At 38.0% G+C, this 57,671-nt stretch carries 53 protein-coding genes (2 of these 53 only partly in view); 38 read left to right on the top strand and 15 right to left on the bottom strand.

Annotated features, from left to right (window positions below):
• Together B8967_RS02400 and B8967_RS02395 are read left to right on the top strand one after the other, a co-directional pair.
• Positions 1–137: the 3' end of a TonB-dependent receptor gene (locus B8967_RS02400; protein ID WP_317043851.1), read on the top strand. The gene continues 2,284 nt to the left of window position 1, outside the view; the window shows 137 of its 2,421 coding nt (coding positions 2,285–2,421); its start codon lies beyond the left edge, outside the window; the stop codon is at positions 135–137.
• Positions 138–158: 21 nt separating this feature from the next.
• Positions 159–974, top strand: coding sequence for a phosphatase PAP2 family protein (locus B8967_RS02395; RefSeq protein WP_084084225.1), 816 nt, complete (start codon positions 159–161; stop codon positions 972–974).
• An 83-nt stretch (positions 975–1,057) separates the two neighbouring features.
• On the opposite strand, the gene B8967_RS02390 is transcribed toward B8967_RS02395, so the two are convergent.
• From B8967_RS02390 to B8967_RS02380, 3 genes are all read right to left on the bottom strand, one after another.
• Positions 1,058–1,981 carry an alpha/beta hydrolase gene (locus B8967_RS02390; RefSeq protein ID WP_228405992.1) on the bottom strand — a complete coding sequence of 308 codons (924 nt, stop codon included), beginning with the start codon at positions 1,979–1,981 and terminating at the stop codon, positions 1,058–1,060.
• 190 nt (positions 1,982–2,171) lie between these two features.
• Complete coding sequence (locus B8967_RS02385) at positions 2,172–2,975, bottom strand: SDR family oxidoreductase (RefSeq protein ID WP_084084917.1); 804 nt, start codon at positions 2,973–2,975, stop codon at positions 2,172–2,174.
• A gap of 23 nt (positions 2,976–2,998) precedes the next feature.
• Positions 2,999–4,660, bottom strand: coding sequence for an FAD-binding dehydrogenase (locus B8967_RS02380; RefSeq protein ID WP_084084224.1), 1,662 nt, complete (start codon positions 4,658–4,660; stop codon positions 2,999–3,001).
• Positions 4,661–4,835: 175 nt separating this feature from the next.
• Here B8967_RS02380 and B8967_RS02375 point away from each other — a divergent pair, with 175 nt between their 5' ends.
• The 10 genes from B8967_RS02375 to B8967_RS02330 all read left to right on the top strand — a co-directional run bounded on the left by B8967_RS02375 (position 4,836) and on the right by B8967_RS02330 (position 16,493).
• Positions 4,836–6,209, top strand: a complete 1,374-nt coding sequence (locus tag B8967_RS02375) for an aldehyde dehydrogenase family protein (protein ID WP_084084223.1) — start codon at positions 4,836–4,838, stop codon at positions 6,207–6,209.
• 79 nt (positions 6,210–6,288) lie between these two features.
• On the top strand, positions 6,289–6,552 hold the full coding sequence (locus B8967_RS02370; protein ID WP_047496467.1) for a hypothetical protein: 264 nt from the start codon (positions 6,289–6,291) through the stop codon (positions 6,550–6,552).
• A 94-nt stretch (positions 6,553–6,646) separates the two neighbouring features.
• A complete protein-coding gene (locus tag B8967_RS02365) occupies positions 6,647–7,075 on the top strand; it encodes a rhodanese-like domain-containing protein (protein WP_047496464.1) in 429 nt (142 codons plus the stop codon).
• A gap of 1 nt (position 7,076) precedes the next feature.
• Positions 7,077–7,580, top strand: a complete 504-nt coding sequence (locus B8967_RS02360; protein ID WP_228405990.1) for a TlpA family protein disulfide reductase — start codon at positions 7,077–7,079, stop codon at positions 7,578–7,580.
• A gap of 130 nt (positions 7,581–7,710) precedes the next feature.
• Positions 7,711–8,094 (top strand): DoxX family protein, encoded by a 384-nt coding sequence (locus B8967_RS02355; RefSeq protein WP_084084221.1) that lies wholly within the window; start codon positions 7,711–7,713, stop codon positions 8,092–8,094.
• Positions 8,095–8,222: 128 nt separating this feature from the next.
• Positions 8,223–9,296, top strand: coding sequence for a sensor histidine kinase (locus B8967_RS02350; RefSeq protein WP_047496454.1), 1,074 nt, complete (start codon positions 8,223–8,225; stop codon positions 9,294–9,296).
• Positions 9,277–9,978: a LytR/AlgR family response regulator transcription factor gene (locus B8967_RS02345; RefSeq protein WP_179140020.1), complete on the top strand. Its 702-nt coding sequence runs from the start codon at positions 9,277–9,279 to the stop codon at positions 9,976–9,978. The genes B8967_RS02350 and B8967_RS02345 overlap by 20 nt, the downstream gene beginning before the upstream one ends.
• 178 nt (positions 9,979–10,156) lie before the next feature.
• Positions 10,157–13,180 (top strand): SusC/RagA family TonB-linked outer membrane protein, encoded by a 3,024-nt coding sequence (locus B8967_RS02340; protein ID WP_084084220.1) that lies wholly within the window; start codon positions 10,157–10,159, stop codon positions 13,178–13,180.
• An 11-nt stretch (positions 13,181–13,191) separates the two neighbouring features.
• On the top strand, positions 13,192–14,631 hold the full coding sequence (locus tag B8967_RS02335) for a SusD/RagB family nutrient-binding outer membrane lipoprotein (RefSeq protein WP_084084219.1): 1,440 nt from the start codon (positions 13,192–13,194) through the stop codon (positions 14,629–14,631).
• A 716-nt stretch (positions 14,632–15,347) separates the two neighbouring features.
• The gene (locus B8967_RS02330; RefSeq protein ID WP_084084218.1) at positions 15,348–16,493 is read left to right on the top strand and encodes a serine hydrolase domain-containing protein; all 1,146 of its coding nucleotides are present in this window, start codon (positions 15,348–15,350) and stop codon (positions 16,491–16,493) included.
• 95 nt (positions 16,494–16,588) lie between these two features.
• Here the strand turns inward: B8967_RS02330 and B8967_RS02325 are convergent, their stop codons facing one another.
• On the bottom strand, positions 16,589–16,933 hold the full coding sequence (locus B8967_RS02325) for a DMT family transporter (RefSeq protein WP_262484680.1): 345 nt from the start codon (positions 16,931–16,933) through the stop codon (positions 16,589–16,591).
• 272 nt (positions 16,934–17,205) lie between these two features.
• Here B8967_RS02325 and mug point away from each other — a divergent pair, with 272 nt between their 5' ends.
• Positions 17,206–17,706, top strand: a complete 501-nt coding sequence (mug, locus tag B8967_RS02320; RefSeq protein ID WP_084084216.1) for a G/U mismatch-specific DNA glycosylase — start codon at positions 17,206–17,208, stop codon at positions 17,704–17,706.
• Between the two features lie 21 nt (positions 17,707–17,727).
• Here the strand turns inward: mug and B8967_RS02315 are convergent, their stop codons facing one another.
• Positions 17,728–18,333, bottom strand: coding sequence for a DNA-3-methyladenine glycosylase (locus tag B8967_RS02315; protein ID WP_084084215.1), 606 nt, complete (start codon positions 18,331–18,333; stop codon positions 17,728–17,730).
• Positions 18,334–18,455: 122 nt separating this feature from the next.
• Here B8967_RS02315 and B8967_RS02310 point away from each other — a divergent pair, with 122 nt between their 5' ends.
• Complete coding sequence (locus B8967_RS02310; protein WP_047496431.1) at positions 18,456–18,881, top strand: hypothetical protein; 426 nt, start codon at positions 18,456–18,458, stop codon at positions 18,879–18,881.
• A 23-nt stretch (positions 18,882–18,904) separates the two neighbouring features.
• Here the strand turns inward: B8967_RS02310 and B8967_RS02305 are convergent, their stop codons facing one another.
• Both B8967_RS02305 and B8967_RS02300 read right to left on the bottom strand, forming a co-directional pair.
• Positions 18,905–19,174 (bottom strand): hypothetical protein, encoded by a 270-nt coding sequence (locus tag B8967_RS02305; RefSeq protein WP_084084214.1) that lies wholly within the window; start codon positions 19,172–19,174, stop codon positions 18,905–18,907.
• A gap of 91 nt (positions 19,175–19,265) precedes the next feature.
• Positions 19,266–19,484, bottom strand: coding sequence for a hypothetical protein (locus B8967_RS02300; protein WP_047496424.1), 219 nt, complete (start codon positions 19,482–19,484; stop codon positions 19,266–19,268).
• Between the two features lie 203 nt (positions 19,485–19,687).
• Here B8967_RS02300 and B8967_RS02295 point away from each other — a divergent pair, with 203 nt between their 5' ends.
• Positions 19,688–20,251, top strand: a complete 564-nt coding sequence (locus B8967_RS02295; RefSeq protein ID WP_047496422.1) for a hypothetical protein — start codon at positions 19,688–19,690, stop codon at positions 20,249–20,251.
• Positions 20,252–20,323: 72 nt separating this feature from the next.
• Here B8967_RS02295 and B8967_RS02290 read toward each other — a convergent pair whose 3' ends face one another.
• Positions 20,324–22,495, bottom strand: a complete 2,172-nt coding sequence (locus B8967_RS02290; protein ID WP_047496419.1) for a S9 family peptidase — start codon at positions 22,493–22,495, stop codon at positions 20,324–20,326.
• Positions 22,496–22,509: 14 nt separating this feature from the next.
• Entirely contained in the window at positions 22,510–23,904 is a 1,395-nt protein-coding gene (locus B8967_RS02285; RefSeq protein ID WP_047496417.1) for an aminopeptidase P family protein, read from the bottom strand.
• Between the two features lie 187 nt (positions 23,905–24,091).
• Between B8967_RS02285 and B8967_RS02280 the strand changes: the two genes are divergently transcribed.
• The 19 genes from B8967_RS02280 to B8967_RS02190 all read left to right on the top strand — a co-directional run bounded on the left by B8967_RS02280 (position 24,092) and on the right by B8967_RS02190 (position 49,082).
• Positions 24,092–24,973 carry an AraC family transcriptional regulator gene (locus B8967_RS02280; protein ID WP_084084213.1) on the top strand — a complete coding sequence of 294 codons (882 nt, stop codon included), beginning with the start codon at positions 24,092–24,094 and terminating at the stop codon, positions 24,971–24,973.
• Between the two features lie 91 nt (positions 24,974–25,064).
• The gene (locus B8967_RS02275) at positions 25,065–25,970 is read left to right on the top strand and encodes a dihydrodipicolinate synthase family protein (RefSeq protein ID WP_084084212.1); all 906 of its coding nucleotides are present in this window, start codon (positions 25,065–25,067) and stop codon (positions 25,968–25,970) included.
• A 16-nt stretch (positions 25,971–25,986) separates the two neighbouring features.
• Positions 25,987–27,477: an aldehyde dehydrogenase (NADP(+)) gene (locus tag B8967_RS02270; protein WP_084084211.1), complete on the top strand. Its 1,491-nt coding sequence runs from the start codon at positions 25,987–25,989 to the stop codon at positions 27,475–27,477.
• Positions 27,474–28,472 carry a 4-hydroxyproline epimerase gene (locus B8967_RS02265; protein WP_084084210.1) on the top strand — a complete coding sequence of 333 codons (999 nt, stop codon included), beginning with the start codon at positions 27,474–27,476 and terminating at the stop codon, positions 28,470–28,472. Before B8967_RS02270 ends, B8967_RS02265 begins: the two co-directional genes overlap by 4 nt.
• 8 nt (positions 28,473–28,480) lie before the next feature.
• Positions 28,481–29,746, top strand: coding sequence for an NAD(P)/FAD-dependent oxidoreductase (locus B8967_RS02260; protein ID WP_084084209.1), 1,266 nt, complete (start codon positions 28,481–28,483; stop codon positions 29,744–29,746).
• A 365-nt stretch (positions 29,747–30,111) separates the two neighbouring features.
• A complete protein-coding gene (locus B8967_RS02255) occupies positions 30,112–32,163 on the top strand; it encodes a zinc-dependent metalloprotease (RefSeq protein WP_179140019.1) in 2,052 nt (683 codons plus the stop codon).
• Between the two features lie 223 nt (positions 32,164–32,386).
• Complete coding sequence (locus B8967_RS02250; protein WP_084084207.1) at positions 32,387–33,370, top strand: CE1 family esterase; 984 nt, start codon at positions 32,387–32,389, stop codon at positions 33,368–33,370.
• A 190-nt stretch (positions 33,371–33,560) separates the two neighbouring features.
• Entirely contained in the window at positions 33,561–34,055 is a 495-nt protein-coding gene (locus tag B8967_RS02245; RefSeq protein ID WP_084084206.1) for a GNAT family N-acetyltransferase, read from the top strand.
• A 468-nt stretch (positions 34,056–34,523) separates the two neighbouring features.
• Positions 34,524–34,940, top strand: coding sequence for an RrF2 family transcriptional regulator (locus B8967_RS02240; RefSeq protein WP_052188812.1), 417 nt, complete (start codon positions 34,524–34,526; stop codon positions 34,938–34,940).
• A gap of 81 nt (positions 34,941–35,021) precedes the next feature.
• The gene (locus B8967_RS02235) at positions 35,022–35,735 is read left to right on the top strand and encodes a phosphoadenylyl-sulfate reductase (protein WP_084084205.1); all 714 of its coding nucleotides are present in this window, start codon (positions 35,022–35,024) and stop codon (positions 35,733–35,735) included.
• A 10-nt stretch (positions 35,736–35,745) separates the two neighbouring features.
• Positions 35,746–36,654, top strand: coding sequence for a sulfate adenylyltransferase subunit CysD (gene cysD, locus B8967_RS02230; protein ID WP_084084913.1), 909 nt, complete (start codon positions 35,746–35,748; stop codon positions 36,652–36,654).
• An 88-nt stretch (positions 36,655–36,742) separates the two neighbouring features.
• On the top strand, positions 36,743–37,981 hold the full coding sequence (locus B8967_RS02225; RefSeq protein WP_084084204.1) for a sulfate adenylyltransferase subunit 1: 1,239 nt from the start codon (positions 36,743–36,745) through the stop codon (positions 37,979–37,981).
• A 4-nt stretch (positions 37,982–37,985) separates the two neighbouring features.
• A complete protein-coding gene (epsC, locus tag B8967_RS02220; RefSeq protein WP_084084203.1) occupies positions 37,986–38,816 on the top strand; it encodes a serine O-acetyltransferase EpsC in 831 nt (276 codons plus the stop codon).
• A gap of 27 nt (positions 38,817–38,843) precedes the next feature.
• Positions 38,844–39,755: a cysteine synthase A gene (gene cysK / locus B8967_RS02215; RefSeq protein ID WP_084084202.1), complete on the top strand. Its 912-nt coding sequence runs from the start codon at positions 38,844–38,846 to the stop codon at positions 39,753–39,755.
• A gap of 25 nt (positions 39,756–39,780) precedes the next feature.
• Positions 39,781–40,626, top strand: a complete 846-nt coding sequence (cobA, locus tag B8967_RS02210; RefSeq protein WP_084084201.1) for a uroporphyrinogen-III C-methyltransferase — start codon at positions 39,781–39,783, stop codon at positions 40,624–40,626.
• Entirely contained in the window at positions 40,616–42,328 is a 1,713-nt protein-coding gene (locus B8967_RS02205) for a diflavin oxidoreductase (RefSeq protein ID WP_084084200.1), read from the top strand. The genes cobA and B8967_RS02205 overlap by 11 nt, the downstream gene beginning before the upstream one ends.
• A 29-nt stretch (positions 42,329–42,357) precedes the next feature.
• A complete protein-coding gene (locus B8967_RS02200; RefSeq protein WP_084084199.1) occupies positions 42,358–44,031 on the top strand; it encodes an NADPH-dependent assimilatory sulfite reductase hemoprotein subunit in 1,674 nt (557 codons plus the stop codon).
• A 651-nt stretch (positions 44,032–44,682) separates the two neighbouring features.
• Positions 44,683–47,559: a TonB-dependent receptor gene (locus tag B8967_RS02195; RefSeq protein WP_084084198.1), complete on the top strand. Its 2,877-nt coding sequence runs from the start codon at positions 44,683–44,685 to the stop codon at positions 47,557–47,559.
• Between the two features lie 5 nt (positions 47,560–47,564).
• Positions 47,565–49,082, top strand: a complete 1,518-nt coding sequence (locus tag B8967_RS02190) for a TSUP family transporter (RefSeq protein ID WP_084084197.1) — start codon at positions 47,565–47,567, stop codon at positions 49,080–49,082.
• Positions 49,083–49,146: 64 nt separating this feature from the next.
• Here B8967_RS02190 and B8967_RS02185 read toward each other — a convergent pair whose 3' ends face one another.
• Positions 49,147–49,617 (bottom strand): DoxX family protein, encoded by a 471-nt coding sequence (locus tag B8967_RS02185; protein WP_084084911.1) that lies wholly within the window; start codon positions 49,615–49,617, stop codon positions 49,147–49,149.
• 737 nt (positions 49,618–50,354) lie between these two features.
• Here B8967_RS02185 and B8967_RS02175 point away from each other — a divergent pair.
• On the top strand, positions 50,355–51,146 hold the full coding sequence (locus B8967_RS02175) for a hypothetical protein (protein WP_228405988.1): 792 nt from the start codon (positions 50,355–50,357) through the stop codon (positions 51,144–51,146).
• Between the two features lie 70 nt (positions 51,147–51,216).
• Positions 51,217–51,831, top strand: coding sequence for a hypothetical protein (locus tag B8967_RS02170; RefSeq protein WP_143330448.1), 615 nt, complete (start codon positions 51,217–51,219; stop codon positions 51,829–51,831).
• A gap of 50 nt (positions 51,832–51,881) precedes the next feature.
• On the opposite strand, the gene B8967_RS02165 is transcribed toward B8967_RS02170, so the two are convergent.
• The 4 genes from B8967_RS02165 to B8967_RS02150 form a co-directional block, all read right to left on the bottom strand.
• Complete coding sequence (locus B8967_RS02165) at positions 51,882–52,790, bottom strand: helix-turn-helix domain-containing protein (RefSeq protein ID WP_084084194.1); 909 nt, start codon at positions 52,788–52,790, stop codon at positions 51,882–51,884.
• Positions 52,791–52,890: 100 nt separating this feature from the next.
• Positions 52,891–53,826 (bottom strand): NAD-dependent epimerase/dehydratase family protein, encoded by a 936-nt coding sequence (locus B8967_RS02160; protein WP_084084193.1) that lies wholly within the window; start codon positions 53,824–53,826, stop codon positions 52,891–52,893.
• A gap of 192 nt (positions 53,827–54,018) precedes the next feature.
• The gene (locus B8967_RS02155) at positions 54,019–54,405 is read right to left on the bottom strand and encodes a DoxX family protein (RefSeq protein WP_084084192.1); all 387 of its coding nucleotides are present in this window, start codon (positions 54,403–54,405) and stop codon (positions 54,019–54,021) included.
• Positions 54,406–54,561: 156 nt separating this feature from the next.
• The gene (locus B8967_RS02150; protein ID WP_084084191.1) at positions 54,562–55,545 is read right to left on the bottom strand and encodes a polysaccharide deacetylase family protein; all 984 of its coding nucleotides are present in this window, start codon (positions 55,543–55,545) and stop codon (positions 54,562–54,564) included.
• 90 nt (positions 55,546–55,635) lie between these two features.
• On the opposite strand from B8967_RS02150, the gene B8967_RS02145 reads away from it, so the two are divergent.
• Positions 55,636–56,484: an AraC family transcriptional regulator gene (locus B8967_RS02145; protein WP_084084190.1), complete on the top strand. Its 849-nt coding sequence runs from the start codon at positions 55,636–55,638 to the stop codon at positions 56,482–56,484.
• A gap of 65 nt (positions 56,485–56,549) precedes the next feature.
• Here the strand turns inward: B8967_RS02145 and B8967_RS02140 are convergent, their stop codons facing one another.
• Positions 56,550–57,047, bottom strand: a complete 498-nt coding sequence (locus B8967_RS02140) for a hypothetical protein (protein WP_084084189.1) — start codon at positions 57,045–57,047, stop codon at positions 56,550–56,552.
• 159 nt (positions 57,048–57,206) lie between these two features.
• Between B8967_RS02140 and B8967_RS02135 the strand changes: the two genes are divergently transcribed.
• Positions 57,207–57,671, top strand: partial view of a GNAT family N-acetyltransferase gene (locus B8967_RS02135; RefSeq protein WP_084084188.1) — the 5' portion only. 39 nt of this gene lie beyond the right edge of the window; 465 of the gene's 504 nt are visible here — the first part of the coding sequence; the start codon lies at positions 57,207–57,209; its stop codon lies off the right edge, out of view.

Genomic DNA, 57,671 nt, shown 5'->3' with positions numbered 1-57,671 from the left:
AGCTATTTTTGAATGCTTCTGATGTACTCAATACGATGGTGATGAAGAAAAGTATTCAGGGAACAGGATTTGCCTACACCAGTAATGATTATTATGAAACTCAGGTCGTAAGATTGGGGTATAGTTATAAATTTTAATAAATACAAATGTAATCCAGAATGAAAAAAAAAAGTCAAAAAATGCTGATCTATTTTATTGTTTTAATATCAGCTCTCAGTACAATCAAAGCACAAAACAACAATGACACGCTTGTAGTTCAGGAACGCAAACAGGATAGTATAACGGCTGCTACCACTATTCAAAAAAATAAACTGAATTATAAAAGCCTGATTGTTCCGGCAGCCTTCATTGGGTATGGCGTAGCAGGTCTGACAGTAAGAGGGGTAAAGGAACTCAATCGTGATACTAAAATTGAAATTGACGAACACAGACCTACCCGTATAAAATTTGATGATTATACACAGTATGCTCCGGGAATTATCGTATACGGACTCAATCTGGCGGGTGTAAAAGGAAAGCATAACCTAAGAGACCGCACCATTATTTATGCTTCCTCACAGCTGATCGCCGCTGCTTTTACGCTTCCTTTAAAATATATGGTCAAAGAAGAAAGGCCTGACCGCTCCAATACGATGTCTTTCCCTTCAGGACATGCTGCAACAGCATTTTCCAATGCACAGTTTATGTTCAGAGAATATAAAGACACCAATTTTTTGTTAAGTCTTTCCGGATACCCCTTTGCCGTCTTCACCGGGGTATACAGGATGCTGAATGATAAACACTGGCTGGGAGACGTCGTTGCAGGAACAGGATTTGGAATCCTTTCAACAGAATTGGCGTATTGGCTATATCCAAGAATTGATCATTTACTCCGCGGAAAAAATAAAACTAAAAATACATCATTATCATCTACAATGGTGATGCCGTTTTATCAGAACAATGCAGTAGGAATGGGATTTATAAAAACCTTTTAGGTACACACTAATTTTTAGCCCCTGTTGAATAATTGCCTTAAAAAAACAAAGCGTCACTCCATGGGGATGACGCTTTGTTTTTTTTATAAATTCTCCTGATAAAAAGGGATCAATCGGTCCAGGGCTATTTTTACGGGCTCCGGTTGATCATACAAATCATAATGAGACCATCCTTCCGCAATTACCAGTTCTTTTTTCTCTGATCTGGCTCTTCTCATGATTTCCAATCCGTCTCTGTAAGCTCCGAATCCTCCCGGTTTGTCTCCAATAACGACCATTAATGGCTGTGTCAATAAAACTTCTGCCAGATAAAAAGCATCCCAGCCTACAGCAGCACTGCTTCGGGAATACAGATAACTGGTTGCTCCATGTGGTTTTTCTCCTCTTGACGTTTTATAATAGTCCGTAGCTTCCAATACATCAATATCTTTAATTCCGGCAGCTTTTCCAGCTTCTACAGAAGGTGGTAAAAACTGATCTACACGAAGTTCTGCACCTCTTACTTCTGCTGTACGCTGTTCTGCAATCTTTTCCAAGGCATCAACAGGATTCCAGTTTCCGAATGCTTCTCTCCAAAGTCTTCCATAATTAACTCCTGTAACGCTTCCTACTACTTTAATTCTACGCTCTGTCATTGCTGCATTAATAGCATAACCGCCACCGCCACAGATTCCTAATACTCCGATACGTTTCTCGTCTACATAGGGCAGGGTTACGAGATAATCACAGGCACAACGGAAATCCTCAACTCTCAAGGTAGGATCTTCAATAAAACGGGGTTCTCCATCGCTGGCTCCCTGAAATGAGGCATCAAATGCCAATACTACAAATCCTGCATCGGCCAATGCCTGTCCGTAGATATTTCCTGAGGTCTGCTCTTTACAGCTTCCTATAGGATGTGCACTGATAATCGCTGCATATTTTTTATTGTCATCAAAATGAGGTGGGAAGTACACATCTGCTGCTACGTTCCGGGTAAGATTTTTAAATGTAACTGACTGAATCATAATACTTGTTTTTAGTGATTAACACTTTGATTATTTTATGATACAAATGTACAGTCAGCTATTTTCAAAACAGGTAGACATTTTACCTGAAAACGGATACATATTACTGATGTGAAAATTTTTCAGCCCATTTTATTAAATGGCTTATAAGTTATTCAGTTGATTATCCTCAACATTAATTAAAAATAATCTAGACTACCTTGGCGGTACGAACGAACTTTGCCAGCAGAGCAGGAAAGAATCTTTTCAAATAAACGCCCATGACTTCTTTGCCGCCAATAGCTTTTTGATTTTTCTTTTTTTCTATGGCATAGAGCATTTTTTTTGCAAAAACATCAGCGGGCATTCCTTTCTCAGTGGCATCATCCATGGTTCCCTGCAGCGAGCCGTCACCGGTAAGCGCATGTATTGAAATATTGGTTTGTATAAATCCGGGACAGATAATCGTAACAAGGATGTTTTGATTATATAATTCTGCACGGAGGGCATCAAAAAAACCGTGTAACGCATGTTTGGCAGCAGCATATCCGCTTCTCATCGGAGCTCCGAATATTCCCATGAGACTGGAAACTACAGCAATCTGCCCTCCGCCGTTTCTGATCATATAAGGAACAACCGCTTTGGTAAGGGCAACGGTTCCGAGATAATCAACTTCCATTAAGTGCTTATCAATTTCGATATCAGTTTCCATGGCTAAAGAACGCTGAGAAAGCCCGGCATTATTAATAAGAATATCAATCTTTCCAAATTTTTCTATTGCTTGTCCTGCCATATCAGGCATGCTTTTATAATGGGCCAGATCCAGAGGAAGTACGGCATATCTGGAGTGGGTAAGCCCTGTATTTTCTGCTACAGCATATAATTGTTCCTCCTTCCTGGAAGAAAGGATAATCTTTGCATTAGTATTCACGGTAAGCTCTTTAACCAGTGCTTCTCCAATTCCTGATGATGCTCCCGTGATCCAAATAACCTTATTGTCAAAATAACTACTCATAATTGTTCCGTGTTCAAATGTTCTTATTTTAATCCGGCGATATACTTCCCGGCTTTCATTCCCGAAAAAATACATCCTCCAAGGAATGTTCCCTCCAAAGCACGATAGCCGTGCATTCCGCCGCCTCCAAAACCAGCTACTTCTCCGGCAGCATAAAGTCCTTCAATAATGCTTTCATCTGCCTTTAAAACCTGTCCGTTAAGGTTCGTTTTAATACCACCCAGTGTTTTACGGGTAAGAATATTAAGGCGTACTGCAATTAAAGGTCTATTTTCAGGAGACAATATTTTATGTGGAGCTGCTACACGGCCTAGCTTATCGCCCAGGTAGCTGCGGGTATTCCGGATATAATTGACCTGTGTATCTTTTGAAAATTTATTATCCAGTTCTCTGTCCCGGGCTTCAATCTGCTCTTTTATTTTTTCATACTTTAAAAGATGATTTCCGGCGAGCTGGTTCATTTTAGAAACAAGATCTTCCAAATGATCAGATACGATAAAATCTTTTCCATGCTCTTTGAATGCTTCTACAGGTCCAGGAGCTTTTTTGCCAAAAATCCGGCTCAAAAAGAGAGAGTAGTCTTTATTTGTAATATCCGGATTCTGTTCCGAGCCGGAAAGTGCAAATTCTTTCTTTATAATTTTTTGAGTCAGAATAAACCATGAATAAGAAAATCCTGTATCCTGGATGTATTTTAAAGTCCCCAACGTATCAAATCCCGGTAGGAAAGGAGCTGGAAGACGCTTTCCCTTAGCATCAAACCACAATGAGGAGGGCCCGGGCAATATTCTTATCCCGTGGTTAGGCCAGATAGGATTCCAGTTTTGGATTCCTTCGGTATAATGCCACATTCTATCCCGATTGATAATATCAGCTCCTATATTTTCTGCAATACCAATCATTTTTCCGTCTACATAGGCAGGAACTCCACATACCATATTTTCAGGAGCAGGTCCTAATCTCTCAGGCCAGTTCTTTCTTACCAGCTCGTGATTGGCTCCAATACCTCCTGAAGCAATAATAATATGAGGAGCCGTGTATTCAAATCGAGAAATTACATTTCTATTCGTAGCAATTCCCCTTTCCTGAGAGTCGTTTTCCAGCACGTCTCCTTTAAGTCCTTTTATTTTTCCATTTTCCAGAATAAACTCAGTCACTCTGTGTCTGAATTTCATTTGTAACAAACCTTTCTCTTTGGCCTGGTATGCTTTTTCTACAAAGGGCTTTATCACACCTGTGCCCGTTCCCCAGCTGACATGGAAACGGGGTACTGAATTTCCGTGTCCTGTGGCAGATCCGTCGCCACGCTCTGCCCAGCCTACCATAAACATCAATTTGATCCCCAGCCTGGAAATATATTTGTATTTTTCACCTGCTGCAAATTTCAAATAGGCTTCTGCCCATTGACGGGGCCAATAATCCTCTGCCCGGTCGAAACCTGCCGTCCCTTTCCAGTCCTGTAAAGCCAGTTCATAAGAATCTTTAATTCCCATTCTCCGCTGTTGGGGTGAATTGATCAGGAAAAGGCCTCCGAAAGACCAGAATGCCTGTCCTCCTATATTTTCTTCAGTCTCCTGATCCAGTAAGAGGACTTTCTTTCCGGCATCCGTTATTTCCATAGCAGCTGTAAGACCGGCCAGTCCGGTTCCTATGATAATGGCATCAGGTTGGAATTTATCTTCCATTTTTATGGGATGTTTTTATTAAACAATACGTTACATAAATGTATAAAATATTTATGCTTAATGAGATAAATTATTTTTAAAAAGAAACGTTGAAATTCCTTCAACTTCCGAAAAGTACACCATGCTTAAGCCATTGGTTTATATACCTTTGTATAACACCAAAAAATACAAAGTCATGAACAAATACCAGAATATTTTCGATACACAAAGAGAATTTTTCTTTAGTGATGCTACCAAAACATACGAATGGCGTATGGATCAGCTCAACAGGATGGAAAAATTCCTCACAGAAAATCAAGACGTTTTTTGCAAAGCCTTCGAGCAGGACTTCCGTAAGCCTCCTTTTGAACAGTTATTTGAAATAACAGTACCATTAGGGGTAATAAAGTATTATAAAGAAAATCTCAGAGAGCTGATGGCTCCTCAAAAGGTTGATATTCCAAAAGGTCTGGAGGCAACCGGAAACAGTGGAATTATTTATAAAGAACCTTATGGGGTAACTTTAGTCATTGGTCCATTCAATGCACCGGTATTGTTATTACTTGATCCTGCCATTGCAGCATTGGCAGCAGGAAATACAGTCATTCTAAAGCCGGCTAACACAACTCCTACTGTGGCCCAGTTATTTGCTGAGTTTATTCCTAAATATTTTGAACCGGAAGCTGTAACGGCTGTGACAGGAGGCAGGGAAGAAATTACAGAATTATTACAACTACCTTTTGATTTTATTTTCTTTACAGGAAGTTCCAATGTTGGAAAAGTCGTCATGCGTGCTGCAGCAGAAAATCTGACACCGGTCATTTTAGAACTGGGTGGACAAAACCCTACCATTGTTGATGAAACGGCAAATCTTGATATTGCTGTAGACAGAATAGCCTGGGGACATAATGCCATTTCAGGACAGTGGTGTATTGCCCCGGGGTATGTATATGTACACGAAAGTATTGCTGAAGAATTTATTGACAAGCTAAAGGCTTCCATCCGGAAAATGTATGGTGATGATCCCCAGCAGAGCCCGGATCTCGCCAGAATGATCAGTGAACATGATGCAGAGCGGGTGGCTTCCTATATCATTCCTGAAAAGGTAGTTATCGGAGGACGCTTCAATGTTGCTCAGCGGTATGTAGAACCTACTGTTCTTTATCCGAGTACCTGGGAAGACCCTGCATTGCAGCAGGAAGTGTTCGGACCGGTCTTGCCTGTAATGGTTTATTCAGATTTAAAAGAGATTACCCAAATTATTAAACGTAAGCCTAAATCGTTGGCAGCCTATATTTTCAGTAAAACCCAGGATCATATCGATTATTTTCTTCATTCGGTTTCCTTTGGCGGTGGTTGTATCAACCAAACGAATTTACACTGCTGGATAGACAGTTTACCTTTCGGTGGAGTAGGATATGCCGGAATGGGTAAATATTATGGTAAAGCAGGATTTGATGCTTTAAGCAATACTAAAGCTATGCTGGTTGGAAATCCGGATCTGGAACTTGATGTATTTCCTCCTTATGCAGGAAAAGATATAGCTAAAAATTTAAGTGTATTCAGTTGATTATAAAATTTTTCAATTATTTCAAGCCCGATCCCAATACAGGATGGGGCTTTTTCTATCTTTGTGAAAATATTAATAAATGGAAAATAATTCATATCAGGCATTTGCGGTCTTAAAAGATGGTACACGGCAGCTGATCGAGGCAGAAACAATCCTTATACAACTTGGAGAAGAGGACATTGAAATAGCTCTTACTCCTCCTCATCCCGTTTTTCAGGGAAAGCTTACGTTGACAACAGGGTCGGCTATTCAGGGAAGGGAGCATGAGACAGGTTCAGGAACCCAGCTGATTATAGAACCGGGAGCTGCAAACGTCCTTCATATCACTCCAAAAAAACTTTGATGTTAAGAGAAAATTGAAAGATAAATCGGTATTCCGGATATATTCCTCTTTCCATAGTCAACTTCTTATTTATCTTTGTGAAAAATAGAAATCTATGAAGTATTTGTTTGTCATGGTTTGTTTTGTCTGCTCAATGCTGAGCCAGGCACAGCAAAAACAGGATCCATGGAAAGATAGTCAGCTGATGGACCCGGCATTGTTGGCTTCCCGAATTGTAAAGAATAAGACTAAGGACATTGTCATTATTTCTGTAGGACCTGAAGCCATTATTAAAGGTTCTGTAGACATAGGCCCAACTCACGAACCGGAGAATCTGGAGAAATTGAGAAACTACCTTAAGGATATTCCCAAAAACAAAGAAATTGTAATCTATTGTGGATGCTGTCCTTTTGTAAAATGTCCCAATATCCGTCCGGCATTTAACCTGCTGATGGAAATGGGCTTTAAAAATGCAAAGCTTCTGAACCTTCCGAAAAATATTAAAACAGATTGGTTAGATAAAGATTATCCTACAAATGATTAAGATGAAGATCTATACTGTATTATTTTGTGCTGTTTTCTCAGGATTGATGATGGCTCAAAACCACAACATTGAAATAGGAAAGAAGGCTCCGGAAATCACCATGACTAAAGCAGACGGAAGTACATTCATGCTTTCATCTTTACAGGGTAAAATGGTGTTGATTGATTTTTGGGCAACCTGGTGTGCGCCCTGTGTAGAAGAACAGCCGGAACTTAAAGCTCTGTATACTACCTATTCAGGGCAGGAGAATAACACCAAATTTGAAATTCTTGGCGTTTCTTTAGATAAAAATAAAGAAAGTTGGCAAAAAGCAATAGACCGGTTTGGTATTAACTGGATTCAGATCAGTGATTTAAAGTTCTGGAAAAGTCCGGTTGCCAAATTGTATGAAGTGGATGAACTTCCTTTCAATGTCATCATAGACGGAGAGGGTATGATCATTGCTAAAAATCTTCACGGAAAAGATCTGGAAGATTTTTTAAAGAAAAATCTAAGTCAGCATTAAAATAAAAAAGCAGTCAATCAATGACTGCTTTTTTTTGTATTCATAAGCTGGAAAATACTTTCATCTGTTTTTAGAGGCTGTTGATATACAATTGAGAATACATTTTCTTAGAGCTTCCTACTTTAGTTCTATGAAAAAAAGCTTCTTCCTCCGTATTGCACTCTCAGTGATTTTGTTAATGCATAGCCTGATTTCTATATTCAGTGGCGATGTCAATAATTTTGGAATCCATTATCTGGATGCCATAGGATTCAGTCCTGTAGGGCTTTATATTGCCTGGGCTGTTAAACTGATCCATTTGTTTTCAGTCCCACTCATATGGATTGACCGGTATATTAAACCTGTAGCCATGTGTAATATTCTGATTTTTGTCTTCGGAATTTATTATGTTCACTGGCAGAACGGCTGGTTTGTTGTGGGGGGTGGCACCAATGGTGTTGAGTTTAATTTCCTGTTGATTTTTTCTTTTCTTAATCTCATGTTCCCTGAAATCCGTTTTAAAAAGACATCGTGATTATTGTTTATCAACATAAACAGCATAAAAAAACAAGTCGTTTATAGATGAATACCATACTTTGGTAGACTTTATATTTTTATATTTGACTGAACAATATTACTTTGTACATTTAAATTATAATAATTTTGAAACCCATCGGAAAATCTAAGCTCCGTATTCATTTGCTCTTTTGGATACTCTATTATATCCTGGAAGTTTATCTTGATTTTTATTGGTCAAAATATCAGTTCCCGGATTTCAAATGGCAAATAAGACTTCAGAATACTTTTATGCTGGAGCTGGGGTATCTTTTGGTCAAAATCCCGCTTGCCTATTCCTTGTTATATGTATATGAAAAGGTACATATCAAGACTGTTTTCAAATATGCTCTTTATATTGGTATTGTGGTAATAGCGGTGTTGGGACATCGGTTTTTCACCCATTATATAATGTATCCCTATATCTATGGTGTGGAAGAAACACAGGATGGTAAAGAGCTTTCAGGGTACATCAACGGACTGGTAGCCTTTAACTCTTTCATGGATCTCATTTTTATGGTTGGGCTGGTCTTTGGAGTGGAAATCACCAGGCAGAAAAATGTATTGAAAGACCAGTTTTCCCAGTTGAAATCCGAAAAACTGGATCAGGAACTTACGATGCTGAAAGCTCAGATCAATCCGCACTTTCTGTTTAATACCCTCAATAATATTTATGGGATGGCTCTTAAAAAGGCAGATGAAACGCCGGATGTTATCCTGCAGCTTTCTAAAATAATGAGGTATAATATTTATGAAGCTGCAGAGAAAAATATTTCTATAAAAAAGGATATTGAAAACATCCAGGATTTTATACAGATCCAGAAAATCAGGCACCGCCATCTTACCATTAATTTTAACGAAAATATTGATAATCCGTCACAGGAAATATCTCCGCTTATATTGATTCAGTTTGTTGAAAATGCTTTTAAACATGGGGTTTCCGAAAGCTTGGGAGAAGCTTTTATTCATATTGATATTCAATTGAAAGATGGAATTCTTAGGTATTGTATTGAAAACTCGAAAGAAGACAGATCTCATGAACATTCTACCAAACTGGGACTGAAAAATATCCGCAGACAGCTTGAGTTGCTTTATCCTAAGCATATACTTTCTGTAGAAGATAAAACTGACCGATATATTGTACAATTAACTATCAATTTCAATGATACATCCAGCCTCTAAAAAATACAACTGCATTATTGTAGAAGACGAGCCCATAGCCGCAGAAATTCTGGAAAATTTTGTTTCCCGGGATGAAGAGTTGAATCTTGTAGGTAAATGTGCCGATGCGGTTTATGCGAGTAATCTTTTGAGTATTCATGAGGTGGATCTGATGTTTTTGGACCTTCACCTTCCTGTAGTAAAAGGTTTTGATTTCTTAAGGAAATTAAAGAACCCTCCTGTTGTCATTGTAACCACTGCTTACCATCAATATGCCGTGGAAGGCTATGAACTGGATATTGCTGATTATCTGATGAAGCCCATCCCTTATGACCGGTTTCTTACAGCCGTTGAAAAATTCAAACATCTGATGCAGGCAGAAGATGCTTTACTGGAATTAGCTGAACGCGACTATATTTTTATCAGCAGTGGAAAGAAGCAGATTAAAATTATACTACAGGATATTTTTTATATCGAAAGTTTAAGGGAATACATCAATATTCATACAAAGGCAGAAACCTTCACTTTCAAAATGCCCATCAGTAAGATTGAAGAAAGCCTGAACCCGAAAATGTTCCTCCGGATCCATAAATCTTATATTATATCCCTCTCAAAAGTGGAAGTAAAATCTGCAAACGTTATTCAGATTAACGGAAAAAAACTACCGGTGGGAAGGACTTATAAACCCCTTGCAGGATTTTAAAAATACCCCGTCAAACCTTCATTGCAATAATCATACATTAGCATTGTGGATTACATTCTCAATCTTATACGTATTTATTTTTAGTAGACGATAATAGGCTGTTGATATATAAACTTGATCATAATTTTCACCAATTATTGAATTTTGACTAACAATCATGTTATAAAAATCAATAATTATGAAATATCAGTTAAAACTTTTAAGTGCCGGCGTTGTTTTTTTCATGGGAGGTGGAACATACTTCAGCCAGGAAAAACAGGATAGCCTACAATCCCAGAATATAGAGGGGATTGTTGTTACTGCATTGGGAATAAAAAGGGAAAAAAAATCCCTGGGATATTCTACACAAGAGGTAAAAGGTGAAGATATCAACAGAAATCCAACGACCAATTTTCTGAATAATCTATCCGGAAAAGTCGCTGGTCTTGAGATCAGACAATCTACCAATTTCGGAGGTTCCATAGATGCTGTTTCCAGGGGATACAAATCTATTTTAGGAGATAACCAGGCTCTTTTTGTAGTAGACGGTGTTCCGATTATCAACAGAAATATCAATTCTACAGGTCAGCAAAATGGAGGCGGAGGCTATGATTATGGAAGTCCTGTTTCAGACATCAATCCCAATGATATTGAAACCATAAATGTATTAAAAGGAGCTGCCGCAACTGCTTTGTACGGGTCTAGAGCTCAAAATGGAGCCATTATCATCACTACGAAAAAAGGAAAGAAAAACACTCAGGGAATTGGACTGGAGTATAGCGGAAGTATTTCTGTTTCCTCAGTTGACAAATCTACTTTTCCTGAATATCAGACGCAATATGGACAGGGCTATTTCGGTAATGTTTTTGCGAACTACCAAAATAGCCCCATGGCCATCTTCTGGCATGACGCTTCCTATGGAGCACCGTATGACCCTAATCTGATGGTATGGCAATATGACGCATTTATTCCCGAATCACAAAATTTCGGAAAGAAAACACCCTGGACTATGGCTAAAAACGGGCCTATTACTTTTTTTGATAAAGCCATTAATCAAACCAATAATATTGCCCTGAGTGGCGGAAATGACAGAGCTACATTCAGGTTAAGCTATTCCAATACCAACGCTACGGATATCATGCCGAATTCTTCTTTAATGAAGAATAACTTTGGCGGAAATGCTTCCTATAAAATTACAGATAACCTTACCGCTACTATTTTTGCCAATTATATTACACAAAATACAAAAGGAAGGAATTCTACAGGATATACCGATAATATTATGGGTAATTTCCGACAGTGGTGGCCCACAAATGTAGATATTCAGTACCAGAAATATCTTTTTGATACTTTTGATAAAAACTATACCTGGAATATTAAATCTCCTGTTAATCTGTCGCCGGCTTATTGGGATAATCCCTATTTTACCCGATATAAGAACTACCAGAATGACAAAAGAGAACGCTTTGCAGGAAACTTCAGCCTGAGTTACGACCTGTCAAAAAGCATCAATATCCTGGGAAGAGTAGGGATCGACGGATACAGTATGATTACTGAAGAAAGACGAGCGGTGGGTTCTATTCCGGCATTTTTCAGTTTTAATACCATTGAACAGCCTTCAGGGTATGCCGTGACCAATCTTCGTTTTACAGAAACCAATTATGACCTGATAGCTACTTATAAAAAGAATATTACAGAAAATTTGAGTATTCAGGCATTAGTGGGTGGAAACATCAACGTTCAGACCAATTATTCTAATGCACAGACTACCTCAGGTGGATTATATATTCCGGATCTCTACACCATTTCCAACTCAGCAGCTACTCCTGCAAAGCCCATTATTACAGATAATTCCAAATATATTTACGGGGCTTTTGTTCAGGCATCTTTAGGATATAAAAACACCTATTACCTGGAAGGAACATTCAGAAGAGATCAATCGACGGCTCTACCTAAAGGAAAAGGAGCTTACTATTATCCTTCGGTCTCAGCAAGTTTGGTTTTCTCCAACCTCCTGAAACAAGACTGGCTAAGTTTCGGAAAGCTAAGAGCAGCCTATGCAGAGGTAGGTTCGGACACTAATGCCGATCAACTGAGAAACAGATATATTGCTCAGGCTTCTTTTGGAAATAATCCCGTTTACTCCTACAATACAACGTTAAGAAATGCAGATCTTCTTCCCCAAAAACTGAAAAATATTGAGATAGGAACCAATATGCAGTTCTTTAAAAACAGAATAGGATTTGATTTGGCGTGGTTCAGGAATAAAGCATTTGATCAGATACTCCCGCTTCCTATTTCTCTGGCAACAGGAAGTGGTGCTAAAATTCAGAACACAGGAGAACTTACGACAAAAGGACTCGAAGTTTCGCTAAATATTACCCCTCTGAAGATCAATAATTTCACATGGGATATGATGATCAACTGGTCTAATCCTAAGACTAAAGTTACCGCTTTAAGGGAAGGTATTGAAAACATCACAATTGGTACGCTGCAGGGAGGAATTAGCATTAATGCACCTCTTAACGGAGAATATGGAAGCATCTGGGGCTCAGATTTCGTGTATGATCCCAATGGAAATAAAATTATAGGAACCAACGGAGCTTATCTCCATACAGATGACAGCAATCACAACTTAGGAAGCTTTCAGTCGGATTTTATCGCAGGATTAAATAACTCATTTACTTATAAAAATTTCAATCTTAGTTTCCAGATCGACTGGAAAAAAGGAGGTAAGATATTTTCTCTGGATCAGTATTATGGATATGGAACAGGGCTTTATCCTGATTCTGTAGGACTGAATGACCTGGGAAATCCTGTCAGAAATACTTTAGCAAACGGAGGGGGACTTATTCTACCGGGAGTCATGCAGGATCCTAATAATCCGGGGCATTATATTCCCAATACAATACGCCTTGACCGTTCCATCTCCAGCCAGAATTTAGAAACAGATCCTCCTGTGGCAGCGTTTGTTTATGATGCCAGTTTTATAAAGCTTCGTCAGGTATCCATTTCTTACACCTTCAATAATACCTTCTTAAAAAACGCAGGAATTCAAGCCCTTACACTTGGGTTTACAGGAAGCAACCTTTGGATCATCCATAAAAACCTTCCTTATGCAGATCCGGAAGCGGGGCTTTCTTCAGGAAGTATTCAAGGATATCAGTCCGGGGTAATGCCTTCCACCAGAAACTTCTCATTCAATCTGAAAGTCAATTTTTAAAAACTATTACAATGAAAAATACTATTATACTTATATCTTTTCTGGCAGTATTGTTGACAGGCTGTACATCAGAGGATGTTAATAATGATCCTAATGTAGCTTACAATATGTCACCTGAACCTTTGATTACTTATGCAGAAAAGGAGCTCAGCGATTATATGAATACACCCAGTGTCAATGAAAATAACTTCAGGCTTACCATGCAATACTGGCAGGAGGCCACGTATGTAAGTGAAAGCAACTACAATTTTACGGCAAGAAATGCTTCTAATAACATCTGGGGAAATAACTATGTGAATGTGCTTAATAACCTGAATAAAGCAAAAGAACTTCTAGAACAGTATCAGCCGGCTGCTTCAGAAGTGAACTCGTGGCCTGCAAAAAAGAAGAATCAATTAGCGATTATTGATATCCTTTCCGTCTATACCTTTCAGACTCTGACTGATATATTTGGGGATATTCCTTACAGCCAGGCTCTTAATAATGATAAATTTCCGCTTCCTGCCTATGATGATGATACACAGATTTATGAAAAACTTATCATTCGTTTAAAAACAGATATCAACAACCTGGAGGAAGGAGAAGGAACGTTTGGAGCAGGGGATATCCTTTATGGAGGAGATATAGGAAAGTGGAAAAAGTTTGGCAACTCCCTTCTTTTAAAACTGGGAATTGCTGTTTCTGACATCAACCCCACACTTGCCCAATCCAGCATTAATACTGCAATCTCCGGTGGAGTGATCATGGATGAATCACAAAATGCTATTTTCAGATATCAGGCTGAAACCCCCAATTTCAATCCTTTATTTGAAAATCTGGCCAACAGTGGGAGAGATGACTTTTTCGGAGGAAAACCTTTTGTAGATTTCCTTATTACAACCTCTGATCCGAGAATATCAAAATATTTTCAGGATGTAGACGGTGTTTACATTGGACAGGAAATTGGTTTGCCGGGAGTTTTTTCAGACTTTTCGGCTCCGGGGATTTTTGCGTATATTCCTGTAACACCCGGAAATCTGATCACTCATACCGAAGTTGCTTTCTACAGGGCTGAAGCAGCTGCCCGATTTGGAATTGGCGGTAGCCCGGAGGCACTTTATAACACTGCTGTTCAGGCTTCATTCCAGGAATGGAAGCTTTCTTCCCAGGAGGCACAGAATTATCTCTCAGACCATCCGTACAATGCGTCCAACTGGAAAAAATCTATTGGAGAACAGGCATGGGTTGCCATGTATAATCATCCGGTAGTTTCCTGGAATTTTTATCGGAGATTAGATTATCCTGCTTTACAGGCTCCTCCAACGGCTATTGCCAATGCAGAAGGAAAAGTTCCGGTAAGGTTACAGTACCCAACTTTAGAAGCAACTACCAATGGTACCAATTATGCAAAAGCTGCTGCTGCCATAGGTGGAGATAAACTTACTACAAAAGTTTTCTGGGATATTCATTAAATAGAGTTTCTTATTTTTTCATATCATTTATTTTGTAAACCTTTTGAAGCCTGTATGTTTTATACAGGCTTTTTTACTATGCATTTGTAGATCACAGCTCTTCATTGATAGCTGAATTTTCTTTATCAACGGTTATTTTCTCAAATTTAATTCAGGAAAATAATATGATCATGTCAATATATAAAAGCTGTTTAAACTTTTTTACTAAACCACAAAAGCTTTTATTTTCAGACACTTTAGTACACTTTAGAAAGTTTAAAGGAATACCGCACAATTAAGTTCACATAAGATGAAAATCTTTGATTTTCAACAAAACTTTAGTGTACTTCTTATACATAAAGTATATAACTTAAATAGTTTAAGTGTTTAAAAATATTGTGTGACTTTTGACTACGTCGAAATAATATTCGTCGACTGAAAGGAGATAATCTTCGATTTGTGGTCAAGTTTAAACAGACTTATAATGTGGTTGGTTTATTATTCAAGTATTGAATAATGTTTTGGCTTAATGATTAGCAATAATCTTAAGCCAATTTTTATTTTCCCTAGAAAACACCCAATGCTGTTTTTATAGTATAAATCTATAATAATAACAAAATTTAATTTATTTTACATACAGGATATCTGTACTTTTATCCTGCGAAGAAAGCATTACATCTATATGATAGGAAACTACTATTTGAATACCATCAACAAACAAATATCAATATTTTCCTATGAAAAAATTAAAGTTCATAACCGCTCTGATTGTAGCTTTCTTTTTAGTGAATTCTTGTGACAATGAAAGTCCTTCAAATCCCTCGGATGTTCATCCTAATGCTGAAAAATATCAACGGATTGTTGATCGGTTTATGCAGGCAGGTGCTGTCGGAGTAAATGTAGCAGTTATCTCGCCGGAAGGAGTATGGACAGGGGCAGGAGGTTTGGCTGACAGAGAGAAAAATATTCTTATGAAAACGGACCATAGACTTCGCATAGGCAGTATGACAAAAATGTTTGCATCCACTACTATTTTAAAATTACAGGAAGAAGGTCTTCTTAGTATCAAAGATAAAATTAATAAATACCTCCCTAACAGTATTATAGGACACATTTCAAATGCCAATGAAGTTACCATTGAACAATGTCTTAATCACAGATCAGGTATCCGCAATTATCTACAGGATGTTTCTCAGGGAGTTTTCGATGGAAGTATTGTCAATTATTCTGCTGAGCAAACCCTTCAGATGATTTATGATAAACCGGCCGATGATCCTGTGGGAAAGGGATATTATAGCAACTCGAATTATTTACTGCTTTCATTGATTATCAAAAAGGTAACAGGAAAACCTGCCTATCAGGTAATCAATGAAAAAATAATTATCCCCCTTGGACTTAAGAATACATTTGCTTCGACCATTCTTCCCGATACATTCACCAGATCTTATTATACTGAAAATGCCGAAGGAAATGATTTGAATGATGTTACATGGATTGATAACAACGGAATCGGCGGGGAAGGAGCTATTGATGGAGGAATGATATCAACTGCATCTGATATCACTCAATTTACAGAAGCACTTTTAACAAATAAATTGCTTTCTCCGACTTCAATGCAGCAGCTGAAAACCTATGTAGATAATGACCCTGTCCGATTAGAACCTGACTTACAGTATAATAAACAATATGGTTTGGGACTCATGAGATTAGAAACGGATCAGGGAGAAGCCTTAGGGCATGACGGCCATGTTTTTGGATTTGGAGGGAAAACATACTATTTTCCCAAACAAAAAGTAACAGTCTGTATACTCCTCAATACCTGGTCCCCAAAAGTTGTAGCTGTGCTTAATGCCAAAGAAACTTTTAATTTATTATTTTACTAGTAGGTCTTTACAAATAGAGCAGGATATCTTTTAAAAAAAATAGGCTTAATGAGCAATAATCTTAAGCCTATTTTTATGTTCAGCCTTATTTTTTATTAAAATAGCTTGAGACCAACGATTCCGACCACAATAAGTAAAGCAGACAATAATCTGAAAATATTGGCAGAATCCTGAAAAAACAGAACCCCCACTAATAAGGTTCCTACTGCACCGATTCCTGTCCATACAGCATAGGCTGTTCCTATAGGAATACTTTTCTGTGCGTACCAGAGAAATCCACCACTGACAGTCATACAGGCAATCGAAAATAGGATCCAGGTCCATTTATTATTGTCAGGCTGTTGAGATAATTTAAGACCCAATGGCCAACCGATTTCAAAAATTCCTGCAATAACTAATGCCATCCAATTCATACTGCTTATTTTAAAGTTATGTAGGATTGAAATTTATCAATCCTGATAACATGATTAAGCTGACAATTGATTCCTGATCATCAGGCACTTAATCTATGTTGCAGTTGTAAAATTAGTACAACCTGTTTGTATTCAGTGAAATGAATTATGTGACCCTGCAAAAATCACAGATAGAATGTAATATACTCAAGATGAAACGTTATCTGTTTTGAAGTAATTACTAAGCTAAATATGGTATCTTTAAGCAGTAAAAACCGATAGAACTGATATATTCTATCTTAATATGACCCATTTCAACTATGTTAACAGATATAATTGCCGTCCACCTCAATGTTATTTTTTGTGGAATAAATCCGGGTTTGAAATCAGCTGATGAAGGCCATCATTTTTCAGGAAGAAGTAACCGGTTTTGGAGAGTTCTCCATCAGTCCGGCTTTACGCCTTATGAAATTCAAGCGGTCAATGATACTTCTATTCTGGATTTTGGATATGGCCTTACTACCGCTGTTGCAAGGGCTACTTCCCGGGCTGATGAACTTTCAAAAGAAGAGTTTGATGAATCTCTTGAAGCTTTTAAGCTAAAAATAACAGAATTCCAGCCCAGGTATATTGCATTTCTGGGTAAGGCAGCGTATAAGGCATTTTCCAAAAAGAAAGAAATTTCATGGGGAAAGCAGTCTGATGATTTTTGTGGAGCCGGGGTATGGGTTTTACCTAATACCAGTGGTTTAAACCGTGGGTTTTCCCTGGATGATCTTGTTACTTTTTACCGGGAGTTTTATGAGGCTATTTACGAATAGTCGGAATAGTACATTTCAAATTTATCCTTTGTTGGGCTTGCTTACATATTTATTATTTTTCACAAAAAAGCGCCAGGGTAAAAGGGCATCTTCCTGTGCATAAGCAACCCCTATACGAGGGCCGGTTATTATTTCATCAGGCTTATACAGAATACCATGATCTTCGATCCAGATCTCATCTCCGGTCAGGTCTTTTTTATTAAAAGACTGATCTATTCCTAATGCTTTTGCTGCCGATCCGGGACCAGAGGAAATTGCAGCTTTAGAGGAGGGCATATTCCGCCTGTGTTCCATAATTTCTTTCCCTATCAGTGGCTCTACAGCTCTGATCAACACTGCATGGGGATCATCTTCTACAGAGGATACCACATTGAAAAGGTGATGAATTCCGTAGCATAAATACACATAAGAAATGCCACCATGGCTGTATAGCGGTTCAGTTCGGTTTGTACGTCTGCCTCCATACGCATGGGAAGCTTTGTCCTGCACCCCAAAGTAAGCTTCTGTTTCTACAATAATTCCGGCTGTAATAGCATCACCAATTTCTGTAAAAAGGACTTTTCCCAAAAGGTTCTGAGCCAGAAAAAGGACATCTTGATTAGAATAATAGGAGTGAGGTAATTTCAAATCAGTAAGTTTATCGGTTGACAGATCAAAATTAATGATATAAAAACAAATTTCATAGACTTAAACAGATTGTCACTACATTTGGAAATTAGTTAACTTCATTTTCACACCAAAAATAAAATATGATGAAACCCTTTAATCTGATCCTGTTTGTAGTTACTTTTTGTTTGGCTGCACTGTCATTCAGTATTCCTTATCAGCAATCGTATAAAAAAATGATTGTTGGAAAATGGCAACCTGTACTTTCAACGAGTGAAGGAATTGAAGCAAACGGAAACCGAACGGTAAAAAATTATAGATTAAGCAACAAAGACCTCATGCAGTTTAATGCTGACGGTTCTATTATCGATAGCGGGCAGCTTTACTTTTCGTATGCATTAGATCCTGATGACAAAATCTTATCTTTATTCGATGGTGGTAATTATGAACGAAAATTTGATATCGATCAGCTAGATAAAACAACCATGAAAATTGTCATGAGAGAAACTGATAAGTACAAGGGAGAACCCTTTCAGATTATCTGGACGATTGTATTTAAAAGAAAATAAATATACTGATTGGCGCGCAGTTTTTACGGCAAATTAGAAAAGTTTTCCAGTTTGCTCTCCAAAAGCAACACTTCTCCATTATCATACTGATCTCTTCTATCCAGTAAGTATCCTAAATAAATTATAATGGAATCTATTTGTCTTCTGGAAATAAAAACATTTTCTTTTTGAATTTCGTCTTCTATTTCTTCTACATACTCAATTTCATCTTCATCAGCTCTATCTTGTACTTCTTTTTCGTGTCTGATTGCTGACAGTATTAATTCTTTTTCTTCAGTAGTAAATGCTAACATGATTTTTTACTTTTAGTTTTTAATGAATATTATTTTGCACCATTATAAAAAATAGGCTTCGATGATTTTTAACCCTTGGAGAATCCTTTTTTTATTTAGGCAGAGTAATACGTCTCATATTTAAGCTGTTAAAGACAAATATTTTCTTTTCCTTAGCCATTCGCATCAAGACTTCGTTTCTGTCTTCGATCGACATGTTGAGAATGTGATCAAAAGCTCCAAAAGTAACACCATTGTTACCTCCGTCTTTTTCATGCTGCGCTTTAACGATCTCCAGTATTTGTTTCTCTATTTCCTCCTGATTTTCCATGGGCTAAAGATACAAAGTTTGTACCTCTGTTCCTAGAAATGAGAATCCAAAATAAACAATAAGTATCTTTACTCTTCATAGATATTTGGATGTATTAAAAACTTGATCTGTCATAATCCTTTTAACCATATTTTAAGTGAGCTCTAATTGTATTCTAATCCATTAAAGCCATACTGTTGCATTATTAGTTTTAATTTTGCAAAATGAAAAACAATTTTTTTTTTGGAGCTGTAGGTAAAGCTTTTTGCTTGCTATTTTTAATTCTTGGCAGTAACCTGTGTATATCTCAAATTAAGGGAAGTTCAGAGATAAAAGTGGCATATGGACTTGGAACGACCACCGATTTTGTTAATGTTTTCAGTACTGTTTTTACATTGGGTTATGGCCCTTATGAGAAAAGAAATTCCGGTGCCTTTATTATTGAATATAACTATGCAATAAAAGATAAATGGGTGATTGGGACAGACTTCGTATATCAACAGATAACGAGAGAATACTCTGATCATGTATCAGAAAAGTCGCACAATTATACGATGGCGGTAAAAAGCGATTACAACTATATATCAAAGTCAAAATTTCGCATGTATTCGGGAGTGGGGCTAGGACTCACCATGGAAAAGAACAGGAACCCTTCGGAAAGTATTTCACATGTTAATTTCCACCTTACGGGATTAGGAATTAGATTAGGAGGCAGGCTTGGTGTAAATGCTGAAGTAGGTTTTGGATATAAAGGAATAGGAAATGTAGGATTGGCTTACAATTTATAACTAATAAGATCAGACCATAAATCCTGTTTAAAACAAAAATACCAGATATCAATGTATCTGGTATTTTTTATATTATTTTCCTCCCGGAGGACAATGTTCTTTTAAATACTTGGTAAACATAGTAGCCAGGTGGAGTGATGTTCCTTCTCCTTCACTGATAGAGTGCGTTCGGTTAGGATAAGACATCAGCTGGAACTGTTTGTTGTATTTCACCAGCTCATTAATGTATACTTCTGTATTTTGATAATGCACATTATCATCTCCTGTTCCATGAACCAATAAAAGATTTCCTTTAAGGTTTTTAGCATAAGCCAGTGGAGAACCCTTTACAAAATCTTCTCTGTTTTCCTGTGGAAGTCCCATATACCTTTCCTGATAGATATTGTCATAGAATAGCTGATTGGCTACAGGAGCAATCGCAATTCCTGTCTGGTAAATTTCAGGATATTGTCCCAAAAGGTTTAGCGTGGAGGAACCTCCACCGCTCCAGCCCCATACCGCTACTCTGGAAGTATCTACATATGGCCATTTTGCAAATAAAGCTTTAGCTCCCATTGCCTGATCACGGATATTAAGCTGACCAATTTTACGGTAAACAGATTTTCTCCATTCGCGTCCTCTAGGAGCAGGTGTTCCGCGGTTTTCAAGAGAAACATATAAATAACCGTCCTCAGCCATATCCCCAACGTATAAATAATTCCAGCCTGTATAGAAATTATCTGTTACGGTTTGCGATCCAGGCTCACCATATACTGTGAAAACAATAGGATATTTTTTGTTAGGATCAAAGTTTTTAGGTTTTACTACCCATCCGTCCAGGGTCACTCCATCCTGTGTTGTAATCTGGAAGAATTCCGCTTTAGATTTTGCAGGATCAGCCTTTGCTGATCTTTTTGCAGCCACAAGCTCTTTATGATCCGGAAGAGATACTACCGCTCCTACAGAACTTGCATTGACGCTGCTGTTATTAAACATCGCAATCTTCCCGTTGGGTGATATCGTATAATTATTAGAGCCTGAATACGCTTCAGGAGTTACCCTTTGTGCATTACCTCCTTTCATGCTCACTTTATACAGATATTTCTGAGTGGCATTCTTAGGAGAAGCCAAAAAGTAGATCTGTTTATTGGGAACATCAAAAAATTCCGGTTTTATCACATCAAAATTATCTTTTGTAATCAATGTTTCTTTCCCATTCAGGTCTATTTTATAAATATGCCTCCATCCGTCTTTTTCAGAAAGCCACAAGAACTCTTTACCATTGTCTATCCAGTCCCAGCCACTAGGATCATTGTCATTCCAACGGGATTTTATATCAATCCATGCGGCATCTGTTTCAGTGTAAATTGTTTTTCCAGTTCCGGAAGCGGCATCTGCTACAATAATTTTACTTTGATTCTGTTTTCTGTTCAGCTGTTGCAGAATAACAGATTTAGAATCCAGTACCCATTCCATTCTCGGAATATAGTTTTGTACTTCATCCCCTGCGATATTAGCCTTCTTTGATGACTGGGAGGCTATATCATAAAACCAGATACTGCAGCCTGAAGGATTTTCCCCAACTTTCGGATATTCCACAGGAACTGTAAATGAGTACAGACTATCTGTATTATTGATCATCAGGAAATTTTTGGTTCCCCTTGCATCAAGCTTCCAGTAGGCAATTTTACTTCCGTCCGGAGACCATCTGAAACCATCCTGAGTTCCAAATTCCTCTTCATAAGCCCAGTCGAAAGTACCGTTGATCATTCCATCTGTACCATCCTGGGTAATTTTGCTGATCTGATTGTTTGAAAGATCTTCAATATAGATGTTATGTTTAGAAACATAGGCTACTTTTTTGCCATCCGGAGAGAACTTGGCAAACATTAATGAGGCAGTTGGTAAGCCTTTTCCAAGCTGGGTGAGCTTTTTAGTGTTTTTATCGAAAATCCAGTAATCTCCACGCGTATTATCCCTCCAAACTTTTTGAGTATTGGCAAAAACCAATAAACTTTTCTCATCCGGAGATACCTGAAAGCTCTGTACCTGTAAAGGAGTGGAGCTTCCGGAAGGAATTAATTCATTGCTGTTTAAAAAAGTCTGATCTTTTCCGGGGTTCAGGACGTTAACAACTTCAATTCCTTTTTTAGTAAATGAATAATAAGCATTGCCATCAGGTGTCCACTGTGTTTTCTGCGCAGCTAATGGCGACAGGCACAGGAAATATAAAGCAATGACGGTTATTTTTTTTATGTTCTTCATATATAGTATTTCAATTAATCTAAATGTTCTGCACGGTAGTTTTCAATGTCTGCAACCGTTTTAATCAGTCCGTTCCCCAAAAGTCTGTAGCTGTCATCAGTAATCAGGAAATCATCTTCTACACGGATTCCTCCAAAATTTCGGTACTCATTGACCTTATCATAATTAATAAAGTCTGCATTTTTATTTTCAGACTGCCAGATATCGATCAATTCCGGAATCATATAAATACCGGGTTCAACCGTTACTACAAATCCTGATTCTAATTCTTTTCCTAAGCGTAAAGACTTAAGCCCAAATGTTTTGGTATCCTTGGGTTCTTGTTCGGTATAACCGATATACTGTTCCCCAAGATCCTCCATATCATGTACGTCAAGCCCCATCATATGACCTAACCCACATTGGAAAAATAGAGTATGGGCATGGTTTTTTACAGCTTCTTCAGGATTTCCTTTCATCAGCCCCAGGTCAATAAGACCTTCTACAAGATGCTGGGATGCTTTCAGGTGAATATCCTTAAATCGTACTCCCGGTTTCAGGAGACGCTGGGCATTCTCAAAAGCATTCAGTACCACTTCATACATTTCCTTTTGTTTTGTAGTAAAAGTGCTGCTTACTGGGAACGTCCGGGTTAAATCACCGGCATATCCCATCGCCGTTTCAGCTCCGGAATCATTTAAGAAAAGATCCCCTTCTTTCAGTGTATTAAGACGGTAATGATTATGAAGGATACCTCCGTTTATCGTTACAATAGGAGGATAAGACATCTGACATTCTTTGTTGGCTGCAAGATATTGGATCGCATTAGCCACTTCATACTCTTTACGGCCAGGTCTGGCTATACGCATGGCCAGCAGATGCATTTCATTAGATACGTTGACCGCTTCTTCTATCTGTACTATTTCCTGGGCTTCCTTTATAGAACGCTGTTTTACAATAGCCTTAATCATCTCCACAGAAGGCTGTAATTCTGCTATTTTTATACCTAGAAGATCCGCCACCAAAATTTTATTGGAAGACTGGTAGGGAGGAAGGTAATGCACTTTTCTGCCGGAAGACTGTGCTTTTAGAAGGTACTGAGAAAGCTCAGCATAAGGTAAAGTTTCCTCTACACCGGCTTTCAGGCTTTTGTCTTTCAATGTTTCCTGCCTGCCCATCCATACAATATCATCTATACTTAATTCGTCTCCGAAAACAATCGTCTTATTTTCATCAATATCAATAATAGCTGCAATCCGGGGTTCCTGAATCCCGAAATAATATAAATAAGTACTGTCCTGACGGAAATAATAAGGATTGTGTTCAAAATTCACAGGATTCTCTATATTTCCTAAAAACAGTAAAATTCCATTAGCTACATTGCTTTGTAATATTGCTCTTCTGTCTTGATAAGTTTGTGCTGAAAACATATATTATGAATACTTTTTTATTTAAAGGCTTAAAGTTACGATTTTGTACTATTTGTAGTGCTTTGTTCACTAAAATAAATAATATGTAAAGTTTGGATTTTAATATGATATTCAATGTTCATATTTTGCTTAAATTCGGCAATATTTTAACATCCTATATAATTTGTCTCTATAAAGTTTTGATTTTATGAAAAGTCTCCAGTTTTCAGTACCTGCTGACACCAACAAAAGTATCCGCATACAGGAAGATATTATGCCTAATTTCTATCCTTACTTTCATCGCCATACGGAGACCCAGATCATGTGGATCCTCAAAGGACATGGAACACTGGCTATAGAGCAGAATCTCTTTACCTTTGAAGAAGGTGATATTTTTTATCTTGGAGCCAATCAATCACATGTCTTCAGAGGTGATGTTGATAAAAATGAAAAACAAAAGGTTCATTCAATTTCTATTTTTTTTGATCCCCATAAAAAGATTGCCGCATTTTTCCACTTACCGGAATTTGAGGAGCTCAAAAATTTTATTGATACTTCAGGGGTAGGTTTTAAAGTGGCTTCAAAATTAAAAATAAATGTAGGGGAAAGCATTGCCGCATTACAAAAAACAAAAGGAATAGATCAGATTATAGATTTCATAAGGATTTTAAACCATCTCATGCAAAACAGACATCTGAATATTCCTTTATCATCAGAGAAGAATTTGCTCAATCATATTTCCGATACCGACAAAAGGATTATAGACGCGCAAACGTTTATTAAGAAAAATTTTGCCCAACATAAACTTACCCTAAATAATATTGCTAAAGAAGCCTGTATGACTCCTCAGGCATTTTGCAGATCCTTTAAAAAACGTACCGGCATTACCTATATCGAATACCTGAATGAGCTGCGTGTACAAAGAGCCTGCAGGCTACTGACATCCAGCAATATGTACAATATTTCTTCCGTAGCTTTTAATAGTGGTTTCAACAGCCTTACCAATTTTAACCGGGTGTTCAAGTCTGTTATGAAATATTCACCCAAAGAATATCTGAAGCATTATAAGGAGGCTACGATGGAAGAATAATGACAACATGTTAAAATACGGTTATAATGTATTAAAATATTAACATTTGTCATTTTGAAATTCTGCTAGTTTTGGATAAATATTATTTGATATGAGTACAAAACTAAACTGGGAAGGAATTTATCCTGCTGTATTAACGCCTTTTACAAAAGAAGGTGAGATAGATTTTGAAATGTTTGCCCACAATACAGAAGCCCAGATCAAAGCCGGTGTTCATGGAATTATCCTGGCAGGAACATTAGGAGAAGCCAGTGCATTGGAAACTGAAGAAAAATTTGAACTGCTGAAGTATGCAAAGAAAATTACAGAGGGTAGAATCCCGGTAATCCTTAACCTTGCTGAAAATACAACCAAAAATGCGGTATATTTTGCTCAAAAAGCAAAAGAACTGGGTGCGGACGGGCTCATGCTTCTTCCCCCTATGCGCTATAAAGCTGACAGCCACGAAGTAGTAGCCTATTTTAAAGCAGTAGCAACCGCTACGGATCTTCCTATCCTTATTTATAACAACCCCGTAGATTACGGAATTCATGTTACTCTTGAGATGTTTGATGAGCTTATTGAATACCCAAGTATTCAAGCTGTTAAAGAATCTACAAGAGATCTGGCCAATGTCACCAGAATGATTAACCGTTTTGGTAAAAGGATCAAAATTCTTGGAGGGGTAGATACCATTTGCCTGGAAACACTGATGCTCGGAGCAGATGGACTTGTTGCAGGACTTGTAGATGCTTTTCCCAACGAAACCATGGCCATGTACAACTCTGTTAAAGCAGGAGAGTACGATAAAGCTGTTGCCATCTACAGATGGTTCATGCCATTGCTGGAACTCGATATTCACCCTAAGCTTATTCAGTATATCAAGCTGGCTGCCACCGCGGAAGGCATAAGTAGTCCTTATGTAAGGGCACCCCGTCTTGAACTGCAAGGTGAGGAGGCAGCAAGAATTAAAAAGATCATTGAAGAGGGCAGAAGCAACCGCCCGGCACTAGATTAACACCATACATCAAGCTATGATTGTAGAAACATCAAAAGAAAATATGGAGATAAGGATTCAGAGGGCTACGGAAGCTTATCAGTTCCTTAAGAATACGACCATAAAAGAACGGGCGGCGTTTATGAATGCTGTTGCCGATCAGATTGAAGCTTTAGGAGAAGAACTTTTGACAACGGCTCATGCTGAAACTTCATTGCCTTTGGCAAGACTCACGGGTGAAAAAGCCAGAACAACAGGACAGTGGAGGGCTTATGCAAAAGCAGTAGCCAGTGGAATATATGGAGAACCCCGAATTGATCTTGCAAAAGCTGACAAACAAAAAGGAGACTTAAGAAAATATAATATAGGCATTGGACCTGTAGTGGTTTTTGGAGCCAGTAATTTTCCATTTGCCTTTTCTACGGCTGGAGGTGATACCGCAAGTGCTATAGGAGCAGGTTGTCCTGTGATTGTAAAGGCTCATCCTGCACATCCTCAAACCTCTCAAATAATGGCTGATGCTATAACAGCTGTTGTAGAACAATTCGGATGGCCGGAGGGAGTCTTTAGTCATATTACCGGAGCCTCTCATGAGATCGGTACTTATTTAACCCAGCATAAAGATATTCATGCTGTAGCATTTACAGGGTCATTCGGTGGAGGAAAAGCCTTATTTGATATCGCTAACCGCCGCGAAAATCCCATTCCGGTATTTGCAGAAATGGGAAGTATCAATCCTGTATTTGCCTTTGAACATATACTGGAAAATAAGGCAGAAGAGCTGGCAAAAGAATATGCATCCTCTTTAACACTGGGTGTTGGGCAGTTTTGTACCAATCCGGGAGTATTTGTTGCTTTAAAAGGTGAAAATCTTACCCGGTTTATTGCCGCATTAAAAAATGAAATTCAGGAAATCAACCCTGTGAATATGCTGCACAAAGGTATTTTTGAAAACTTCGAAAAACTGAAAAGTATCGCTGCTGTACAGCCGGGAGTGGAGGTCATTGCAAAAGCAACTACAGAAGTCAATCAATGGGAGGGGCGCGCTATGGTTACGGAAACTACAGCTCAGCATTTTATTCAAAATAGTATATTAAGTGAAGAAGTTTTCGGGCCATTTGGTATTATTGTAGCTTGTGAAACTCCTGAAGAAATATTGCAGATTGCCCAGGCATTGAAAGGACAGTTAACCATAACCGTAGCAGCTACAGATGAAGATGTACGTCTAAATATCAAATTAATTGATATTCTGAAGGATAAATGTGGCAGGCTTTTATTCAACGGAATGCCTACAGGGGTAGAAGTGGTTTATGCCATGCAGCATGGAGGTCCTTTTCCATCTACTACAGATTCCCGTTTTACATCCGTAGGACCGGATGCCGTCAAACGGTTTGTTCGCCCCATTTCATTTCAGAACTGGCCGGACGAGTTTTTACCGGAAGAACTGAAAGATGAAAATCCGCTACAAATCAGCAGAATAGTTGATGGAGAAGTAAATTCAGGATCATTAAAATTGCAAACAACATGAACAGAACATTTTTTTGTATAGATTCCCATACCTGCGGCTGCCCTGTGCGTCTTGTTGCAGGTGGAGGACCTATTTTAAAGGGAAACTCCATGATGGAGCGCCGGCTTCACTTTATGAAGGAATACGACTGGATCCGCAAAGGACTTATGTTTGAACCCAGAGGACACGACATGATGAGTGGAAGTATTCTGTATCCTCCCATTGACGAAAATAATGATATCGGGGTTTTATATATTGAAACCAGCGGATGCCTTCCTATGTGTGGACATGGCACTATCGGTACTGTAACCATAGCCATAGAAGAAGGCTTGGTAATTCCGAAAATTCCCGGAAAACTACGCCTTGAAACCCCTGCAGGACTTATTCTCATAGACTATGTGCAAGAAGGAAAAAAAGTAAAATCTGTAAAGCTGACAAATGTAAAATCTTTCCTGTATGCTGAAAATCTGGAAGTGGAATGCCCGGATCTTGGATTAATACGCGCAGATGTTGCTTATGGCGGAAACTTTTACGCTATTATCGACCCTCAGGAAAATTTCAGAGATATTTCTGATTTTACAGCCAGCCAGCTTATTTATTACGGGAAAATGATCCGAAAATTACTCAATGAGAAGTATCAATTTATCCATCCTGAAAACGAACATATTACCGGATTAAGCCACATCCAATGGACAGGTCAGCCTACCGATCCTAAAGCCAGCGGACGTAACGCAGTTTTAGTGGGCGAAAATGCTTTAGACCGCTCACCTTGTGGCACCGGAACTTCGGCAAGAATAGCCCAGTGGTATGCTCAAGGAAAATTGAAAGAAGGAGAAGAATTTATCCATGAAAGCTATATCGGTTCTCAGTTTATCGGAAGAATTGAAGGAACAGCCACTGTTGACGAAAAACCGGCTATTATACCATCAGTTGAGGGCTGGGCAAGAATTACCGGTTATAATCAGATTATTATTGATGATGAAGATCCTTACTGGCAGGGATTTCAGGTTATGTAAACAAACGTATGACACAGAATAAAGGAAAAGCACTTATTATCGGTGCAGGTATCGCAGGATTAAGTTCGGCCTACTATCTCGTACAGAAAGGCTGGCAGGTAGAAATCCTGGAACAGAATAATCTTTCCAATAATTGCTCCTATGGCAATGCAGGAATGATTGTTCCCAGTCATTTTACTCCATTGGCAGCTCCGGGAGTGGTTGCCCAGGGAATACGCTGGATGTTTGACAGCAAAAGTCCGTTTTATGTCAGGCCTTCTCTCAATTCCAAACTGATATCATGGGGATTAAAGTTTTTAAAACATTCCAACCAGCAGCATGTGGATCGCTCGGCAGCAGCAATCCGGGATCTTAATCTGGCCAGTAGTGCACTTTACAATGAAATTGCTCAAAAAGAGGAATTTGACTTTGAGCTTAACCAGAACGGTATTTTAATGCTCTATAAAACTGAGAAAGTAGCAGAAGAAGAAACAGAACTTGCCCACAAAGCCATTAATTTAGGATTAGCAGTTGATATTCTGGATCAGAAAGGAATTCAGGAACTGGAGCCCAACACAAAACTGGATGTTATCGGAGGAATCAATTACAAATGTGATGGGCATATGAACCCGATGAAACTGATGAAGCAAATGATCTCTTACCTTACAAGTAATGGTGTCATTTTCCATACTCAGCATAGAGTAACAGGCATCGAAACTTCCGGAAGCTATATTAAAGCAGTGATAGCAAATAACAGCCGATTCACCGCAGACCGGTTTGTAATGACAGGAGGCTCATTTTTACCTGAATTGGCCCAAAAAGCAGGTATTAAAATCCATTTAATGCCGGGGAAGGGGTATTCATTCATGCATAGGCCCGTAAATCCTGTCAATACAATGGAACATGCAGCCTTATTATTGGAGGCAAGAGTAGCGGTAACCCCTATGGGTGGGCAAATCCGCTTTGGTGGTACTATGGAACTGGCTTCCCATCAGGATAAAATTAATATAAAAAGAGTGGAAGGAATTGTTGGGTCTATCCCTCAATATCTTCCTGATTTTCAAGTGGAATTACCTAAACAATCTGACATTTGGTTTGGGTACAGACCTTGTGCTCCGGATGGACTTCCTTATTTAGGACAATCTTCCCAATTGAAAAACTTGATTATCGCAGGCGGCGGTGGAATGATGGGTTTAAGTTTAGGACCCATTTTTGGAAAAACAGTTTCAGAACTTGCCAATGACCAAAAGCCAACGGTTGAGATAAAGATATTCAACCCTGAAAGATTTAGTTAAAAAAACATCACATAACACACAAAATTACTATTTGAACCTGTTTAAACTTTTTTAAAGAAAGAGTTCCAGAAAATTAGCAATCATGGAATAAGCATTATCCCACAGAACTTATGATAAAGGATGGCAAAGTTGTAGACAAAAGCATGAGAGGTATTGACTATCAAAATTTACAGACAAGTTAAAATCATTCTAGATCCAATTAAATTAGGTTGATTAAGCCCGAAACAATTGGATTATTCAAATAATTTATTAACAAACAAATCCAAAAAATCATGAAAATTAAATCAGTATTATTTATGTTCCTATTTCCAATAATAGGTTTTGCTCAAGAAAATAGACCTCATGAGTGTAAAGCAGATGAAATGATGAAAAAACATTTTGAACTGCACCCGGAATCTAAGGCTGAATATGAAAATTTTGAGAAATACACCCAAGATTTCATAAAAAAAATGGGATCAAACAAAAATTCATTGAATAATAGGATCAACAATCCAACCTACATCATCCCTGTGGTTTTTCATGTTTATGGAGAATCTCAAAGTAATGTAAAAGTAAATTACCAAAAAGTAGTTGACTTACTGGAACAAATCAACTTAAATTTCAATGGAATCAATACTGATTCAAATACTGTTGATCCTGATTTCCAATCTATCAGAGGAGCATTAAGTGTTGAATTTCGATTAGCTAAAATTGATCCAACTGGAAAAGCAACAAGCGGAGTGATTTTTCATCCTTTCAAAGGTGGATATGGCAATGGAGGTGGATATGATGCAGAAATTGGCGCAGATGCATGGGATAATACAAAGTATATGAATGTGTATATACAAAATGATCTATATTCTAATAAAGATTTATATCAATCAGGAGTTGCCTGGTATCCGGATTCATACATGACTTCAGTAAATACAGCCAGAGTTGTTTATAATGGACGTTATATTTTTAATGCTGCAGGAACAGTGGCTTCAAACGAGTTTTCTGATACATTTACTCACGAATTTGGGCATTGGTTAAATCTTCAGCACACGTTTAATGTTCCATGTTCAACTGCAAACCCAACTAATGATGGTGATGGAGTTGCTGACACACCTGTAGAAAATAATTCTTCCGGATTAGGATGTACAACTGGTAACAATTGTCTTGGACAAAAAGTGAACGTTGAAAACTATATGGGATACAACGGTTCTTCAGGTTGTTATAAAATGTTTACCAATGGACAAATTTACAGAATGCTAGCAGCATTAAATCATCCTTCGCGAATAAATTTATGGCAATCTGCCAACTTAGCCGCAACCGGAGTTGCCAATACTCCACCTAAATTAACCCTTAGCAACAGTACATTTACAGAGAACTTAAACAATAATGGAGCCGTGTCATTAGATGGAACAGTAGCATCTGTCCCTACATCAACCATTACCCTAAACGGAGCAACATTTGCCGTACCAAATGGAACAACTCTTACTGCAGGAACACATTTCACTTCTTCATTACCAGCAGGACTAACAGCAACTATAGCAGTTACAAGCCCTACTACTGCTACACTTACCATAAATGGTGCGGCAACCAGTCATCCTAAAAGTCAGGTCCTGAATTCATCAATTACGTTCCTAGATCGGGCTATAACAGGAGGCGTAACTTCATTAGGATCAACTACAGCTTTGGCATTAACTTTTTCTTACAAAAATCCCTATAAAATAGTTACAGGAACTCCTCTGGAAAGTTATGCCAACCCAACAGCAACAACAGTAACAACCAACTCCGGGGCAACTTGGAAATATTTTATCATTAACCCGGAGCTTAGTGATGATGCAGGGTATGGCGCTTGGTACTATGGCGCAAATCAATTAAAATTTGAAACCTATTGGAAAGGATTAGTATGTGGGGTAGGGACAAGAAATATTAGTTTAATTCCTGCTTGCACCACTATAACTAATGCAAATAATATAGGTTACCCAATTGGTACTCCTGGACAACTTGACGTGTACACCCCTACATACACTAACTGGTCTGGCCAAACCGCTTATGTTGGTTTTAGAAACCAATTCGAAGGCTACAATATTAACGGCTATTTCAAACTGATTGTTGGGACCAATGGTTCAGGTTATTCTGTAACTGAGTTTGGATACAATACACAACCATATGGCAATATTACAACGCCTTGTGCATTATCATTATCCACTGCAGACGTTGATACAACAAACTCAGAAACATCCATCTATCCAAATCCAGTTTCTGATGTATTGAATATTAAAACAAAAGGGAAAATTAAGTCAATTTCTGTTCATGATATGTTTGGAAGAAAAATGAATGCTAAAGTTATCGGTGATAAGGTTGATGTTAAACACTTCCTAAGCGGAACTTATTTAATTGATATTGAAACATCTTTAGGAAAATCTTCCCAAAAATTCATTAAAAAATAGGATCAAACGCTATATCGATACAATATGATCATTAGTAAAAGGTTTTATTTTAACTGTATGTATTTTTGAAATGGTACAGGATTAAGATGGGATTAAGCCTTGGCCCAATCTTTGGAAAAACAGTCTCCGAAATTGCAGAGGAACAGAAACCATCTGTTGATATCAACATTTTTAACCCTGAACGATTCAGTTAATCAAAAACATCATTTACAAAATTATAGATATGAAAACACTCACTTTTTTGGCAATCAGCACTTTGAAGATTGTATTTCTGCTTTGTTTCCTGTTTTGTTATTCCTGTGAAACCAAAGAGTTGGCCACTTTAGCACCAGATGGTCAACCGCTTGTGAATTCAGAAGTTATTTCCAAAAATTCTTTAACAAGCGGGCAAAAGGAATATACCTTTTCTCCGGCCGCCGGAGATAAAAGAAGCTATTATATCTCTCTGCCGGCCAATTATTCCAGTACAAAAAAATACCGTGTTCTATTTATTTTTGCAGGAACCGATTCAACAGGGAAAGAAATGTATGAATGGCTGGGAAAGGGTTGGAATGCCAATACACCCGGGTTGGAAAAACTGATGGATAATACCATTTTTGTCTACCCTGACCAGAAGTATAACTGGGGAAACGACAAAGGCTGGGCACTAGGAAATTATGCTGCTCCTTTTGACGGGATGCACGATATTCAGTTTACCAAAGAACTTCTTGAACTCATTAAGAATACGTATTCAGTTGATAACAACCGTATTTTCGCGACAGGCCATTCCTGGGGAGGTGATATGGCCAATGTTACAGCTTATTTTCTGAAAGGGGTATTCAAAGCCATTGCTCCGGTTGCCTCCAACAGACCTTATTGGTTTGAAAATAATGGAAGTTATATTAATGAGCCCAATTATCTGGGAAATACAGCAGTCTGGATCTTCTTTGGACTGGATGATGACCATTTTGGAAGCAATAGTATTGACGGTGATTTCGGAATACAGCAAGCTGATTTTTGGATATTGAAAAATGGAGGAGACCAGAATCAATACACCACAAATACCATTGGAAATCAAGGAGATATTACCGAAACCTATTCCGGAACGTCTCAGGTAAAGCTTACCTTATACCAGGGTGGACAATACTCTGGTGGTGGGGGTCTTCTGGGGCATCAGCCTCCCGACTATTATTTTAAAGCAGTAACAGATTGGTTTAAAACTTTTTAAATAAACTAGTAACGAAATACTATTGTAAAAACAGTAGAATGATGAAGATGATATTCATGGGGTAAATATGGATTGGGCTTAATTTTTAAGCCCATTTTTTTTTCATTAATATGATCTATTTTGCTAGCAGTTCTTAGTTTATTTACTTATTTTTATTCATTCATTTCAAATTATATGACACCGTATTCTTATGTATTATAAAAACGATACAATCATCATCCGTGAATTTACACCTCAGGAATTTACTTTGTTCCTCGATCTGTTTGAAGATGAAAATGTTACCCGATACCTGCCCTATAAAACACCTGAAGAATATAAAGAAATGTTTGAAAAGGCATTATCAGACTATAAAGAAGGACCTTTCAGCAGATGGGGAATATTCAATGTACAAAACAATGATTTTGTAGGGATGTGCCTGGCCAGAGTTTTCCTTGATCATCCGGAGCAGATAGAAATAGGGTATACTTTAGCCGAAAATTATTGGGGCAAAGGCCTTGGAACCACAGTATGCAAAGCACTTGTGGAACATTGTCTGTCCTTAAACCAACAGAAAGACATTGTTGCGGTAACCGATCTCGCTAATATAGGATCTCAAAAAGTTCTTATAAAAAGCGGTTTTCAAAGAATCGAAAATTTGCAACGAGAGGATAGGGTACTGGCTTATTTTGTTTTACAGGAAAACTAACCAGAGTGTAATAAACCATCCTGTCAAATCGAAGATTTGCCACCCCTCCGGAGGAGGGGAATGTTCAGTCCTTCAATTATACTATTTTTAAAAATCAAGATTTTCTTAAGCTTAAATAAACTTCTCAACAGGCTGTTTACGGCTTGTCTTACACTTAAGTGTTAAAAAAAAATACTTTTGTGGTAATCTCTTAATGGTTTATATTGATTCAATATGGTATTGAGAAACACAAACCTTATAGGTTTCTAAAACCTATAAGGTTTATAAATACTTGTAATACTTTAGCAATCTTTTAATTTCCTTAAACTTAAGTGAACTTTTCGACAGCTTATTTTCTAAAACCTATAAGGGTTGAAATTGATAGCAACCTGAAACACTCAGTCAGGCTATCTCTTTTATCACTTAATTATAAACCAGTTTCTGATTAGATTTCATTTATCAGATAATTTGTTATAACTTGCAGGAATTATGATGTCGAAACGTTGCAAATACGCACTGAAAGCAATGGTCAGATTAGCAAGAAATTACAATCAAGGCTTTCTGCCCACTTCCGTTATTGCATTGGATGAGAACATTCCCAAGAAATTTCTCGAACAAATTCTTCTTGAACTTAAAAGAGCTAAGCTCGTTAACAGCAAACAGGGAAAAGTTGGAGGATATTATTTGCTTAAATCCCCTGATGAAGTTTCATTAGCAGACATTTACCGTATTTTTGATGGGCCTATCGCTCTTACTCCTTGTGTATCTTTAAACTTCTACGAAGCATGCGATGACTGCGTAGATGAAGCTACCTGCTATCTTAGAAATGAACTTATTATCGTTCGTGAAAAAACCAGAAATAGCATGATGGAGGCCACTCTCACTAAGTTTATCAACAAAGATTAATTTTTTTTCATTTAAATTCTACTAATTTGATAGGAGTTATAGAATTTTATATATATTTGCAATAATTAATTTCAATTGGATATGGAAAACAATCTGAAAAAAGAATTTGATCAACTTCTGAAAGAGATCCCTGTGGCTTCTTTCCAAAATAGCGGTCTTCAAATTCTGGCAGAAAGATTCCCTGAGAAGGTTATTTTTTCGACCAGTTTCAGCTATGAAGATCAGGTCATCACGCATCTGATAAAAGATCTGGAGGTAGAGATCTTTACATTGGATACAGGAAGGCTTTTTGAACAGACCTATGAAACCTGGACTAATACAAGAGCATTTTTCAAAAAGAATATCAAAGTCTATTATCCGGATACGGAAGAAATAAGGTCTTTTGTTTCAGAAAACGGACCTGACTCATTTTATCAATCAGTAGAACATAGGAAGATGTGCTGTACAATCCGGAAAGTACATCCTTTAAAAAAAGCATTGGAAGGTTACAAAGTATGGATCACAGGACTTCGGTCAGAGCATTCTGCCAACAGACAGCATATGCCGCAGCTGGAATGGGACCCGGATAATAAGATTATCAAATTTCATCCGCTTCTCAATTGGACCTCAGAACAGGTGACAGACTATGTAAAAACACATCATTTACCTTATAATCCTCTTCACAAAAAAGGATTTGTAAGCATAGGATGTGAGCCCTGTACAAGAGCCATTAAAGAAGGAGAAGATTTCAGAGCAGGTCGCTGGTGGTGGGAAGATGCCAACAAAAAAGAATGCGGTTTACATATTCATCAATAAAAAAGAAAAAATGTCAATACATCATTTAAATTATCTGGATCAGCTGGAGTCCGAATCGATCTATATATTAAGAGAAGTGGCAGGACAGTTTGAACGCCCTGCCTTATTATTCAGCGGAGGAAAAGACAGTATTGTACTGGCTCACCTGGCAAGAAAAGCTTTTATACACGGAAAGATCCCGTTTACATTTGTACATGTTGATACCGGACATAATTTTCCGGAGGTATTGGAATTTCGGGATCAGCTGGTAGCGCAGCTGGATGTTAATTTAGTGGCAAGAAAAGTGGAAGATACGATACAACGTAAAAAACTCACTGAGGCTAAAGGTAAATTCCCCAGCAGAAACTGGCTGCAGACCTATACTTTGCTGGATACCATTGAAGAATTTGAATTTGATGCCTGTATCGGAGGAGCAAGGAGGGATGAAGAAAAAGCCCGCGCTAAAGAAAGAATATTCTCTGTCCGTGATGAATTTGGGCAATGGGATCCCAAACTTCAGCGTCCTGAACTATGGAACATCTTTAACGGAAAAATCCATAAAGGAGAAAATGTAAGGGTTTTTCCCATCAGTAACTGGACAGAACTCGATATTTGGAACTATATCCGAAGAGAAAAAATTGAACTGCCTTCTATTTATTTTTCGCACGAAAGAGAAGTGGTAGACTTTAACGGACAGTGGCTTGCAAACTCTTTACATGTCTTTTTAGAACCAGAAGATGTAGTAACAACAAAAAAGATCCGGTACAGAACCGTAGGAGATATGACGTGTACTGCTGCAGTGGAATCTAAGGCCGAAACTATTGACGCCGTAATCGAAGAGATTGTTGCGACCAGAATTTCAGAACGTGGAGAAACCCGTATTGATGACAGGGTAACAGAAGCCGCAATGGAAGACCGGAAAAAAGGAGGCTATTTCTAATTGATGATAAAAGAGAATTGATCAATAATTTATGGAAGACACTCTCGATCAATTATTATTTATCACGTATTATTTATAATTAAATCAGATGGATATATTAAGATTTATAACAGCAGGAAGCGTAGATGACGGTAAAAGTACCCTGATCGGAAGACTGCTCTACGATAGTAAAAGTATTTTACAGGATCAGCTTGAAGTACTTGAAAAACATTCTAAAAACAAAAATGAAGACGGGGTAGATCTTGCGCTTTTAACAGACGGTTTACGTGCAGAAAGAGAGCAGGGAATCACTATTGATGTGGCTTACCGCTATTTTTCAACCCCAAAGAGAAAATTTATTATTGCTGATGCTCCCGGCCATGTGCAGTATACCCGGAATATGATTACCGGAGCATCCAATTCCGATTTGATGGTTATTCTTATCGATGCCCGTAAAGGAGTGATCGAACAGACGAGAAGACATTCTATCATCGCATCATTACTAAAACTGAAAAAAGTAGCAGTAGCCATCAATAAAATGGATATGGTAGATTATTCTGAAGATGTTTTTGATGCAATAAAGTCCGACTATTCAAAAATTGCCGATAATCTGGGACTGAATGATGTCAGCTATTTCCCTATTTCAGCATTGAAAGGAGATAATATCGTTTCAAAATCTTCCAGAACAGATTGGTACGATGGGAATTCTCTACTGGATTATCTGGAACAGGTAACCCTGCATGAAGAACTGAATACCGGGAACCGTTTCCAGGTTCAGTATGTGATCAGACCTCAAACAGAGGAACTGCATGATTACAGAGGCTACGCAGGGCAGATCATCAGTGGGAAATTTACAAAAGGAGACAAGATTCATATTCTTCCGGCAGGCCTGATCACTGAAATCTCTAAAATTGAGATCAACGGAGAGGAACAAGGGGAAGCGGTTGAAGGGCAGCCTGCCGTTATCCATACTACCCACGATTTAGATATCAGCAGAGGAGATATTTTTGCTACCGAAGAACAGCTTCCGAATACAGAAAAAGATCTGGAAGTTCTCTTATGCTGGCTGGATCAGAAGCCGCTGCAACCGGGGAATAAATATGTATTGCAACAAAACAGCAGGCTGGTAAAGGCTGTGGTAAAAGAGGTAGACTACAAGATTAATGTTAATACCCTTACTCAGGAAAAGACAGATACAGAGATCAGGCTTAATGAAATTGTGAAAGTGACACTCCGGACAGCACAGCCTTTGGTCTATGACAGTTTTATCAATAATAAAAAAACAGGATCTGCAATTTTAGTGGATGAAACATCCAATTCTACCGTTGCGGCCTGTATAATTCAATAAAAAAATGGCAACCCACGATAATTTAATCAAAAGAATTCATCAAAGTAAACAAAATACGACTCATGAATTCTTTGATAAAACAAAAACCAAAGCTTTCGTTAAAGATTTGTATCAGGTGCTTTTTCTTCCCCAAAGAATCGACACCGAGGATCAGTTGAAAAAGAGCTTTGCAGCTTTGCATGACAGCCTTTTTAATATGATCATTACAATAACGGGAAGTGAAAAAGAAGCGGAAACTAATGTGAATACATTCTTTGAGGTTTTGCCTGAACTTTATGATCAGCTGGTACTGGATGCACGGTCTATCCTGCAATTTGATCCTGCAGCAGAGTCTATAGAAGAAATATACCTTGCGTATCCCGGATTTTTTGCCACCTATGTATATCGTATTTCCCATCAGCTATGGAATCAGAAGGTTAGGATACTGCCACGTGTCATTTCAGAATATGCCCACAGTAAAACAGGGATTGATATTCATCCAGGGGCCATCATTGGGAAATCATTTTTTATAGATCATGGAACAGGGATCGTCATTGGAGAAACTACGGTCATTGGAAATCATGTCAAGATATATCAGGGAGTCACCCTTGGAGCTTTGAATGTTTCCAAAGAAAAAGCCAATCAGAAAAGACACCCCAATATTGAAGATCATGTGATTATTTATTCGGGAGCCACTATTTTAGGAGGAAGTACAACCATTGGCAGAGAAAGTATTATTGGAGGAAATGTCTGGATCACACAGGATGTTCCGTCTCATTCTCTGGTTTATCATAAAAGTGAAATCAAAATAAAGGATAACAGTTCATTACCGGAATCATTAACCTTTGTTATATAAAACAGAAAACAAAAAATTATATTGGATATGAAATTTCAGAATACACTGGAAACGATTGGGAATACGCCTGTCGTAAAAATTAATAAGCTTTTCAATTCGGATCATGAAATCTGGATTAAACTAGAAAAAAGCAATCCCGGAGGAAGCATTAAAGACAGAATTGCATTGGCTATGATTGAAGATGCAGAAGCCAAAGGATTATTAAACCAGGACAGCATCATTATAGAGCCGACAAGTGGAAATACAGGAATCGGCCTTGCATTGGTTGCTGCAGTAAAAGGCTACAAGCTTATTCTTGTAATGCCTGACAGCATGAGTATTGAAAGACGCAAAATCATGGAAGCTTATGGTGCCCAGTTTGTGCTTACTCCAAGGGAAAAAGGAATGAAAGGGGCTATTGAAAAAGCCAACGAACTGGCAGAGGAAACCCCCAATTCATGGATTCCAAGACAGTTTGATAATCCAGCCAATGTAAATATCCATACAGAAACTACAGCTCAGGAAATTTTAAAAGACTTCCCTGACGGCCTGGATTATATTATTACAGGAGTAGGAACCGGAGGACATATCACCGGCATTGCAAAAGTGGTAAAAGAAGCCTATCCCAATGTAAAAGTATTCGCTGTAGAGCCGGAATTATCTCCTGTATTAAGTGGAGGAAGTCCTGCACCACATCCTTTACAGGGCTTAGGAGCCGGATTTGTACCCGCCATATTAGATATTAGTCTTCTGGACGGAGTGATTACCGTTGGTAAAGAAGAAGCCTATGAATATGCAATCAATGCAGCAAAAAAAGAAGGCCTTTTCGTAGGCGTCTCTACCGGAGCTGCTTTAGCTGCTATAGCAAAACATTTACCTGAAATACAGTCTAACGCTAAAATCCTTACCATCAACTACGATACCGGAGAAAGGTATCTGTCTGTAGAAGGACTCTTCTAAAATCCCCAACTAACACCGACTTTCAATGAAAACAATTATAAAATCACCAAAGGTTTACCTTATCGGTGCAGGGCCTGGCAACCCTGAACTGATTACCGTAAAAGCCGTAAAAACCATTGCCAAGGCGGATGTCATTTTATGCGACCGTCTTGTAAGTCCCGAGATTCTGGAAACTTACGTCAATGAAAATACAGAAGTCATCTACGTAGGCAAAGAATGTAGTAAAAATGCATCTACTCCTCAGACTCATATCAATACCCTGATGGTTGATTATGCTCTTCAGAATAAAACAGTTGTAAGGCTTAAAGGAGGAGATGTATCCATATTCTCCAATATTCTGGATGAACTGCAGGTTTTAAAAAAACACCATATTCCCTATGAGATCATCCCTGGAATTACAGCCGCTTTAGGAGCAGCAGCATTTGCAGGGATGCCTCTGACAGCAAGAGGATATTCAACATCTGTCCGATTTCTGACCTATTATAAATCTGAAATTCTTACTGAAGAATATTGGAAAGAATTGGCTGTTACCAATGATACTCTTGTTTTTTATATGTCTAAAGGAAATCTTACAGATCTTGTAGAAAAGCTGAAACAGCTTGAAATTTCTAAAGACAAAAAAATAGCAGTTATCGAGCAGGCTACTACACCTTATCAAAAAGTGTATACCTCTTCATTTGATGATTTTAATGAAACTTTTGGAAATAAAAATTTTGCTTCACCTTCGCTGGTGATCATTGGTAAAATAGTACATCTTCATGAAGAATTCTCCTGGTTGGAAAATGCAGAACAGGAAGGTTTATATTTTAAATCGGTGGAAAACGGAAGTCTTATATCAAAAACTCAAAATTTCTTTGAATATGCTGTCTGAAACTAAACTGAACGTCCTTAAAAAGATCTCCGGTGATTTTTCCAGAGATGAAGCCATCTGGGCAAGTGGCTATTTGGCAGGTATTGCCGGTGGATCTTCACTCACGGCTACCTTACCACCTTTATCAACTGATGCTAACCATCAGAATACTGTAAAAAAGATAACCTTAGCGTATGGTACGGAAACCGGAAACAGTAAAAAGCTGGCGACCGGTTTAGCGGGAATTATCAAGAAAAAGGGAATTCAGGTTAAACTGGCAGACCTTTCCCAGTATAAACCAAAAGATCTGAGTAAAGAAGAATTTTTCTTTGTTATTATCAGTACACAGGGAGAAGGAGAACCGCCTCTTCTTGCAAAGAAATTTTACGATTATATCCATGAGAATGAAATCAATCTCACCGATCTGAAATTTGGGGTTTTAGCCCTGGGTGACAGCAGCTATCCTCAGTTTTGCAAAACTGGCGAAGAAGTAGATTACCGTTTTGAAATATTAGGAGGGCAACGTATCATTCCCTTGAAAAGATGTGATATAGACTATGAGCAGGAAGCCGCCCATTGGATAGAACAGGTATTTGAAACTGTGAATAAAACTTCCGATAACCTGTCAAAGAACAGCTCTGCTCCCAAAATATCATCAGGAAGAAAGAAATACCGGGGAACGGTTTCTTCTCTGATCAATCTGAATGATATTACTTCTGAAAAAGAAACCTATCATATTGAGATAGAAACAGATGAACCGCTTGTATATCAACCGGGTGCTGCACTGGGTATTATCCCTTTCAATTCAAAATCAGTGGTTGAGGAAATTATCAGCCTCACAGGGATTGATCCTAAAAAGAACATTGAAACCGCAAAAGTAACGGACAGTGTAGAACAACTCCTCAGCAAACACCTTAATATCAGCTATCTCTTAAAAAATGTAGTCAGCCAATATGCAAAGATCACAGGGCATTCTATTCCTGAAGTACGTTTAAGTCTTCTTGATCTTTTGAGAATTTATCCTGTGAAAACAGCTGAAGAATTTGAAGAAATCATTCAGATCTTAACAGGTCAGGCGCCGCGTCTGTATTCCATATCTTCTTCTTTGGAGGCTCATGGTGAAAATGAAATTCATATCACCGTTGCCAAATCGGAATTCCTTGTTGACCATCAGAAACACAGTGGTTTGTGCAGTGGGTTTCTAAGTGGGTTTACTGAAGGAGAGATTGTAGATTTCTATATTCAGGATGCCGGCCATTTCAGATTACCTGACGCCGATAAAGATATTATTATGATTGGCCCCGGAACCGGCATTGCTCCTTTCAGATCATTCCTTTGGGAACGGGATGCTATAGGTGCAGAAGGTAGAAACTGGCTCTTTTTCGGAGACCGGAATTTTGTATCAGACTTCATTTATCAGTCTGAACTTCAGGACTTCCTGAAAACAGGCAGTCTCACTCATTTAGACCTTGCTTTTTCCCGGGATACAGCCGAAAAAATCTATGTACAGCACAAATTGGAGCAAAAAGCCCAGGAGGTTTTCCATTGGCTTGAGGGCGGTGCCTCTGTGTATGTATGTGGCGCTAAAGAACCTATGAGTAGAGATGTGCAAGAAACACTCCTCAATATCATTCAACGTGAGGGAAAACGAAGTAAAGAACAGGCTATTCATTATCTGGAAGACATGGAACTGAGTGGCAGATATGCCAAGGATGTTTATTAAACTGTGATGGACAATTAAAAGAAACAATTATGAGCAATAAAGATAACCTTTCACCGGTAGAAAGAATTAAAACCGGGAGTAACGGCCTTAGGGGAACATTAAAGGAAAGCCTTTCCGATGATTTTACAGGCGCCATCAGAGAAGATGATCAGACCCTGATCAAGTTTCATGGTATGTATCAGCAGGATGACAGAGACAGAAGGGAAGAGAGGGTTTCTAAAAAACTGGAATGGCTGTATTCTTATATGATAAGATTAAGACTTCCCGGGGGATTTTTAACTTCAGATCAATGGATAGGATTGAATGAAACAGCAGAAGATCATTCTACCGGAACCATAAAAATTACAACAAGGCAGACCATCCAGCTGCATGGTATTTTAAAGTCACATTTAAAACCAACCATTCAGAGTTTCAATCTGCAGCATCTTGATTCTATCGCAGCCTGCGGAGATGTCAACAGGAATGTAACGTGTACCGCCAATCCTTCTGAATCACCGCTACACCAGGAGGCTTATGAGCTGGCCGGCAAGATCAGTGAAATGTGCCTTCCGAAGACTCAGTCTTATTATGATATCTGGATTGATGATGAGCTTATTGTAGATCGAAAAGCTGAAGAAGATCCACTGTATCAGGATAGATATCTTCCCAGAAAACTGAAAATAGGAATTGCAGTTCCTCCGAATAATGATGTGGATGTTTTCATCAATGATATCGCCTTGATTGCCATTATTGAGAACAATACAATTGTTGGCTATAATATTGCTGCCGGAGGAGGATTGGGGGCTACTCACGGAAACGAAGCTACCTATGCCCGTCTTGCTTCTGTTCTTGGTTTTGTAGATACTGAGGAAAAAGTACTGCAGGCGGTCTATGAAATTATCACAGTACAAAGAGACTTCGGAAACAGAAGCGACAGAAAATTGTCAAGATTAAAATATACAATTGACAAACTTGGAATTGACCAGTACAGGTCCGAAGTTGAGAAAAGAACAGGATTTAGCTTTGAGCCAGCCAGAGAATTTAAGTTTGAACAGAGAAAAGACCGCTACGGCTGGATTCAAAATCATGAAGGGAAATGGTTTTATACTTTGTTTGTAGAACATGGCCGCGTTTTAGATACCCAGGAATATCCTTTAAAGTCAGGGTTATTAAAAATAGCCCAAACCGGGAAACTTAATTTCCGTTTCAGCTGTAACCAAAACCTTATTCTTGCTGACATCAATGAGGAGGATAAAATTGAAATTGAAAGCCTTCTTCAAGAATATGGGATTTCAGATTATACTGATCAGGCAAGTGCCCTTCGTAAAAATTCTGTTGCCTGTGTAGCCTTAAATACCTGTTCACTGGCCTTAGCGGAAGCACAGCGTTATCTGCCTTCTTTAGTAACTAAAATAGAGCCTATCCTTGAAAGACATGGACTTTTACAGGAAGACATCACCATCCGTATGACGGGATGCCCCAATGGCTGTGGAAGATCTCCTAATGCGGAAATCGGATTTGTAGGGACTGCTTATGGTAAGTATAATCTTCATATTGGAGGGGATAGATTGGGAATGCGCCTTAATACAAAATTTAAAGAGAATATTGGCGAAGAAGAGATTCTTACTACTTTGGATGAACTTTTCGGGATCTATGTAAACAAAAAACATACAGAAGAAACATTTGGTGATTTTTCGTACCGCTACTTACAAACTTTACATTGAAAATAATAGTATGCATCTTACTCAAAACCACAAATTATATTGTTGTCAACCACCCCGTCAAATCTTTGATTTGCCACCCCTCCGGAGGAGGGGAATATACCGTACCTAAATTGGAATATTCAGGAAAATGAGAGATTTTCAGAAGGCTTAGGTGGACCTTTTACACGGCATTATCGTACACGTACTTAAGTGAACTCAAATGTTTATATATAATCTTTTGTCTCTTTTTTGGCTGAAAGCCCCTTAGGCTCAAGCATTCTTTATTAAAAAAACTAAAATTGAAAATATGACTAGCCTTTTTTATGACCGGAAAAAACTAAACCAACAATTTCTTCTTTTAGGCGAACGAATGTGTATGTGTTGTTGATTTTCAAATCCCAATACTAATCAGGCTGTTTTTAAACTTTTATAATGTAGTCAACCACCCCGTCAAACCTCTGGTTTGTCACCCCTTCGTAGGAGGGAAATATACCGTACCTAAATTGGAATGTTTAGGAAAATCGGAGATTTTCAAAAAAGTAAGTGTACTTCTTATACACGAAAATTTTCACTTGAAAATAACTAAAGTGTTTAAGTCTTTGTGGTAAAAAATATGGTGTTTTATTAAAAAAGTTCAGACAGCTTCATTCTCAACCTAAAAAATGAAGAAAAATGAAAAACAAAAAACAAGGAACCTTTCTGCCAAAAGCAGGTATTATTGCCTTTACATTTCTATTTTTTAACCTGGCAGAAGCACAGCAGCAGCTTATTGAATTAAGCGGAATGATCAAAAATACCGGTACAAAAAAAGGGATTGATTCGGTAAAGGTACAGATAGAAAATACGGAAGACACAGCACTAACGGATCAGCTGGGTAATTTTAAGATAAGAACAAGAGTTACCATCCCATTCCGATTGGTGATTAATAAAGACGGCTTTAGCAGTCAAACGGTTGAAGTTCTTTCTTCTTCCAATAAAATAACCATCGGGCTTAATCCTCAGAACACCATTATTGATGCTGTTGTTATTTCAGCATCAAGGCTTCCTGAAAAAATATTAAGATCTCCGATAGCCATCGAAAAAATTGATATCAAAACCATCAGAGAGAGCCCGGCAGCTTCCTTTTATGAAACGTTGGAAAATGTGAAAGGACTTCAATTGCTGACCTCGAGTCTCACATTGAAGATCCCCAATTCCAGAGGCTTCAATTCACCTAATAATTTCCGGTTTATGCAGCTGGTGGATGGCGTAGATGTACAGTCTGCAACGCTGGGAGTACCCCTGGGAAATGCAATAGGTCCCACCGAACTGGACATTCAGTCTATGGAAGTGACTCCGGGAGCGGCATCTGCCCTGTATGGGATGAATGCCATTAACGGGTTAGCAAGCCTCCAGACAAAAGATCCTTTTACCTCCCAGGGAATAAGTGTTTACTTTCGTGGTGGGGTTAATCATGTAGACAATGTTAGTCATAAAATATCTTCTCTGGGAGAAAGTGCCATTCGGTTTGCAAAAGTTTTCAATAAAAACTGGGCTGTTAAAGTGAATGCTTCTTACTTCAGTGGAGTGGATTGGATTTCAGACAATCATACGGATCAAAATCCCAATTCACTGATCACCGCCAATCCTCATTTTTCTTTGGCAAATAATCCTGCTGAAGATCTCTGGAATAAATACGGTGACGAAAGAAATAACAGAGTTGCCGTAAAGGTTGACTATAATGGAAAGCCTACGACTTTTAATGTTTCCAGAACAGGATATCTGGAAAAAGACCTGGTAAGTCCGGAGGTGAAAAATATAAAATTTGATGCAGGGCTGTATTACCGTTTTGGAGATCAGTGGAGAGCTTCCTATGTATATCGGTACGGATTACTGGACGGGACATTTCAAAGAGGAAATAAAATCAGGCTACAGAACGCCACCGTTCAAAATCATAAGATAGAACTTACAGGCAAAGAATTGACTTTCAGAGCCTATGTCTCCATTGAAAATACCGGAGATTCCTACAATCTGAAACCGTTAGCCGACAACCTGGATCTCACCAATCTTTCGAATACCAACTGGAAAAATATATTTCAGACAAGTCTTCAGAATAATCTCAATGCGGGGCAAAGCCTCAATAATGCGTTTATTCTGGCCCGTCTGGAAGCTGATAAAAATAGAGCAGTCCCTGGAACTGCAGCTTTTGAACAGTTAAAAAATACCATTATCGGAATTAATAACTGGGATTCTGCCAATGCCGGAATTGCAGGAGCACCGGCAACCGGAGGTGCTAAGCTGGAACAAAAATCACGTTTTTATCAGGGCGAGCTCACCTATGATCTGACCCGCTTTGTAAAAATATTCAATCTTCTTGCCGGTGTAGATTACCGATTATACAGTATAACTCCGGATGGGAACAACTTTGTAGACTTCAACAGACCGGTGAGTGAAAGAAATATTCCTTTAGCTAACGGTACATTCGGGAAAGATGTTATCTATCAGAAGTATGGTGTATTTGCTCAAATTACCAAACTTTTCTTTGATGACAAATTAAAACTGAATGCTGCGTTACGGATTGACAGAAATCCGGAATTTGAATCCAAACTGAACCCGAGAATAAGTATTGTTTATTCCCCTGTTAATGAACATAATTTCAGGGCTTCTTTTCAAAACGGATACCGTTTTCCTTCACTTTTTGAGGCTCTTTCTTTCGTCAACAACGGAAATGTACGAAGAGTGGGAGGCCTTTCTAAAGTAAATGAAGGATTAGGCTATCTGGAAAATTCTTACACACTGGCTTCTATTGACAGGTTTACTTCTGCTGTAAATGCAGATGTAGACGGAGGAAAAAGTCAAAGTCAGGCGGCACAGGACCGTCAACAGCTTTTGACCGTTGCCAACCTGCAAAAACTGCAGCCTGAAAAGATCAATTCATTTGAAGTAGGCTATAAATCTGTATTTTTTAATACTAAACTAGTACTGGACTGGGATTTCTATTACAACATCTACGAAGGGTTTCTTGGCCAGGTAGAAGTTGCCGTTCCTAAAAACAGCCAGGTAGGAAGCAATACAGCTGTTCTCGCTATGCTGGACCGTAGCAAACAGGACCGATACAGAGTCTATACAAACAGTAATACGACCTATAAAAGCTATGGAACTTCTTTAGGAGTCCGGTATAATGTTATTAAAAATTATAACATCAACGCCAATATCTCTTATAATGACCTTGCTTCCAACAATAATTCGGACCTATTTATTACCGCATTCAATACCCCGAAATGGATGGTTAATGTAAGTGTTGGAAATAGGGAGATTGTTAAGAATATCGGATTTACAGTGGTTGCAAGATGGCAAAACAGCTTTATGTGGGAAAGTCCTTTAGCTTCAGGAGAAATACCGTCTTATTATACCCTAGATGCCCAGGCAACATGGAAACTTCCTGAGATCCATGCGAATATAAAAATAGGGGCTACCAATCTGCTCAACCGCCGTTATTTTCAATACGCCGCCGGACCTGAAATCGGAGGATTGTATTATCTCGCTTTCACCTATGATCTAAAACTTTAATCAAGATGAGTAACTCCCTATATCCCATATTCTTAAAGCTTGAAAACTTGTCATTACTGATCATTGGTGGTGGCAGGATTTCTCTTGAAAAATTAGAATCTGTACTTGGAAATTCACCTGAAACTTCCATAAGACTCGTTGCTAAGGAAATCATACCGGAAGTCAGAGCTTTACAAAATCAATACCCTAATATAACTTTGCATGAAAGACCCTACAACAATAATGATTTTAAGAACACCGATCTGGCCATTGTTGCTGTAAATGATATCGTACTGGCGGCGCAGATCAAAGAACAGGCCCATCAGAATAGTGTCTTGGTTAATATTGCAGATAAACCGGATCTGTGTGACTTTTATTTAGGCTCTATTGTAAAAAAAGGAAGCCTTAAAATTGCCATTTCAACCAACGGAAAATCACCAACTATTGCCAAGAGGTTAAGAGAAACATTCACGGAAACTATTCCCGATGAAATGGATCATGTTCTTGATAATATGCATAATATACGCAATCAATTAAAGGGAGACTTTAATTATAAAGTAAAAGAACTCAATAAAATAACTACCCAATACTTATCTGACGGAAAGGTCTCTCCGGTAACATCCAATGTAGAAATTGAAAAATTAATCCATATTACCAAAATAGCCCAGAGAAAAGCAAATATTTATCTGGCAATTATTGGAGTTTTGCTGCTCTTTGGAATATTGGGTCTTGTGGTTTATCAGTTCAATCTTTCCGGGGATATTCAGAATTTTTTGAGTAAAGACGGTCATATCTTTTACTGGATGCTTTTTGCAGGTTTTATGGCAGAAATAGTTGCCGGCTCCATGGGAATGGGATATGGCGTGATATGTACTACTATATTGCTGTTGCTCAATGTTCCACCGCCCGTAGTGAGCGCAAGTATTCATTCTGCGGAATCTTTTACCACAGCAGCTGGAGGCTTCAGCCATTACAAATTAGGAAATGTCAATAAAAAAATGGTGTGGGTATTGTTCCCGCTAGCCATCGTAGGTTCTATTATCGGAGCATTAACTCTATCTCATTATGGTGAACATTATGCCCATATCGTGAAACCTATTATCGCTTGCTATACTTTATATCTGGGAATTAATATCCTGAGAAATGCCTTTAAGAACAAAAAAGCCAATCGGATCAGAACAAAACGGAGAACGAATCTCAGAATACTGGGACTGGTGGGTGGCTTTATAGATTCTTTTGCAGGGGGTGGCTGGGGACCTCTGGTTACCGGAACATTAATAAAAGAAGGAAGAATTCCACGGTATGTGGTAGGCAGTTCAACTGTTGCTAAGTTTTTATTAACGGTTACCAGTGCCGTCACTTTTATTTTTACCATTGGGATCCATCATTGGAATATTGTATTGGGGTTGCTGTTGGGAGGTGTTTTTACCGCTCCGTTTTCAGCGATGCTTACCTCGAAATTACCCACTAAGAAAATGTTTGCTGTAGTAGGTGTTGTTGTTATTGCCATGAGCCTTATCACCATCATCAAATCTTTTATGTAATACAGATATTAAAAAAGCTCCCAAAAGGAGCTTTTTTAGTTTAAATATGATGCATAACGGGAGCTTATTTTTTATCAATTCCAAATCCTGTACATCCCTGAAACAGAAATAAGGTCAGGAACATTAAATACAGGGTTTGCGGAAGATAAAGAAAATAGCTCAGCCAGGTAAAAGGATCCATTTCATAAATTCCGGTCTCCGGTTTAATAGGGATAAGTTCTTTTGGAATTGTATTCAGATCATGGGTAAATAATGCGACAAGTATAATGATAATTAAGACCGAAGCACTTATTCTTGTCCATAATCCAAGCATCAGAAACAGCCCAAACATACACTCACAAAAAGCAGTAAAGTGAGCCATAAACCCAGGAAAGGGAAATCCGATACCGCTAATGGTATTGAACATGTATCCCTGAAAAATAGGGTGGAACAGTTTATTAAAGCCTGCGATAAAGAAGAACAGACCAATTAATATACGACATATGATATAAATGGTATTTGTGTTTTTTTCGAATTTTGATCTTATTGTATTCATGATATTTTCTATTTCATTTTTTGATTCATACCTACGACCAGCCTGTAACCAGGACTTTGTCATAGTATTTAATATTTAACAATTGAATAATAGGATAGCCATACTGTCTCCTACCTATTTCATACAGTACAGATTGTTGCCTCATTACCAGTACATATCACAATACATCTTATCATAGATTGAATAAGACAGTATAGTGTAGCAGTTGATTATATGAGAATTAACTGTTTATTTTAGGAGGGATCCAAATAGAATTAAAAAAAGATGAATAGGCCGGATCATTGTATAAAAAGAAACGGTTTCTTATATCCCGTCCCAATAATGAATTGAATGTAAAAGAAGAAAATGAAGTGGTAAAAAAGGATGAAAAATTATTACAGTAATTGCTGTTGCATTTCATCGGACTTTTAGTATTGTGCTCAAGATACATCCTGTTACATTCCTGCTCGGAATCTATTTTAAAATGATGAAAAGTCTTTAATACGGCCGTAGAAAAGCGGTTATAATCAGCTTTAAGAATAAACAAATGAGACAGTACTAAAAATACACTCAGTATTTTTATATAATGCAATAAACCAGTTTGTTTAAGTGTCATTCGTTTTTCCACTGAGACAAATATACTGAAATATTTATGGCTGGTTTAAATGAGTAAAAATAGCTGAAATTGACTAATTAAATTCGTTTTCTATTCAATAGCTTTGTAAAGCAATAATTATTCAATACTAAAGAAGTAGAAAATGATGAAAAATAAGTTATTTTTAACCATATTATCCTTCTCAGGATATATTTTATCAGCGCAGGAAGCAGACAACTCTTTACAGGGTTATTATAAGGCAAGTAATGATAAAACACTTTATAATAGTTTTAATTTTGACGGCAATGGAAAAGTCTTAATATCTGATATGGATTATGGGGATTATTTCACAAGAAATGACAGTCTGATTATTTATCCTGATAAAAGTATATTTATTTTTAAAATCAAAAAAGGAAAACTGACCGGAATCTCAAATTGGGTAGACAAAGGAGTCTGGATTCCCAAAAAAGACAGTTCTGAAATCAATAACAGACACCATCCGGCAGATGCCAAAAAGAAAGCTCAGCTATTAGCCGAATACTATGATAAAACAAAGAGTTCCACCGGATCAGATCTTGATTTTGAAGCATTAGCTTCCGGTAAAACCTCAAAAATTAATGAAGACCTTTGTAATAAAGGGTTAGCAAAGGCTTGTATGAATCTTTTTGGGTTAAAAATGCTGGAATATACTCCTGGTCTTTTAACAGATCCTGCGAAGATTTCTTCAAAAAAAATAAAACCTCACCCTGAATTACTCTCACTATCAAAGAAAATTATAGATCTTGGAGAGCCGGAAGGATATACCGTATTGGGAAGCTATTATTTCACATTGGGATTAAGGGAAAAAGCCTTTAAAACGTGGGAAGAAGGAGAAAAAAACGGAAGTTTAAAATCCGGTAGCACAAAAGCTTTAATTGAGTTCCAGGAAGAACTGGACAAAGAAAATAAAGACTAAAGGTAAGCATACAAATACCTAACAATACATTAACCAACGATCACCTATCTCAATATCAAACTTTTACAACATGCATTTCAATACAATATATTTTTCATTACTGTCTTTGGCAATGACTCTAAGCTGCAAACCGGAAAAGAAAACCATCCCGGAAACTCAGCCTCATGATACTATTAAGACCCACATAAGCAGTACTAAAGAGCATGATAGCCTTACAAAGAGCAAAAAAATTCCTGTTATTGATACAACGGCAGTACTGATGGCTTTTAAAAAAGCTTCACAGACAGAACAATTTGGTAAAGATTTATATTTCAACTTAAAAGATGAGCTTTCCGGTTCTATTTTTGATTCGGAACGCCCCATTCTTATAGGAGATCTGAATGGAGACCACTTAGAAGATGCTATTATGCCTTTTTCTATTGAAGGACGTGATGGCGGCAATAACTGGGATGCCCATTATGCTGTTTTCATCAATAAAGACGGTCAGCTCAAGTATCAGTATTCTTTCGACAGGGGAGCCGATCTGGCAGAAACACAGACCTTTTTTAAAAGTATAGAAGATGGGGTAGTAGAGGGAATGATAGAACCCGGATTTCATGTTCAGGAAGGAGAAAGTATACCCGTCAATTATATTTACAAAAACAACAGGCTTGTGGAAGTGACACCTTCTTCAAAGGCCAAATAAGAGAGGTAAAAAGCAACCCATATTGGAAATCAATAATAATCGGGAGAAGCTTAATTAAACGTTTGCCTGAATTCAAGAGGTGAGATTGCAGTCCTGTTTTTAAATAAACGGTGAAAAGACTGCGGATGTTCAAATCCTAAATGATAAGCAATCTCAGACACGGTCATCATGGTTGTGGACAGTAATTCTTTAGCTCTTTCAATCAGCCTGTTCTGAATGTGCTGCTGGGTAGTCTGGCCTGTATGAACTCTAAGCATATCACTTAAATAATTGGGACTGATATTCATTTCTGAAGCAATAAACTGTACTGTAGGAATTCCATCGATAATTAATCGGTTATTTTTAAAATAATCATCCAGTACACCTTCAAGCTGAATCAAGAGATCATGATTCATTTTCTTTCTGGTCAGAAACTGGCGGTTATAAAAGCGGTCACAGTATTTCAGCAGTAAGTCAATATTGGAGACTAATAAATCCTGAGTAAAAACATCCATATTATTTTCGGTTTCCCTCCGGATATTATCAATGATATCCGTAACAGACTTTTCTTCTCTTTCAGAAAGGTGCAAAGCCTCATGGGCTGCATAGGAAAAATAGCCATATTCTTTTATCGTAGCTGCTATAGGATATCCCTGTAAAAAATCAGGATGAACAAGCAATACACTGCCCTTGACTTCGGAAAGTAAAATATCTTCGAACTGCATCACCTGATGGGGGGCAATAAAATACATGATCCCATCCTGAAAATCATAATATTGCTGACCATATTTAAATTTTCCTGCACAATCATTCTTAATGGCCACAACATAAAAATCTGTAGTTACAGCAGTACGAAGGCTGCTGGGGTCAGCGGCAACTTCAGTAAAGTCAAAAACACTGATCAAAGGATTGGATGGCCTCCCCAGCTTTAAATAAAGATGCAGTGTCGTAATGGAGGTTATTTTTTCAGGTGCTTTCATTGGCTTTCTGCTTTTACCACTTTAAATGTATTGATAAATTGCCTAGAAAAGGTACAAAATTTTATTTTTGGAGGTCTTCCCACCCTCTTCGGAGGAAGGTTTACTTTGCTGCCAGCTGTTCTTTTCGGATTTGCTCAATTCCCTGTCTGTAGGTCGTTACCTTAAAATCGGGAAATCTTTTTCTAAATTGAGAATCATCAAACAGATTATCATACTCATACCTTGGAAGCAGCTCCAGCAGTTCTTTTGCATTTTTATTGAAAAGAGCGCCTATCCTGAAAGCCATTTTAGGAATGACAGAATAGCGGAATTCTTTCCCATATATCTCAGAAACCAAGGCAATGAATTGTTGATAAGTCAGTTTATGATCATCTACCGGTAAGTGCCAGGTCTGACCGAAAGCATCAGGTGTATTTCCTATTAAAGCGGTAACACTGCTAGCATCAGGAGTCCAGATCAGGCTTCGAAGTTTATTATCTCTCAATGGCACTTTCAGTTTTTTATCTTCTTTAATGGCATTGAAAATAAGACTGTTGGTAATACTTTGTGTCTTTCCCGGTCCATAAAACTCAGGTGCTCTGCAGATCACCGCTTCTATAGTTCCGGCTGCCATTTCCTTCAAAAGCATATCGGTCATCTCTTTTCTTACCCTTCCTTTTCTTCCTACAGGAGCAAAAGCAGTCTGTTCCGTCAGGACCTGGTTATTTTGAGGGTACATATAAGTATTGTCAAAAAACACCAACTTGGTTCCATTGATTTTACAGGCATCAATTACATTTCTAAGAATCATTGTAAACTGTTCCTCCCATAGATCCGTATCCATAGGAAGTCCCAGGGTAAAATAAGCAATATCACTTCCTTTTACCGCTTCTATTGCTTTATTCCTGTCTGTGAGGTCTGCAGAAAATACAGTATCAGTATCATTTACTTTAACGGCCTTTCTGCTGACGATTCTGATATCGGAGGTATAGTTCCGTTTCAGTTCCTTTGCCAGTTCCTGTCCAATCTGTCCATTGGCTCCTAATATTGTTTGCATACTATTTTATTTTCAGAGTTTTGTATGAAAGCTGATCATTAACAGTTGAGTACCATTGATGACCCTCTTTATTTCTGATACAAAATTCGGGCATTATTATCAAAAATGGGTATCCCAATCATCGGAATTTGTAACGCAATCTCTGAAAGGCGGCTGAAGGTGAGAAAATTTTCCTCACCTTCAGCTATTGTATCACTTCCTGTCCACGGCAAGATTATTATCCTCTATTTTGCTGATCAGCATATAAAATAACCCGGCATAGATCATTTGAATTCCCATGGCCTCCCAGTTTTCAACCGTACTGGATCCAAAAAGCAGCATCACAATGAGTGACGCGCCACTCATAGCGGCAACACGGGTTTTGAAACCTATCATAAGCAGCAGGCCAATTGTAAACTCGAGAAAGGGTAGTGCCGTACTAAAAGCATGTACCAATACCTGTGGCAGCCAGCTTTTTTCAAAACCTGCAGTCATTCCGTCTGCAAAATCCTGTAATTTGGTAAGCCTCACAAGCCCGTGTCCAAAAAAATTGATTCCCATTGAAATACGAAGGAAAAAATATCCTGTTTTTTTACTCATTTTTGTTATTTTTTATTGGTTGTATTGTTTTAAAGATGGGAAAGCAGAAGGCAAAAAATCATGAAAGCATTACACACGATTCTTAATTTCTTTAAAGGAAATAATAGTAAGCTATCCATCACTTTAAGAATCTCTTTCTTCCGATACTCTGACTCCTTACTTATTATATTTCTCTTCACTGTTATCCACAGGAGTATTGGGATCATTGATCACCATTTTGGCAATATCATCCTTTCTCATAAAGACAACCCCTTGTTTCTTCTGAGTGTATTTGATAAATTCTTCCATAGCATGAATCATAGCAGGCGTTCCGCCAATTCTGTCATGAAAACTTATACTCATCATTCTCCTTTTAGAAGCCCCTTCCTCATAGAGACGGTCAAATTCAAATTTCAGTTGCGTCAGAAACTGATCAGGGCTCCAATGTTTTCCTTCAATATTCACAATGTCATTATTACGGATCGTATAAGGGATTACCATAAAATTTTTACCTTGAACTTTAGTAATGAAAGGCTCATCATGGCTTACATCGTCTATATGGTACAGAAAACCGAGTTCCTGTAGTACTTTCAAGGTATTCGGACTTCTCCTCAGCCAGTTGCTGTTATAGCCTACCGCTCTTTTGCCGGTTATTTTTTGGACAACATCTACACCTTCTTTCACAAAATACAATTCATCGGCATGGCTTTTATTCCACTGGTTATCCCAGGTGAACCCATGAGCCGCTACTTCATGTCCTTCATTTGCAATGGCTTTGGCCACCTCCGGATATTTTTCGGCAGCAGTTCCCACAATATGGGATGTTACTTTAATGTTGTACTTTTTCCAAAGATCCAGCATACGGTAGATACCTTCATTGCCTCCATAACGGTACCAGCTTTCCGCTGGAAGATCTGGCTGGCCCGCAGGAAGAGACGTGCTGCTAAAAGGGCTTTCAGCACCTTCAGGCTGTCCGCCGGTTTCAAACTGCATAGAGACGGAAATGACTAGCTGAGCGCCATTGGGCCAATACTTTTTTCCTTTGGTTGGGGTTTCATTTTGGTTACTAATTTCCCCTTTGATTCTGTCTTTATTATTGAAACAGGAAACCAGGAATACTGTAGAAAAAAGCATCAGCACTGATTGTCTTAAATATTTCATTTCGAATGTTTTTTGTTATGCAAAATTGCTTCGAATGTCAGCATTATGTATTGTAAAAATTAATGGTAAATTTGTAAAAATCCATTCTTTATGAAACGCATTGTTAATTTCAATTCCTTTAATGTTTTCAGTATTGAAAAAGAAGTATGGGATGTTGAATACCATAATCACAACTTCTATGAATTGATTATCATTGAAAAAGGAAAAGGATTTCACCATTTGAACGGTATTGTATTTCCTTATAAAAAAGGTGATGTCTTCCTGCTCAGACCCAGCGACGGACATGAGTTTTCTATCAAAACTAAAACAAGATTTATTTATATAAAGTTTACAGAACAGTACATATGGGAAACCCTGTTGATAAACAAAAAGAATGAGCTGAAAAAGGTCATTCAGCTTCTTATGGAAGATCGGTCTTTTGTTTACGAATCGGCTATTAAAAATAAAACAGACAGGGTTCATCTGTTACAGCTGGCCCATATTCTTCTCTATGAATTCAGCCATCAAAGCAGATACAATAAAGACATTGTAGTTGATATCTTTTCAGCCATTATAACCGTTCTGATTAGAAATACGATGGAAACCACGACCAATAAAAAATGGATTTCCCAGCATCTAAGCAGAATTGAAAAGATTCTATATTATATCAATGTCAATGTACTGGATACAGATAAAATGAAAATTGAGAACCTGGCCAAAGAATTCATGCTTTCTTCCAACTATATCAGTATTTATGTAAAAAAACAAACCGGATTTTCTATACAGCAGCATATCATTCAGTACAAAATAAAAACAGCAGAAAAACTTCTCCTGCAAAGTCCGTACAATATCAATGAAATTGCTGATAAATTGGGGTTTAATGATACCAGCCATTTTAATAAAATATTCAAAGGGTACCAACAGCTGTCTCCCTCTGAATTCAGGAAAAAAAATAAATAATTCTGGAAACACCTAAATTAAGTGTCAGCTGTATTAAAATAAGAATATTACAGGTGATATTGAATTTATCGCCTATCCTTTATCCCGATTACTTTTAAAGCATGAGCGGTTAAATAAATATCATCGAAGACAGTAAGGGATTCCACATCATTGTAACCCAGGGGAATCATATCGTTTTTATTAAAAGATAATTCTATGGAAGGATCATATGACGCCACGATTCTCACCTTTGAGTACCCGTTATAATCCACTTTAAAACCTTCAAACATACATTTTTGCTCTGCATTCTGGTATTCGGCGTATTCTTCAAATCCTACCGCATCGGTTCTTTTTCCGTCATTATGTTCCAGAGACTTCCATGAAGCATAATTTTTAGGCTCCTTCAGGACATTTCCTTCCATATCTACAGGAACAAACATTCCAAGATAGAGAGGCTTTCTTAGAAAATTGGCATAATTATTCATCAAATTTAAAATTTGAAGATCGGCATAACCTTCATTCGAATAGTATTCAATTACAAAGGTTGTCATCGGAATCAGCTTGAGAGAAGCATCAGTCGGCATAATGAATGTTTTCTTTTATCGGAGGATAAAAATAGTATTTTTATTTTCTTTTCCCAACGGAAGTCTGCAATAGGATGGAATTTATACCCATTCTGAATAACAATAACAAACATCAATCTGTTTATTTTTTCGGTATTTTTGAAGAACAATAACGTAATAATGATAGTGAACACCTTTCTACAGGATATTGATGAAGTTTTTGATCTTTATAAAATGGCTTCCGATTTTAAGAAAACAGTATCCGGGGTACAATGGCCGGAGTTTGACCGAAGCATGATAGAAACAGAAATTAAAGAAAACCGCCATTGGAAAATTATAGTAGACGGACAGATCGCCTGCGTCTGGAGCATCACATTTAATGATCCTCAGGTTTGGGAAGAAAGAAATGCAGATCCTGCTGTTTATATTCACAGGATTGCCACCCATCCTGATTTCAGAGGACAAAAATTTGTAGAACAGATCGTTGAGTGGTCTGCAAAATTCGCAAAGGAAAATGAGAAACACTATGTCAGAATGGATACCACAGCAGGAAACCAGAGGTTGGCGGATTATTACATACGATGCGGATTTACTCAATTAGGAGCAAAAAAAATAGCTGATACCGAAGGGCTTCCCGCTCATTAT

Origin of the sequence: Chryseobacterium sp. YR221 (genome assembly GCF_900176315.1) — a bacterium.
GTDB lineage: Bacteria > Bacteroidota > Bacteroidia > Flavobacteriales > Weeksellaceae > Chryseobacterium > Chryseobacterium rhizosphaerae.
This window is presented reverse-complemented; position numbering and strand designations above follow the sequence as displayed.

Coding starts and splice junctions, on each gene's coding strand:
- B8967_RS02395 (WP_084084225.1), top strand. CDS start 159: ATGAAAAAAAAAAGTCAAAAAATGCTGATCTATTTTATTGTTTTAATA.
- B8967_RS02390 (WP_228405992.1), bottom strand. CDS start 1,981: ATGATTCAGTCAGTTACATTTAAAAATCTTACCCGGAACGTAGCAGCA.
- B8967_RS02385 (WP_084084917.1), bottom strand. CDS start 2,975: ATGAGTAGTTATTTTGACAATAAGGTTATTTGGATCACGGGAGCATCA.
- B8967_RS02380 (WP_084084224.1), bottom strand. CDS start 4,660: ATGGAAGATAAATTCCAACCTGATGCCATTATCATAGGAACCGGACTG.
- B8967_RS02375 (WP_084084223.1), top strand. CDS start 4,836: ATGAACAAATACCAGAATATTTTCGATACACAAAGAGAATTTTTCTTT.
- B8967_RS02370 (WP_047496467.1), top strand. CDS start 6,289: ATGGAAAATAATTCATATCAGGCATTTGCGGTCTTAAAAGATGGTACA.
- B8967_RS02365 (WP_047496464.1), top strand. CDS start 6,647: ATGAAGTATTTGTTTGTCATGGTTTGTTTTGTCTGCTCAATGCTGAGC.
- B8967_RS02360 (WP_228405990.1), top strand. CDS start 7,077: ATGAAGATCTATACTGTATTATTTTGTGCTGTTTTCTCAGGATTGATG.
- B8967_RS02355 (WP_084084221.1), top strand. CDS start 7,711: ATGAAAAAAAGCTTCTTCCTCCGTATTGCACTCTCAGTGATTTTGTTA.
- B8967_RS02345 (WP_179140020.1), top strand. CDS start 9,277: ATGATACATCCAGCCTCTAAAAAATACAACTGCATTATTGTAGAAGAC.
- B8967_RS02340 (WP_084084220.1), top strand. CDS start 10,157: ATGAAATATCAGTTAAAACTTTTAAGTGCCGGCGTTGTTTTTTTCATG.
- B8967_RS02335 (WP_084084219.1), top strand. CDS start 13,192: ATGAAAAATACTATTATACTTATATCTTTTCTGGCAGTATTGTTGACA.
- B8967_RS02330 (WP_084084218.1), top strand. CDS start 15,348: ATGAAAAAATTAAAGTTCATAACCGCTCTGATTGTAGCTTTCTTTTTA.
- mug (WP_084084216.1), top strand. CDS start 17,206: ATGTTAACAGATATAATTGCCGTCCACCTCAATGTTATTTTTTGTGGA.
- B8967_RS02310 (WP_047496431.1), top strand. CDS start 18,456: ATGATGAAACCCTTTAATCTGATCCTGTTTGTAGTTACTTTTTGTTTG.
- B8967_RS02305 (WP_084084214.1), bottom strand. CDS start 19,174: ATGTTAGCATTTACTACTGAAGAAAAAGAATTAATACTGTCAGCAATC.
- B8967_RS02300 (WP_047496424.1), bottom strand. CDS start 19,484: ATGGAAAATCAGGAGGAAATAGAGAAACAAATACTGGAGATCGTTAAA.
- B8967_RS02295 (WP_047496422.1), top strand. CDS start 19,688: ATGAAAAACAATTTTTTTTTTGGAGCTGTAGGTAAAGCTTTTTGCTTG.
- B8967_RS02290 (WP_047496419.1), bottom strand. CDS start 22,495: ATGAAGAACATAAAAAAAATAACCGTCATTGCTTTATATTTCCTGTGC.
- B8967_RS02285 (WP_047496417.1), bottom strand. CDS start 23,904: ATGTTTTCAGCACAAACTTATCAAGACAGAAGAGCAATATTACAAAGC.
- B8967_RS02280 (WP_084084213.1), top strand. CDS start 24,092: ATGAAAAGTCTCCAGTTTTCAGTACCTGCTGACACCAACAAAAGTATC.
- B8967_RS02275 (WP_084084212.1), top strand. CDS start 25,065: ATGAGTACAAAACTAAACTGGGAAGGAATTTATCCTGCTGTATTAACG.
- B8967_RS02270 (WP_084084211.1), top strand. CDS start 25,987: ATGATTGTAGAAACATCAAAAGAAAATATGGAGATAAGGATTCAGAGG.
- B8967_RS02265 (WP_084084210.1), top strand. CDS start 27,474: ATGAACAGAACATTTTTTTGTATAGATTCCCATACCTGCGGCTGCCCT.
- B8967_RS02260 (WP_084084209.1), top strand. CDS start 28,481: ATGACACAGAATAAAGGAAAAGCACTTATTATCGGTGCAGGTATCGCA.
- B8967_RS02255 (WP_179140019.1), top strand. CDS start 30,112: ATGAAAAAACATTTTGAACTGCACCCGGAATCTAAGGCTGAATATGAA.
- B8967_RS02250 (WP_084084207.1), top strand. CDS start 32,387: ATGAAAACACTCACTTTTTTGGCAATCAGCACTTTGAAGATTGTATTT.
- B8967_RS02245 (WP_084084206.1), top strand. CDS start 33,561: ATGTATTATAAAAACGATACAATCATCATCCGTGAATTTACACCTCAG.
- B8967_RS02240 (WP_052188812.1), top strand. CDS start 34,524: ATGATGTCGAAACGTTGCAAATACGCACTGAAAGCAATGGTCAGATTA.
- B8967_RS02235 (WP_084084205.1), top strand. CDS start 35,022: ATGGAAAACAATCTGAAAAAAGAATTTGATCAACTTCTGAAAGAGATC.
- cysD (WP_084084913.1), top strand. CDS start 35,746: ATGTCAATACATCATTTAAATTATCTGGATCAGCTGGAGTCCGAATCG.
- B8967_RS02225 (WP_084084204.1), top strand. CDS start 36,743: ATGGATATATTAAGATTTATAACAGCAGGAAGCGTAGATGACGGTAAA.
- epsC (WP_084084203.1), top strand. CDS start 37,986: ATGGCAACCCACGATAATTTAATCAAAAGAATTCATCAAAGTAAACAA.
- cysK (WP_084084202.1), top strand. CDS start 38,844: ATGAAATTTCAGAATACACTGGAAACGATTGGGAATACGCCTGTCGTA.
- cobA (WP_084084201.1), top strand. CDS start 39,781: ATGAAAACAATTATAAAATCACCAAAGGTTTACCTTATCGGTGCAGGG.
- B8967_RS02205 (WP_084084200.1), top strand. CDS start 40,616: ATGCTGTCTGAAACTAAACTGAACGTCCTTAAAAAGATCTCCGGTGAT.
- B8967_RS02200 (WP_084084199.1), top strand. CDS start 42,358: ATGAGCAATAAAGATAACCTTTCACCGGTAGAAAGAATTAAAACCGGG.
- B8967_RS02195 (WP_084084198.1), top strand. CDS start 44,683: ATGAAAAACAAAAAACAAGGAACCTTTCTGCCAAAAGCAGGTATTATT.
- B8967_RS02190 (WP_084084197.1), top strand. CDS start 47,565: ATGAGTAACTCCCTATATCCCATATTCTTAAAGCTTGAAAACTTGTCA.
- B8967_RS02185 (WP_084084911.1), bottom strand. CDS start 49,617: ATGAATACAATAAGATCAAAATTCGAAAAAAACACAAATACCATTTAT.
- B8967_RS02175 (WP_228405988.1), top strand. CDS start 50,355: ATGATGAAAAATAAGTTATTTTTAACCATATTATCCTTCTCAGGATAT.
- B8967_RS02170 (WP_143330448.1), top strand. CDS start 51,217: ATGCATTTCAATACAATATATTTTTCATTACTGTCTTTGGCAATGACT.
- B8967_RS02165 (WP_084084194.1), bottom strand. CDS start 52,790: ATGAAAGCACCTGAAAAAATAACCTCCATTACGACACTGCATCTTTAT.
- B8967_RS02160 (WP_084084193.1), bottom strand. CDS start 53,826: ATGCAAACAATATTAGGAGCCAATGGACAGATTGGACAGGAACTGGCA.
- B8967_RS02155 (WP_084084192.1), bottom strand. CDS start 54,405: ATGAGTAAAAAAACAGGATATTTTTTCCTTCGTATTTCAATGGGAATC.
- B8967_RS02150 (WP_084084191.1), bottom strand. CDS start 55,545: ATGAAATATTTAAGACAATCAGTGCTGATGCTTTTTTCTACAGTATTC.
- B8967_RS02145 (WP_084084190.1), top strand. CDS start 55,636: ATGAAACGCATTGTTAATTTCAATTCCTTTAATGTTTTCAGTATTGAA.
- B8967_RS02140 (WP_084084189.1), bottom strand. CDS start 57,047: ATGCCGACTGATGCTTCTCTCAAGCTGATTCCGATGACAACCTTTGTA.